This is a genomic window from Bradyrhizobium lablabi, from assembly GCF_900141755.1.
In the GTDB taxonomy this organism is placed as follows: Bacteria; Pseudomonadota; Alphaproteobacteria; order Rhizobiales; family Xanthobacteraceae; genus Bradyrhizobium; species Bradyrhizobium lablabi_A.
Map to the genome: position 1 here is coordinate 6,828,901 of NZ_LT670844.1, position 57,671 is coordinate 6,886,571.

General features: G+C 60.2%; 41 protein-coding genes and 1 pseudogene (2 of these 42 only partly in view). 27 read left to right on the forward strand and 15 right to left on the reverse strand.

Annotated elements, in window-relative coordinates; genetic code table 11:
* Window positions 1-227, reverse strand: a pseudogene (locus B5526_RS39520) (HlyD family type I secretion periplasmic adaptor subunit); its annotated part reaches 40 nt to the left of the window's first position; the annotation flags it as partial.
* A 226-nt stretch (window positions 228-453) separates the two neighbouring features.
* Here B5526_RS39520 and B5526_RS31695 point away from each other — a divergent pair.
* Window positions 454-1,614 (forward strand): IS30 family transposase, encoded by a 1,161-nt coding sequence (locus B5526_RS31695; protein ID WP_079545661.1) that lies wholly within the window; start codon window positions 454-456, stop codon window positions 1,612-1,614.
* A gap of 363 nt (window positions 1,615-1,977) precedes the next feature.
* Here the strand turns inward: B5526_RS31695 and B5526_RS31700 are convergent, their stop codons facing one another.
* Window positions 1,978-2,247, reverse strand: coding sequence for a DUF2312 domain-containing protein (locus tag B5526_RS31700; protein ID WP_079543670.1), 270 nt, complete (start codon window positions 2,245-2,247; stop codon window positions 1,978-1,980).
* Window positions 2,248-2,410: 163 nt separating this feature from the next.
* The gene (locus tag B5526_RS31705) at window positions 2,411-2,803 is read right to left on the reverse strand and encodes an ABC transporter substrate binding protein (RefSeq protein ID WP_079543671.1); all 393 of its coding nucleotides are present in this window, start codon (window positions 2,801-2,803) and stop codon (window positions 2,411-2,413) included.
* A gap of 96 nt (window positions 2,804-2,899) precedes the next feature.
* Here B5526_RS31705 and B5526_RS31710 point away from each other — a divergent pair, with 96 nt between their 5' ends.
* From B5526_RS31710 to B5526_RS31810, 21 genes are all read left to right on the forward strand, one after another.
* Window positions 2,900-3,628: a LuxR family transcriptional regulator gene (locus B5526_RS31710; protein WP_079543672.1), complete on the forward strand. Its 729-nt coding sequence runs from the start codon at window positions 2,900-2,902 to the stop codon at window positions 3,626-3,628.
* A 309-nt stretch (window positions 3,629-3,937) separates the two neighbouring features.
* A complete protein-coding gene (locus B5526_RS31715; protein ID WP_172842159.1) occupies window positions 3,938-4,540 on the forward strand; it encodes an acyl-homoserine-lactone synthase in 603 nt (200 codons plus the stop codon).
* A 51-nt stretch (window positions 4,541-4,591) separates the two neighbouring features.
* Window positions 4,592-4,816, forward strand: a complete 225-nt coding sequence (locus tag B5526_RS31720; protein WP_079543674.1) for an MbtH family protein — start codon at window positions 4,592-4,594, stop codon at window positions 4,814-4,816.
* A 38-nt stretch (window positions 4,817-4,854) separates the two neighbouring features.
* Window positions 4,855-12,372, forward strand: a complete 7,518-nt coding sequence (locus B5526_RS31725) for a non-ribosomal peptide synthetase (protein ID WP_197688380.1) — start codon at window positions 4,855-4,857, stop codon at window positions 12,370-12,372.
* 27 nt (window positions 12,373-12,399) lie between these two features.
* On the forward strand, window positions 12,400-13,821 hold the full coding sequence (locus B5526_RS31730) for a glycosyltransferase (RefSeq protein WP_079543675.1): 1,422 nt from the start codon (window positions 12,400-12,402) through the stop codon (window positions 13,819-13,821).
* Window positions 13,822-13,993: 172 nt separating this feature from the next.
* Window positions 13,994-15,205 (forward strand): efflux RND transporter periplasmic adaptor subunit, encoded by a 1,212-nt coding sequence (locus B5526_RS31735; RefSeq protein WP_172842160.1) that lies wholly within the window; start codon window positions 13,994-13,996, stop codon window positions 15,203-15,205.
* Between the two features lies 1 nt (window position 15,206).
* Window positions 15,207-18,311: an efflux RND transporter permease subunit gene (locus B5526_RS31740; RefSeq protein WP_079543677.1), complete on the forward strand. Its 3,105-nt coding sequence runs from the start codon at window positions 15,207-15,209 to the stop codon at window positions 18,309-18,311.
* A gap of 42 nt (window positions 18,312-18,353) precedes the next feature.
* Window positions 18,354-19,061, forward strand: coding sequence for a 4'-phosphopantetheinyl transferase family protein (locus B5526_RS31745; protein ID WP_079543678.1), 708 nt, complete (start codon window positions 18,354-18,356; stop codon window positions 19,059-19,061).
* Window positions 19,062-19,157: 96 nt separating this feature from the next.
* Complete coding sequence (locus tag B5526_RS31750; RefSeq protein ID WP_079543679.1) at window positions 19,158-19,730, forward strand: glutathione S-transferase family protein; 573 nt, start codon at window positions 19,158-19,160, stop codon at window positions 19,728-19,730.
* A 197-nt stretch (window positions 19,731-19,927) separates the two neighbouring features.
* Window positions 19,928-20,422 (forward strand): GlcG/HbpS family heme-binding protein, encoded by a 495-nt coding sequence (locus B5526_RS31755; protein WP_244562108.1) that lies wholly within the window; start codon window positions 19,928-19,930, stop codon window positions 20,420-20,422.
* An 80-nt stretch (window positions 20,423-20,502) separates the two neighbouring features.
* A complete protein-coding gene (locus B5526_RS31760; protein WP_197688381.1) occupies window positions 20,503-21,291 on the forward strand; it encodes a gluconate 2-dehydrogenase subunit 3 family protein in 789 nt (262 codons plus the stop codon).
* A gap of 17 nt (window positions 21,292-21,308) precedes the next feature.
* Entirely contained in the window at window positions 21,309-23,087 is a 1,779-nt protein-coding gene (locus B5526_RS31765; protein WP_079543680.1) for a GMC family oxidoreductase, read from the forward strand.
* Between the two features lie 38 nt (window positions 23,088-23,125).
* Window positions 23,126-23,779 (forward strand): c-type cytochrome, encoded by a 654-nt coding sequence (locus B5526_RS31770; RefSeq protein ID WP_172842161.1) that lies wholly within the window; start codon window positions 23,126-23,128, stop codon window positions 23,777-23,779.
* Between the two features lie 11 nt (window positions 23,780-23,790).
* Window positions 23,791-23,994, forward strand: a complete 204-nt coding sequence (locus B5526_RS31775) for a hypothetical protein (RefSeq protein ID WP_079543682.1) — start codon at window positions 23,791-23,793, stop codon at window positions 23,992-23,994.
* 112 nt (window positions 23,995-24,106) lie between these two features.
* Window positions 24,107-24,574: a cytochrome C oxidase subunit II gene (locus tag B5526_RS31780; protein WP_244562418.1), complete on the forward strand. Its 468-nt coding sequence runs from the start codon at window positions 24,107-24,109 to the stop codon at window positions 24,572-24,574.
* Window positions 24,564-26,204: a cbb3-type cytochrome c oxidase subunit I gene (locus tag B5526_RS31785; RefSeq protein ID WP_079543684.1), complete on the forward strand. Its 1,641-nt coding sequence runs from the start codon at window positions 24,564-24,566 to the stop codon at window positions 26,202-26,204. The genes B5526_RS31780 and B5526_RS31785 overlap by 11 nt, the downstream gene beginning before the upstream one ends.
* Window positions 26,204-27,070, forward strand: a complete 867-nt coding sequence (locus B5526_RS31790; protein WP_079543685.1) for a c-type cytochrome — start codon at window positions 26,204-26,206, stop codon at window positions 27,068-27,070. The genes B5526_RS31785 and B5526_RS31790 overlap by 1 nt, the downstream gene beginning before the upstream one ends.
* A gap of 585 nt (window positions 27,071-27,655) precedes the next feature.
* Window positions 27,656-28,534 carry a dienelactone hydrolase family protein gene (locus tag B5526_RS31795; RefSeq protein WP_079545673.1) on the forward strand — a complete coding sequence of 293 codons (879 nt, stop codon included), beginning with the start codon at window positions 27,656-27,658 and terminating at the stop codon, window positions 28,532-28,534.
* 29 nt (window positions 28,535-28,563) lie between these two features.
* Window positions 28,564-29,193: an invasion associated locus B family protein gene (locus B5526_RS31800; protein WP_079545675.1), complete on the forward strand. Its 630-nt coding sequence runs from the start codon at window positions 28,564-28,566 to the stop codon at window positions 29,191-29,193.
* A gap of 725 nt (window positions 29,194-29,918) precedes the next feature.
* A complete protein-coding gene (locus B5526_RS31805; RefSeq protein ID WP_079545678.1) occupies window positions 29,919-32,267 on the forward strand; it encodes a mechanosensitive ion channel domain-containing protein in 2,349 nt (782 codons plus the stop codon).
* A gap of 895 nt (window positions 32,268-33,162) precedes the next feature.
* Window positions 33,163-33,792, forward strand: coding sequence for an NYN domain-containing protein (locus tag B5526_RS31810; protein WP_079543686.1), 630 nt, complete (start codon window positions 33,163-33,165; stop codon window positions 33,790-33,792).
* 298 nt (window positions 33,793-34,090) lie between these two features.
* Here B5526_RS31810 and B5526_RS31815 read toward each other — a convergent pair whose 3' ends face one another.
* Together B5526_RS31815 and B5526_RS31820 are read right to left on the reverse strand one after the other, a co-directional pair.
* Complete coding sequence (locus B5526_RS31815) at window positions 34,091-35,776, reverse strand: flavin-containing monooxygenase (protein WP_079545680.1); 1,686 nt, start codon at window positions 35,774-35,776, stop codon at window positions 34,091-34,093.
* Between the two features lie 186 nt (window positions 35,777-35,962).
* Window positions 35,963-37,162 carry a serine hydrolase domain-containing protein gene (locus tag B5526_RS31820; RefSeq protein ID WP_079543687.1) on the reverse strand — a complete coding sequence of 400 codons (1,200 nt, stop codon included), beginning with the start codon at window positions 37,160-37,162 and terminating at the stop codon, window positions 35,963-35,965.
* An 862-nt stretch (window positions 37,163-38,024) separates the two neighbouring features.
* Between B5526_RS31820 and B5526_RS31830 the strand changes: the two genes are divergently transcribed.
* Window positions 38,025-38,558 (forward strand): CAP domain-containing protein, encoded by a 534-nt coding sequence (locus B5526_RS31830; RefSeq protein ID WP_079543689.1) that lies wholly within the window; start codon window positions 38,025-38,027, stop codon window positions 38,556-38,558.
* Window positions 38,559-38,867: 309 nt separating this feature from the next.
* On the opposite strand, the gene B5526_RS31835 is transcribed toward B5526_RS31830, so the two are convergent.
* Complete coding sequence (locus tag B5526_RS31835) at window positions 38,868-40,781, reverse strand: ABC transporter ATP-binding protein (protein ID WP_079543690.1); 1,914 nt, start codon at window positions 40,779-40,781, stop codon at window positions 38,868-38,870.
* A gap of 1,436 nt (window positions 40,782-42,217) precedes the next feature.
* Between B5526_RS31835 and ltrA the strand changes: the two genes are divergently transcribed.
* Window positions 42,218-43,549: a group II intron reverse transcriptase/maturase gene (gene ltrA, locus B5526_RS31840; protein WP_154071316.1), complete on the forward strand. Its 1,332-nt coding sequence runs from the start codon at window positions 42,218-42,220 to the stop codon at window positions 43,547-43,549.
* Between the two features lie 475 nt (window positions 43,550-44,024).
* Here the strand turns inward: ltrA and B5526_RS31845 are convergent, their stop codons facing one another.
* From B5526_RS31845 to oxc, 9 genes are all read right to left on the reverse strand, one after another.
* Window positions 44,025-44,222, reverse strand: coding sequence for a DUF3551 domain-containing protein (locus tag B5526_RS31845; protein ID WP_349642788.1), 198 nt, complete (start codon window positions 44,220-44,222; stop codon window positions 44,025-44,027).
* 616 nt (window positions 44,223-44,838) lie between these two features.
* Entirely contained in the window at window positions 44,839-46,326 is a 1,488-nt protein-coding gene (locus B5526_RS31855) for an aldehyde dehydrogenase family protein (protein WP_079545682.1), read from the reverse strand.
* A gap of 109 nt (window positions 46,327-46,435) precedes the next feature.
* Window positions 46,436-47,209: a fumarylacetoacetate hydrolase family protein gene (locus B5526_RS31860; protein WP_079545685.1), complete on the reverse strand. Its 774-nt coding sequence runs from the start codon at window positions 47,207-47,209 to the stop codon at window positions 46,436-46,438.
* Window positions 47,210-47,283: 74 nt separating this feature from the next.
* Window positions 47,284-48,258: a 2-dehydropantoate 2-reductase gene (locus tag B5526_RS31865; RefSeq protein WP_079543692.1), complete on the reverse strand. Its 975-nt coding sequence runs from the start codon at window positions 48,256-48,258 to the stop codon at window positions 47,284-47,286.
* A 49-nt stretch (window positions 48,259-48,307) separates the two neighbouring features.
* Window positions 48,308-49,192: a succinate--CoA ligase subunit alpha gene (gene sucD / locus B5526_RS31870; protein WP_079543693.1), complete on the reverse strand. Its 885-nt coding sequence runs from the start codon at window positions 49,190-49,192 to the stop codon at window positions 48,308-48,310.
* Entirely contained in the window at window positions 49,192-50,394 is a 1,203-nt protein-coding gene (sucC, locus tag B5526_RS31875) for an ADP-forming succinate--CoA ligase subunit beta (protein ID WP_079543694.1), read from the reverse strand. The genes sucD and sucC overlap by 1 nt, the downstream gene beginning before the upstream one ends.
* Window positions 50,395-50,452: 58 nt before the next feature.
* Entirely contained in the window at window positions 50,453-51,799 is a 1,347-nt protein-coding gene (gene oxlT / locus B5526_RS31880; RefSeq protein ID WP_154071787.1) for an oxalate/formate MFS antiporter, read from the reverse strand.
* Window positions 51,800-52,145: 346 nt separating this feature from the next.
* Window positions 52,146-53,435 carry a formyl-CoA transferase gene (frc, locus tag B5526_RS31885; protein ID WP_079543696.1) on the reverse strand — a complete coding sequence of 430 codons (1,290 nt, stop codon included), beginning with the start codon at window positions 53,433-53,435 and terminating at the stop codon, window positions 52,146-52,148.
* Between the two features lie 60 nt (window positions 53,436-53,495).
* Entirely contained in the window at window positions 53,496-55,229 is a 1,734-nt protein-coding gene (oxc, locus tag B5526_RS31890) for an oxalyl-CoA decarboxylase (protein ID WP_079543697.1), read from the reverse strand.
* Window positions 55,230-55,561: 332 nt separating this feature from the next.
* Between oxc and B5526_RS31895 the strand changes: the two genes are divergently transcribed.
* From B5526_RS31895 to gcl, 3 genes are all read left to right on the forward strand, one after another.
* The gene (locus tag B5526_RS31895) at window positions 55,562-55,822 is read left to right on the forward strand and encodes a hypothetical protein (RefSeq protein ID WP_154071553.1); all 261 of its coding nucleotides are present in this window, start codon (window positions 55,562-55,564) and stop codon (window positions 55,820-55,822) included.
* Between the two features lie 46 nt (window positions 55,823-55,868).
* Window positions 55,869-56,717 carry an IclR family transcriptional regulator gene (locus B5526_RS31900; RefSeq protein ID WP_079545687.1) on the forward strand — a complete coding sequence of 283 codons (849 nt, stop codon included), beginning with the start codon at window positions 55,869-55,871 and terminating at the stop codon, window positions 56,715-56,717.
* A gap of 230 nt (window positions 56,718-56,947) precedes the next feature.
* A protein-coding gene (gene gcl / locus B5526_RS31905) for a glyoxylate carboligase (protein WP_079543699.1) crosses the window boundary here: on the forward strand, window positions 56,948-57,671 show its 5' end (the start). The gene runs 1,076 nt beyond the window's last position; 724 of the gene's 1,800 nt are visible here — the first part of the coding sequence; it begins with the start codon at window positions 56,948-56,950; its stop codon lies beyond the right edge, outside the window.

Below are 57,671 nucleotides of genomic sequence, written 5' to 3' on the forward strand. Positions count from 1 at the left end.
GGGGAAAGCAGATAACTCATGATCCGGCGTGACCCCGTCTTGATCTCCACCGTGACTGCCATGCCGGGCGACAGATTGACGGGGTTGTTCTCCACCTTCATCTGCGTGCGGTCCAGCGAGACCCGCGCAGCATAGGCAAGCTCCTGCCCCTTTGGCTCGCTTGTGCTCTCCGCGTTCTGGTGCTCGGCCACTTTATCCTGCGCCGTGTCGCGTGTAATGGCGTCCTGAAAGCCCTCTCTGTTGGGCTTTCCAACACCTACTTCAAATTGCTCGGTCTTCCAACCCTGGTCGAAACGCGTTAGCGCAATCTCTCGAACCGCCGTGTACGGACCCGTATGCACGGTGGTGTGGGAGGGGCGGAGCCGAAAGGCTCCCCCCTATCCCGATCAATGGCGGTGGTCTCAACCGGTCGACGCAACACTTTATCTTGAAGGAGAGATGGAGTGTGGTTTGATGGCTCACAAATTTCATAGAGGGTTTACTGCGGCAGAGAAAACGGAGTTATGGGATCGCTGGAAGCGCGGGGAGTCGCTAAAGGCGATCGGACGCGCTTTTGGTAAGCAGTCATCGTCGATCTATTTTTTGGTGGCTCCGCATGGTGGGTTTCGTCCTGCCGAGCGGCGTCGCTCCAGGCTGGCATTGACGCTCGCGGAACGCGAGGTGATTTCCAGAGGTGTTACGGCACATCGATCGGCCCGATCGATCGCCAAGTTGCTTGGCCGCTCACCCTCGACGGTGAGCCGGGAAATGAACCGTAATGGCGGCTATGACCGCTACCGAGCGACGCTTGCGGACGAGAATGCCTGGGCGCGAGCTCGTCGTCCAAAATGCTGTAAATTGGCGAGCAGTCCGCGGCTACGGCGAGCTGTCGCGGGGAAGCTCAGATTGGATTGGTCACCCGAGCAGATAGCCGGCTGGCTGAAGAGAACGCATCCTGAAGACGAGTGTAATCAGGTGTCACACGAGACGATCTACCGCAGCTTATTTGTACAAACCCGTGGCGTGCTCAAGAAAGAGCTGCTTAGTCATCTTCGATCGAAGCGCTCGATGCGTCGCTCCAAGCCGGTCGATCCGGATGGCGATAGACGGGGGCATATCAAGGATATCGTCTCAATCCGCCAGCGACCGGCGGCGGTTGAAGATCGAGCGGTGCCTGGCCATTGGGAAGGCGATCTGCTGTCCGGGCCGAACAACAGCTACATCGCGACCTTGGTCGAGCGTCATACGCGCTACGTGATGTTGGCCAAGGTGGCCGGTAAGGACACCCGAACGGTCGTCACCGCGCTCATCAAGCAGGCGAAGAAGCTACCAAAGGAGCTGTATAAGTCGCTGACCTGGGACCGGGGAAAGGAACTTACGGATCATCGCCGCTTTACGTTGGCGACCAAAATCGACGTCTATTTTTGCGATCCGCAAAGCCCGTGGCAGCGCGGGTCGAACGAGAACACCAATGGCCTGCTGAGACAGTACTTTCCGAAGGGCACCGACTTGTCGGTGCACTCACAAGCCTACCTGAACAAAGTGGCTCGTCAGCTAAACGAACGACCACGTGAGACCTTGCAATTTGAAACCCCAGCAGAGAGATTTAGCGCCTGTGTTGCGTCGACCGGTTGAGCCGGCAGGCGCAAAGCGGACATTCAACAAAAACCGCTGTAGTAGACAGGTCAGCTTCGTGCGCATTTGGAAGCTCGAAGCGTCTCCCAATTACCATCGTGTAAGCGGGGTGGTTAACCGCCGACGCCATCGGCCGCTTCGTGCAATTCTTCCAAACCCGCCTGGCTCCGCTGGCACGATAGCGGGCCGGCGCGAGCGCGTTAGCAACCATCACACGCTGAGAGGTTTTTGATTCAGGGTGTGCCGCGTTCACTTCCCGTGGAGGAATTCACAGAAGCAGTCACAGGAATTGAGAGGTGACCGGGTTGTCCCGATCACCTGTCCGGCGAGAAGCACTTGGGCCGAGCCTGGATTTCGATTGAGTCAAGCGGCCTTGGCGGCCAATTCCGGGCCGGCTGTTTCCATCGCCCTCATATACATATCAAGCAGAGTGTCGCGCTCGTCGCGCTCGTCCTTGTCCTGCTTCCTCAGCTTGATGATTTCCTTGAGGATTTTCACATCAAAACCCTCAGCCTTGGCCTCCGAAAAGACTTCCTTTTTCGACTCGTTCAACTCCTGCAATTCGGTGTCCAAGTGCTCGATCCGCTCTACGAAAGAACGGATCCGTCCGCCGGGAATGCTGATGTCAGACATGGTGCCTCTCTTGTTGAATGAGATCGTGAAAATGAACGCAAAGAAATGACCAACGCGTTAACGCAGGGTGTGCCTACCGCAAATCAAGCCCGAGCATATTGGTGATGCAGTACGCGCCCGGATGCCAAGTCTGAAAAGTGCCCATTAGCGGAAGCAGGCTCCTTTATTCAATCACTTCGTCCGCGGTGGCCAATAGGGCGGAGGGAACGGTAAGCCCCAGCGTTTTCGCGGTTTTGAGGTTGATCACTAGTTGAAACTTTGTGGGTTGCTGTACCGCAAGATTGGCTGGTTTCTCGCCCCGAAGGATGCGATCGACATAGGAAGCGGAACGCAAATACAGATCGGGAAGATCAATGCCGTAGGAAACGAGGCCGCCCTCAGCGGCAAAATACCTAAACTGAAATATCGCGGGAACGTTGTAACGCGTGGCCATTTCGACAACGAGTTTGAAACGGGCCGACATGAAAGAATCGGGAGGAACGATTACCGCGCCTCCGGGTTCAGTAACAGTAAGGTAGCCATGATGTTCTTGGTTGCCACAATGGTCTGCGATCATTGTGTGGCTGCGTCACAACAGAGATCAGAAATGTTACCACAGGCCGCAAATCGGTCATGAATCAGATTTAGGCCGCGTGGGGCGAGGGCGTGCAAAATGGATAAAATATTTGAACAATTCGTTCAAGATCTCTCGATGCACGATAGCACGCCTGAAATTGAGCGTTTGTTGCGACGAACTTTGGATCAATACGGCTTTTCGTGTTTTGCCTATCTAAGCTTCGCGCCACGAGGCGATGACGACGACACACTGGTAATGACGACGTATCCGAGTTCCTGGGTGGAACAGTACTGCGCAAATCGGTATGACAGGATCGATCCGGTTATCGCGCGCTCGATCACAACGACGCTTCCCTTCGCGTGGTCGGGCGACCGATTCGATACAGAGCTAACCAACAAGCAAAAGTGGCTTTTAGACGAGGCCAGCGAGTTCGGGATTCGACATGGCGTCACCATTCCGATCCATGATCGCCAGGGAAAGGTTGCAACGCTCACGCTCGCCGCTTGCGATTCCCGTTCGGCGTTCGATGCCCGAGTCGAGCAATACCGCCATCAGCTGCATCTCATTGCGATCTACCTGCATGCGCAACTGCGCAACGTAACGCCGCCGCACATTTCACCGCTTCGCCCATGCCTGACTCAGCGCGAGAGGTCCTGCCTGCAATGGGCAGCTCGCGGAAAGAGCGCTTTGGATACCGCGGAAATTATAAGCGTCAGCCGCCGAACGGTGGTCTTTCACACCGAGAACGCCAAGCGCAAGCTCGGAGTGGCGACCGTGCAGCAGGCGGTCGCCAAGGGACTGATGTACGACATCATCAGCATGTAGCCGCTCGGTCGGTGCAATCTGAAGTTTGTGCCCTGACTTGAGTCCAAGAGCGGCGCTTGGGTTTGCCGATGCGCGTCCTCGTATCATAGTTCTCGGCCGGCCGAGTCAGCGCCCATTAGTCTATCGTGTCAGCATCGTCGTTTTGTTCTGAGTCGTCTTGTTCTGGCTACATGGCGGAACGTGTTCACGCGCAATCAACCTCCACCCTCTCACATCCCCCGCGCACAGGATACCTGTAAAGGTAGACAGCTCAAGCTGATGCCTACCGTCGGGTAATGTTCCATCCTAATGCACGGGATGAGGGCGCCGATGATAAGAATTGTCACAAAAGACAACGCAGAACGCCACGTCAGCAGTTTGTATCAAATGCATCGCATTCGGAAGACGGTGTTCAAGGACCGGCTCGGCTGGGACGTCACCGTAAGCGGCGAACTCGAGTTCGACGAATACGACGCCTTGGGGCCGAGCTATCTGCTCTCGATAGACAGATATGGTACCCTCAACGGTTGCGTCCGCCTTCTGCCGACGACCGGTCCGAATATGCTTCGCGACATCTTTGCGTCTTTTGTGACCAAGGCAGCCGTGCCTCGCGGCGAACGGGTGTGGGAAGCCAGCCGATTTGCCGTGAGCGGGAACACTACCGCGGCTGAAGCAGGCCTATCACAAACGACCTACGACCTGCTGATCGGCGTTCTGAAATTCGGCCTGTCAAACGGCATAAGCACGATCGCCTGTGTCGTCGACGTGCGAATGGAGCGAATCCTGAGGCGCGCTGGCTGGCAGCTCGAGCGCCTCGGCCCCGCGCACCGAATCGGCAACACCATCGCCATGGCCGGACAGCTTGACGTGTCCGCACAAATCCTCCGACAGCTTGAAGCACGCGTGGGCCTCGCGCACGCCGCCGCAGCCTGATCGTAAGAGCACGACTGAACTCATCCACTAGTCGAGATTGGAGCACGAGACGTGAGCAACCCTTTTGACGATCAAGGCGGCGCCTTCGTCGTTCTGGTCAATGACCAAGGTCAATATTCGCTCTGGCCCGCAGCCGCCGAAATTCCGGCCGGCTGGTCCACCGCCTACGAGCAGAACGGCCGCGAGGCCTGCATCGAATACATCGGCAAGAATTGGACGGACATGCGTCCGAGAACCGGCGCCGACATCCAACAGGCATCACTGCCGAGCCGGTAATCGATCATCCGCTAAAGACATGTACGATTGGGGAAGCCGTGGACGCGATCAGCAACTCTTCACAAATCCTGCCGCTCACCGCTGCCCAGGCGGGCATGTGGTTTGCGCAGAAATTCGGTTCGCCGGATTCGATATTCAATCTTGCCGAGTCCATAGAAATTCACGGGCCGATTGATCCTGCACTGTTCGAGGCGGCCTTGCGGCAAGCCGGAATGGAAGCGGAAACCGTGCGGGTAAGCTTCATCGAGCAGAACGATGGGCCTCGACAGGTGATTTCCCCCAGATTGGATACGACGTTTCCGTTCATCGATGTCAGCTCCGAGCCGGATCCGCGAGCGGCGGCAGAAAACTGGATGATGGCAGAGGTTGCTCGACCGGTCGATCTGCTGAAAGGGCCGCTTTGGGTCTGCGCCTTGTTCAAGGCCGCGCCGGACCGCTATTTCTGGTACCATCGCGGTCATCACATCGTTTGGGACGGTTTCGCGGGCGGGCTCTTCGCCCGGCGCGTCGCCGAGATTTACACCGCGTTCGCCGAGGGACGTTCTCCAGAAGAGGGCACGTTCGGTCCCCTGGAACTCCTCCTTGAAGAGGAGACCGCGTACCGAAGCTCCGAACGATTTGCACGCGACCGCCAGTATTGGGTGGAGCGCTTCGCCGATCGGCCGGTCGCGCTCAGTCTGGCCGATCAGCGGCGGCAAAATGTCGGCGGTCTCCTTCGTCAGACGATCCATCTCTCTGCTGAAAGTGTGCAGGCGCTGCGCGCGACAGCGCAGGTCAGCGGTGCAACTCTCCCGCAGATCATGATCGCCACGACCGCGGCATATCTCTATCGCGTGACAGGTGTTGAAGATCTGGTCATTGGCCTGCCGGTTGTTGCCCGGCCCAAAGGACGCCTGCGCTGTGTTCCTGGCATGGTTGCGAACGCCGTGCCGTTGCGTTTGGCCATGAGGCCGGACATGAGCGCGACGTCGCTCATTCGCGAGGTGGGACGGACAGTCCGCGAGGCTATTCGGCACCAGTGCTACAGGTATGAGGACCTGAGGCGGGATCTCAACCTGCTTCCTACCAACCAGCACCTTTTTACGACCCTCATCAATATCGAGCCGTTCGACTATGATCTTCGCTTCGCCGGGCATCCTGCGACGCCGCACAACCTGTCCAATGGCTCGGCCGACGACCTTGGCGTGTTCGTCTACGACCGCGGCGATGGGAAAGGCCTGCGCATTGATTTCGATGCCAATCCCGCGCTCTACAGCGCGAAGGACCTCGCCGATCACCAGCGGCGTCTCGTCAGGCTTGTCGACGCAATCGTACGCGATCCCGGCCGGCCGATTGGCGGGATAGACATTCTCGACGCGGCGGAGCGGCGTCGGGTGCTGGTCGAGTGGAACGACACCGCGCGCGCGGTGCCGCAGACGATATTGCCGGCGCTGATCGAGGCTCAGGTCGCGCAGCGCGGTGACGCCATCGCGCTGGTGTGCGAGGACGCCACGCTCAGCTACGCCGCCCTTAACGCCCGCGCCAACCAGCTCGCGCATCTGCTGATCGCGCAAGGCGCCGGCCCCGAGCAGATCGTCGCCCTTGCCCTGCCGCGCTCGGCCGAGCTGATCGTCGGCCTGCTCGCCATCGTCAAGAGCGGCGCCGCCTATCTACCACTCGACCCCGATTATCCCGCCGACCGTCTCGCCTTCATGCTCGCCGACGCCAAGCCGGTGTGCCTCATCACCAGCACTGCCATCGCCCAGCGCCTGCCGGAACCCGCCCCGCGCCTTGTGCTGGACCATCCCGACACCGCCGGCATCCTCTCCCGCCAGCCCGACACCAACCCGCGCGACCAGGACCGCACCACACCGCTCACCCCGGCAAACTCTGCCTACGTCATCTACACCTCCGGTTCCACCGGAACCCCAAAAGCCGTCGTCGTCTCGCATGGTGGTCTGCTCAATCACATGCTGTGGATGATGAGCGAATACCCGGTAAGCGAAGAGGCTCAGGTGCTGTCCCGGACGTCGGTCAGCTTCGATGCCGCGGGGTGGGAGATCTGGCTGCCGCTGCTTTCAGGCTCTGCATTGAACGTCGCGCCAGCCCATGTCACTCGCGATCCGCAGCAGTTGATCGACTATATCAAGCATCAGGGCATCACCGTTGCTCAGTTCGTGCCGTCGCTGCTCGCAGCAACATCCGAACTCATCAGTCGGGCCGACACGCATTGCCTAAAGCACGTTTTCGTGGGTGGCGAGGCGCTGGCTTCTCACCTCGCGAGAGAAGTGACGTCGGCCTGGAACGTCCGACTGGTCAATCTCTACGGCCCGACCGAGACAACGATCCAGGTGATGTCGTGGCCTTGGCAGCAGGACGGTGATAGCCAATTCGCGCCGATTGGGCGTCCGATCTGGAACACGCGGGTCTATGTCCTGGACGATGGCTTGCAGCCGGCGCCGGTCGGAGTGGCGGGCGAACTCTATATCGCCGGCAGCGGTCTGGCGCGCGGCTACCTCAACCGCCCGGGCCTGACCGCCGAACGTTTCGTCGCCGATCCGTTCGGACCGCCGGGCAGCCGGATGTACCGCACCGGCGATCGTGCGCGCTGGCGCCCCGAGGGCACACTGCATTTTCTTGGCCGTGCCGACCATCAGGTCAAGATCCGCGGCTTCCGCATCGAGCCCGGCGAGATCGAGGCCGCGCTCGGTCAGCATGATGGCGTCGCCCAGGCCGCGGTGATCGCCCGCGAAGACCGTGCTGGCGACAAGCGCCTCGTCGGATATGTCGTTCCCGCCGCTGGTCATGCGCCGGACGCGCCGATGCTGCGCCAGCATCTCGCGCGCACCTTGCCGGACTACATGGTCCCCGCCGCGTTCGTCGTGCTCGACGCGCTGCCACTCACGCCCAGCGGCAAGCTCGATCGCAACGCCCTTCCTGCCCCCGACCAACAATCCACCAACGAATACACACCACCGCGGACAGCGACGGAGAAGGTGCTTGCCGGCCTCTGGGCCGAGACGTTCGGGCTCGAGCGTGTGGGCATCCATGACAACTTCTTTGATCTCGGCGGCCACTCGTTGCTCGTGACGCATCTGATCTCGAAAATCCGTGCTGCTTTCGACGTCGAGCTGCCACTCGGTACGCTGTTCGAAGTTTCTACCATCGCCGGGCTCGCCGAACGGCTCGACCAGGCCCAGGCGGCGGCACGACCGGCTCTCAGCCCAGAGCCGCGTCCGGAGGTGATCCCGCTTTCCTTCGCGCAAAGTCGGCTATGGTTCCTTAACCATCTCGAAGGACAAAGCCCGCGCTATAATCTCACGCTCGCATTGCGCATTCGCGGTACCCTCGACCGGGACGCCCTCGAATCCGCCCTCGCCGATTTGGTAGAGCGACACGAGAGTCTGCGAACCGTCTTCCCGGAAACGGCGGGCATACCGCGCCAGCTGATCCTTGATGCGGAAATCGCCCGGCCCATCCTCGCGGTGACGGCAACCACCGAGGCCGAGCTTCCACAGGCGCTCACGGCGGCCGCGAGCCGCGGCTTCGATCTCGCCGTCGACCCGCCGCTCCGCGTCGACCTCTTCGTCCTCACGCCGCACGAGCAGGTTCTGTTGCTGCTTGTTCACCATATCGCCGGCGACGGAGCGTCGCTCGGGCCGCTGGCTCGCGATCTCGCTACAGCCTATACCGCGCGTAGTGAAGGCAACGCGCCTATCTTTACGCCGCTGCCCTTGCAATACGCCGACTACACGCTTTGGCAGCACGCGCTGCTGGGCAACGAAGGTGATTCCGAGAGCCCAATAGCGCGCCAGTTCGCGTACTGGAAGACGGCACTGCACGGTCTGCCGGAGCAATTGGAACTGCCGGTTGATCACTCCCGGCCGGCTGTTTCCAGCCATCATGGCGATACTATCGCCTTCGAGATCGCGCCCGAATTGCACCGACGCCTGCTGATGCTGGCGCGCGAACAGCAGGCCAGCCTCTTCATGGTGCTCCAGGCCGGCCTCGCCGCGCTGCTTACCCGGCTCGGCGTGGGCACCGATATCCCGATCGGCAGCCCGATCGCGGGGCGAACCGATCACGCGCTCGACAACCTGATCGGATTTTTCGTGAACACCGTGGTGCTGCGCACTGACACCGCCGGAAATCCCAGCTTCCGCGAACTGGTGGATCGCGTGCGCGCTACGGATCTCGACGCCTACGCGAATCAGGATTTGCCGTTCGAGCGCCTCGTCGAGGCTATCAATCCGACACGGTCTCTGAGCCGCCACCCTCTGTTCCAGGTGATGCTGGCGTTCCAGAACGCAGGCATGCCTAGTCTCGATATGCCCGGCCTCACCGCTGTGTCGCAACCGATGAGCATCGGAGTTGCCAAATTCGACCTAGCCTTGATCTTGACCGAGAGTGGTGTCACGCACGGCATGTCGGGAGGGATCGAAGGTAAAATCGAATACAGCACGGATCTATTCGAGCGGGAAACCGTCGAAGCCATCGCCGCGCGTTTGGTGCGCCTGCTCGAATCCGCAACCGCTGCGCCGGATGATCGAATTGGCGGCATAGACATTCTCGACCCCGCGGAGCGGCGTCGGGTGCTGGTCGAGTGGAACGACACCGCGCGCGCCGTGCCGCAGGCGACATTGCCGGCGCTGATCGAGGCGCAGGTCGCGCAGCGCGGTGACGCCACCGCCTTGGTGTGTGAGGAAACCACGCTGAGCTACGCAGCACTCAACGCCCGCGCCAACCAACTCGCGCATCTGCTGATCGCGCAAGGCGCCGGCCCCGAGCAGATCGTCGCTCTGGCACTGCCGCGCTCGGCCGAGCTGATCGTCGGCCTGCTCGCCATCGTCAAGAGCGGCGCCGCCTATCTACCACTCGACCCAGATTATCCCGCCGACCGTCTCGCCTTCATGCTCGCCGACGCCAAGCCGGTGTGCCTCGTCACCAGCAATGCCGTCGCCCCGCGCCTGCCAGAGGCCGCCGCCCGTCTTGTACTGGATCATTCCGACACCGCCGGCATCCTCGCCGGTCAGCCCGACACTAATCCGCGCGACCAGGACCGCACCACACCGCTCACGCCGCTCAACTCGGCCTATGTCATCTACACCTCCGGCTCCACCGGAACCCCAAAAGCCGTCGTCGTCTCGCATATCGGCATCACCAGCCTCGCCGGAGCTCAGATCGAGCGGCTCGGCATCACTCCCGGCTCGCGCATCCTGCAATTCTCCTCGTCCAGTTTCGACGCTTCGATCATGGAACTGCTCATGGCGTTCCCTGCTGGCGCCGCGCTGATCGTCCCGCAGGCCGGCCTCATTGTCGGCGAGATCCTTGCCGATACGCTGACCCGGCACGCCGTCAGCCATGCGCTCATTCCGCCGGCGGTTCTCGCCGGCATGCCGACCGAGCGGCTCGAGCAATTCGGCACGCTGATCGTTGGTGGCGATGCCTGTCCGCCCGATATGGTGGCGCGCTGGTCGGAAGGGCGGCGGATGGTCAACGCGTATGGACCAACCGAAGCGACGATTTGCGCCACAATGAGCATGCCGCTCTCCGGCGCGGCGGATCCGCCGATTGGGCGTCCGATCTGGAACACGCGGGTCTATGTCCTGGACGATGGCTTGCAGCCGGCGCCGGTCGGAGTGGCGGGCGAACTCTATATCGCCGGCAGCGGTCTGGCGCGCGGCTACCTCAACCGCCCGGGCCTGACCGCCGAACGTTTCGTCGCCGATCCGTTCGGACCGCCGGGCAGCCGGATGTACCGCACCGGCGATCGTGCGCGCTGGCGCCCCGAGGGCACACTGCATTTTCTTGGCCGTGCCGACCATCAGGTCAAGATCCGCGGCTTCCGCATCGAGCCCGGCGAGATCGAGGCCGCGCTCGGTCAGCATGATGGCGTCGCCCAGGCCGCGGTGATCGCCCGCGAAGACCGTGCTGGCGACAAGCGCCTCGTCGGATATGTCGTTCCCGCCGCTGGTCATGCGCCGGACGCGCCGATGCTGCGCCAGCATCTCGCGCGCACCTTGCCGGACTACATGGTCCCCGCCGCGTTCGTCGTGCTCGACGCGCTGCCACTCACGCCCAGCGGCAAGCTCGATCGCAACGCCCTTCCTGCCCCCGACCAACAACCCACCAACGAATACACACCACCGCGGACAGCACGGGAGGAGAAACTCTGCACGCTGTTCGCCGAGACGCTTGGGCTTGAGCGCGTGGGAATTCATGACAACTTCTTTGATCTCGGCGGCCATTCGCTGCTCGCCATCCGCCTCGGCCGCCGCATCCGCAACGAGATCCAGTCGGACTTCCCGATCACGGCGGTCTATACGACGCCCGTCGTCAGGGATCTCGCGGCGAGGCTCGATCTCGATGGACCTTCGGACGACACCCCGGACCTGTCCCGCGACATCTTCCTGCCGTCGCACATCAAGCTGACCGGCGCGCGCGCGCCGAAGAATCCCAGGCGCATTTTCCTGACTGGAGCCACGGGCTTTGTCGGCAGTCATCTTCTCTCCACGCTGCTCCAGGAGACCGACGCGCATATCGCTTGCCATGTCCGCGCCGCGGACCGGCAATCGGCCGAGGCCCGTTTGCGACAGGCGCTCGATAAGCGAAAGCTTTCGGCGTGCTGGGACGAGCGTCGTATCGAGATTTTGACCGGAAATCTCGGACATCCGGCACTCGGACTCGATGACAGGGGTACCCGCATCGTGCGTGACGAGTGCGACGCGATTTATCATTGCGGCGCGAACGTGGAATTCCTTCATCATTATGCCGCGCTAAAGCCCGCCAATGTCGACAGCGTCCTCACGTTGCTCGATTGGACCGCGAATGGACGACCAAAGCGTCTGCACTATGTTTCCACCCTTGCGGTAATCGACAAAATTCAGTGCGGGCCGGTGTCGGAGCAGACCGACCTCACGTCGTGGCAGGGTCTCGCGAGCGGCTATGGTCAAAGCAAGTGGGTCGGCGACACGCTCGCCCGGCGGGCACAGGCTCGCGGCCTGCCGGTCTCGATCTATCGGCTGAGCAGCGTCACCGGCGATCGGGTGAATGGAATCTGCAACGAAACGGATCTGATCTGGCGGCTTGTCCGGCTCTATGCCGAGCTGGGGGCGATTCCCGACCTGGATCTTCTGCTGAACATGACGCCTGCGGATGACGTCGCGCGGGCAATCGTCCGGCTCGCGGGCAGCGAAGCGTCCTGGGGTAGCGTCTATCACCTGATGAGCAGCGAACCGCTCCATGTGCAGGAGGTCCCGCGGATCTTTCACCGGCTCGGCCTGCGGCTCGAGCTCGTGTCGCTCGATCGATGGATGGACATTGCGCGACGGCGGCTTGCGGAAACGCAGGACGATGATCTCGCAGCTGTCCTGTCCATCGTGTCAAAAGAGGACACGTCGCGATCGCACCCCGAGATCGCGTCCGACTTCACGCAGGAACAATTGGCTGCGGTGAACGCGCCGATTGCCCCGGTCAGTCCCGCCCTTCTTGAACGCTATTTCGCCAGCTTGCGGCTTCCTGAAGTTGTGTCCGATGCTCGGGTGCCAGCAACCGCGAATGAGCAGCGAGCAGGTTAGTGGGGTTAGGGATAGGGAGAGCACAATATGGCACGGTTTCTCATCGCCGCCACCTCGGTACCCGGTCACGTCTTCCCCTTGTTGGCCGTTTCCCAACACCTCGTCAGTCGCGGCCACGAGGTCGTCGTGCATACTGGGAGCGTGTTCAGGGAGCGAGTGGAGGCGACCGGCGCGCGATTCGTCGCGTTCCGCCCGGAAATCGACATCGACTATCGGCGACTTGACGATCATTTTCCCGAACGCCGCAAGCTCGCACCAGGCCCCGCTCAACTCTGCTTCGGATTGAAGCACTTCTTCGCCGATGCAATACCGTATCAGAGCGCCGGGATACGCGACATCCGCCGCGAGTTCCCGGTGGATGCGATCATTGTCGATGCGATGTTCTGCGGGACCTTTCCACTCCTGCTCGGACCATCGGAGCAAAGAGTCCCGATCGTCGCGCTCGGAATCACGGCTCTCGCACTGTCGAGCCCGGACACCGCACCCTTCGGCACAGCGCTTCCACCGGCGCTCACGCCGGAGGACCGCACGCGCAATGTTGCGATGAACAATCATTTACAACAAGCGATTTTCAGCTCAACGCAGCGATACTTCGACGACATCCTCGCGAAGCACGGATCGCACCCTCTGCCGGCATTCCTTTTCGACGCCATGATTACGCTGCCTGATCTGTATTTGCAGCTCACGGCCAAGGCATTCGAATATCCGCGCGGCGAAATGCCCGACAGCATCCGCTTCGTCGGACCGCTGCTGCCGCCGCCATCTACCGACGTCCGCCTGCCGCCTTGGTGGGACGACCGCGAAAAAGCCGGTTCGATCGTGCTCGTCACCCAGGGCACCGTCGCAAACGAGGATCTTGGGCGGCTTGTCGGGCCAACTCTGACGGCGCTGGCGAACGAGGATCTGACCGTGATCGCAAGCACCGGTGGCCCACCCGTCGAGTCGATCCCCGTGGCGTTGCCGCCCAATGCGAAGGCTGGGACATTCTTGCCGTTCGACCGCCTGCTCCCGAAAGTGAGCGTCATGGTGACCAATGGCGGTTATGGCGCCGTCACTCACGCGCTCAATCTCGGTGTGCCTTTGGTCGTAGCCGGGGATAGCGAGGAAAAACCGGAAATAGCCGCGCGGGTCGCGTGGGCTGGCGCCGGCATCAATCTCGGCACCGGCCGGCCATCGGCCTCGCAGATACGCGAGGCGGTCCGCGCCGTACTCACGAAGCCGCAATACCGACATCGCGCGCAGGCGCTGCGCACCGCATTCGCCCGCCACAACGCTCGTGACGAGATTGCGGAACTGGTCGAAGACCTTGCGGCCGGCGAGACGGCGGCGAGCGGTCACGGAAATACACGTCGCGGGCTCCGCTCTGTCGACGCTCCGGCGGGGGGTGCAAGCCGCCAGGCTGTCGACGTGGACACCGGTTCGATACGCGCGATGTCGAGAACGATTTGATCCGCCCCGATGCTTCAATAGTCTCCTCCGTACTCACTGCGGAGACCCCGCTATTGTTGACGCTAACGCTGGCCGTCACATTCGGATGCGATGCCGCTCCGTCAGTGTGGATCCAAAGGAAGGCAATGGGGTGAAAAAGCCGTCGCTGAGGCCCGCTTGGATCGCCCTCCTAATGCTCGTCGTCACAGTGTGTGTTTACATCTTCGCGGTGATCGGCGCGAAGCGTCAGCAGATCGAGGCGGTCGCAACGCAACTCCCCGACCCAAGACGGGACACGGACGGGCCCTTGGGCGCCGCACCGATTGCCACGACGCTCGCCCGAGCCGAACGGCATTCGATAACCGAGACGCTCGCGGTTACCGGATCCCTCGTGGCCCGAGAGGAGATTGTCGTCGGTACCGAACTCGACGGGCTACGCATTGTCGAGATCCTGGCCGACGTCGGCGATCGCGTCGAACAAGGCCAGGTGCTCGCCCGCCTCGACGCCACTATGCTCCGGACACAGCTCGCGCAAAACACTTCGATGATCGCGATAGCCGAGGCGTCGATTGCGCAGATGAAGGCGTCGATCGCCGAGGCGCAGGCCACCGAAGCCGAAGCGGCGGACGCGCTGAAACGTACGCAAACATTGGGCGCCACCGGCACGACCTCTCCGGTGCAGCTGCTGGCGCGCGAGACCCAGGCCAAGGTCGCCGCCGCGAAGGCCACCGCCGCCGAGGCGAATTTTCGCATCGCCAAAGCCGAACAAGCGCTTGCGGAGGCGCAACGCAGCGAGATCGATCTGAAAATCGCGCGAACCGAACTGAAGGCGCCGGCTGCCGGGACTATCTCGCGCCGCGCCGCCCGCCTGGGCGCTGTAGCCAGCATGGCGGGCGAGCCTCTATTCCGGATCGTACGCAACAGTGAAATCGAATTCGACGCCGAGGTTCCGGAAACGATGCTCTCGCAGATCGTGCCAGGCCAAACCGTTGAAGTTTGGCTGGCCGGCGTCAGCGAGGCCATCGGCGGTCATGTGCGGCTGGTCGATCCGACCGTAGACAAAATGAGCCGGCTCGGCCGCGTCGCGGTCGCGCTCTCGCGCCATCCGGCCATGAGGGCCGGTATTTTTGCTCGCGGTAACATTACACTTGGCAGGCGACAAGCCGTCACCGTGCCGTTGTCGGCCGTCCTCTTCGGCAAGGAAGGCACCTATGTCCAGCTTGCAACGAACAATGTCGTCGAAATCCGCAACGTCGAAACTGGCTTCAAACGCGGCACCCGTGTCGAGATCGTAAACGGTCTGATCGAAGGCCAGGAGGTCGTCGTCCGAGCCGCAGCCTTCGCCAGGCCGGGCGAACGGATTGCGCCCGTCCGCATTGACGCGAGAGCCGCGGGAGGCGGTTGATATGGCCCTCGACATCTCTGCCTGGTCGATTCGCAAGCCGATTCCGCCGTTGGTGTTCTTTGTCGTCTTGATCGTGCTCGGCGTGGTCAGCCTGCAGACCCTGCCGATCACGCAGATGCCCAACATCGACATCCCCATCGTCACCATCACCATCACCCAGACGGGTGCTGCGCCGAGCGAGTTAGAAACGCAGGTCACGAAGAGCGTCGAGAATGCGGCGTCCGGGGTCGTAGGGGTCAAGCACATAACGTCGAGCATCTCTGATGGGGTGTCCGTCACGACAGTCGAATTTCAATTGGAGACACCGGCCGATCGTGCGGTGAATGACGTCCGCAACGCGATGGCGAACATCCGGTCGGAGCTGCCGCAGAGCATCGAGGAACCCTCGATACAGCGGGTCGAGGTCGAAGGGATGGCGATCGTCACCTATGCAGCGTCGATTCACTCGCAGACGGCTGAGCAGGTGTCCTGGTTCGTCGACGACGTCATCGCGGGGACGCTGCAGGGCGTTCGCGGCGTCGCGCAGGTCAAGCGCGCGGGCGGCGTCGACCGTGAAATCCGGGTATCGCTGCTGCTCGACCGGCTGATGGCGCTTGGCATCACCGCGCCGGACGTGAATGAGCAGCTGCGAGCCACGAATGTCGATCTCGCCGGCGGGCGCGGCGAAGTGGGGTCGCAAGAGCAAACCATACGGATGCTCGCGGGCGCCGCGACGGTCGAGGAACTGGCCAATCGCACGATCGTGCTGCCGGGTGGTCGAAAGACCAGGTTGAAGGAGATTGCCACGGTCACCGATGGCGGGGCGGAAGCACGCAGCTTCGCCAGCCTCAATGGGCAACCGGTCGTCGCCTTTAGCATTTACCGCGCCAAAGGCTTCTCCGATGTGACGGTCGCGGAGGCCGTCGCGAACAAGCTGCAGACGCTCACGAACGATCATCCCGAGCTGTCGGTATCCGAGATTGACAGCACGGTGCGCTATACCAAGACCGACTATCGCGCCACCATGCAGACATTGGCCGAAGGCGCAATCCTGGCGGTCGTCGTCGTGCTGATTTTTCTGCGCGACCTTCGAGCGACGGCGATTTCCGTACTCGCGATACCGCTGTCGATTCTTCCGACCTTCTGGGCGATGGATATCCTCGGGTTTTCGTTGAACGCCGTCAGTCTGCTGGCGATCACGCTCGTCACCGGCATCCTGGTCGATGATGCCATTGTCGAGATCGAGAACATCGTCCGGCACATGCGCATGGGCAAATCAGCCTATCGCGCCTCGCTCCAGGCAGCGGACCAGATCGGGCTCGCGGTAGTCGCGACGACCATGACCATCGTCGCGATGTTCATGCCGGTCAGCTTCATGGGCGGCATCGCTGGCCAATATTTCAAGCAATTCGGTCTCACGGTCGCCATCGCGGTCACATTCTCTCTGTTGGTCGCGAGGCTGATAACGCCCCTGCTGGCGGCATATTTCCTGTGCCACCGTCAGCACTGCGTCGAAGGGCACGGCGTCATTATGCGGCGCTATCTCCGCATGCTCGAGTGGTCGCTTCGCCACCGCTTCATCACGCTCGCGCTGGGGGCGCTGATCTTCCTGGGCTCGATCATGATTGCAGGGTCTTTGCCGTATGGCTTCCTGCCGACCAATGACCTGTCGCGTTCGGTTCTCCTGATCGAGCTGCCCCCGGGCGCGACGATCGCGGATACCCTGGCGACCGCGGACCGCATCACTGCATTGCTCAAGGAGCGGCCCGAAGTCAGGAACGTCTATGCGGTCGGCGGCGCCGCCGGCGCCAACGGGCTAAGCGTCACCGCTGGTGAAGTACGCAAGACCACCATCATCATAGACCTCGTCGCCCGCAGCAATCGGTCGCACGACCAGAAGGCATTCGAGCGCGACATGCGTGCGACGCTCAGCGCGATCCCGGATATCCGCTACAGCTTCGGCAACGGCGGTGGCGGACGTGAATTCACGCTGATCCTCTCCGGGCCCAACGGCGCCGCTGTTGAGCAGGCGGCGCTGGCGGTGGAGCGCGAGGCCCGGCAGAAAGTATCCGTTCTCGCGAATGTCGTCTCGACTGCGGCGCTTGCCCGGCCGGAGATTCGCATCGTGCCGAGGCTTGAGGAGGCTGCTGATCTCGGAATCACCGAGGCGCAGATTGCCGAAGCTGCGCGGATTGCAACGGTAGGCGATGTATCTGCAAATCTAGCGAAGTTCTCGGTCATCGACCGCCAGGTACCAATCCGCGTGCAACTCGACGAGCGGGCTCGGGGCGATTTATCGACCCTCGATACGCTGCGCATCAAGGCTAAGAACGGCACGACCGTACCGTTGGCGACGGTCGCCGACACCGGCTTCGGCGAGGGACCGACGACCATAGAACGCTATGACCGCAAGCGTCGCGTCGCAATCGAGGCTGATCTCGTCGGAAGCGCCCCGCTCGGCGAGGCGATCGAGCAGGTGATGGCGCTGCCCTCGGCACGAAACCTGCCCGCTGGCGTGACGATCTCAAGGTTCGGCGATTCAGAAATCATGGAAGAGGTCTTTTCGAGTTTCTCGCGCGCGATCGCTGCAGGCGTGCTCATGGTCCTCGCCGTCCTCGTTCTTCTCTTCGCCGACGCGATGCAGCCGATCACCATTATCTTTTCCATGCCGCTTTCGATCGGCGGAGCATTCCTTGCGCTGCTTCTGACCGGCAATGCAATCAACCTCTCGGTCATCATCGGCTTTCTCATGCTGATGGGAATCGTGACGAAGAACGCGATCCTGCTCGTGGACTTCGCGATCACGGAAGTGGCGGGCGGCGTGGAGCGCACACAGGCATTGATCGAAGCCGGCCGCAAGCGCGCTCAACCCGTGATCATGACTACAGCAGCCATGACCGCAGGCATGGTTCCTTCTGCATTGGGAATCGGCGAAGGCGGTGCGTTCCGTTCCCCTATGGCGATCGCGCTGATTGGCGGGCTGCTGGCCTCGACCTTTCTCAGCCTTGTATTCGTGCCGGCCGCCTTTACGATCATGGACGACTTCGGTCGGATTTTGGGCAGCAAGCTTTCGCGCCTCATCGGACCGAAAAGGCGAAATGAGATGGACGGCGATGAGCCGGCCTGATCACGTGATCCTCGCCACCGCATTCATCATCGTTGAGGCGTCATGTATCGGCAGATAGCCCGCGGGGCTCAACCGGCGCAGCCAAACCCTCATGGGCTTTCGCAGCGCGTTTGCTATCATTCGCTCCACAACACCGATGCCGCCTTTACGCTTCCGCTGAGCCCCGTAACGCGATCGCGTTTGCCGCAAGCGCTCCGGTATGCAACTCAGAAACGCCAGCGCGAATTTCTCGCCGGTCGCTGGTGTGCCGAGGAAGCGCTTCAGTGTCTGGGCGCCGGTTCAACTCATATAGCTATGGCCGAGGACCGAGCACCGATCTGGCCCGACGGTGTGGTCGGCTCAATCACTCATACCGGCGACTTTGCCGCAGCGGCGGTTGCATGGGCAGCGGACATCGCCGGGGTTGGAATCGATTCGGAACAGATCATCGACCCTGCAGCGGCGCGTGACATCGCCGACGTCTGTATGGTCGATGAGGCGACGCTCTTCAAACCGGCCCACGGCCGCAGCTTTTGCGAATTCTGCACATTCGTGTTTTCAGCAAAGGAAGCCGTCTTCAAGTGTCTTTTTCCGCTCACGCGGAAATTTCTCGAATTCTCCGATGTGCGGATAACATCGCTCGACTGGAATCGAAGGTATTTCACATGGACGACCGCCAGCGAATATATCGGAACGGGGCGACTGTCGCTCGCTGACGGCTTTGTGCATACCTCGGTCGAATTGTCGTCGCTCACTACGATAGCTGAGTAGCGACACCTTGAAAACCTGCTAAGAGCGGCGATCACGAAGGTCCGCTTATGGCGGTGGTCTCAACCGGTTGACGCAACACTTTATCTTAAAGGAGAGATGGCGGTCAAGGACTTGCCCTATCATTCACGTCAGCTTGATGTCTCCAAGCAGGAGAATCGCTCACCCGAGTTTTTGGCGATTAGTCCCTCCGGCACGCTGCCGGTTCTGAAGGATGACGCTACTGTGGTGCGCGAGTCTCAGGCCATAATGTTCTACCTCGATCGCGCTTATCCGAGCGTCCCGCTCTATGGCAAAACTCCGGTCGAGGCGGGAAGGACAATGCAGGAGATATGCGAACAGCAGTCCTATGCCGAACCGGTCCTCCATCCCCTAATCGGGGCGCTGATCTTCAATCGTCAAACGACGACAGGCGAGATAACCCAAGCCAGCACACGCTTCGAAGGTTTGCTTGGTGAAATGAATGGGCGCCTGGCAGCAACGGGTTGGCTGGCCGGAGATAGTCTAAGCGCTGCTGATCTAAACCTCTACCCGCTCGTGCGAGCCGTCATAGAGGCGCACTCGACGGAGAAAGCTGCCGGCTTTGGTTTGCGGCTTCCCTCGTTAGGCCCGTTCCCCCACGTCGTCGCGTGGATGCGACGGCTCGAACCGTTCACAAGCGCCGAGAAGTAGAGCCTGTCTGGTTCGACTTCATCCCGTTCCTCGATCGGCGCTTTCAGCCACGGCTTGATCAGCCGGAGCACGTGCCGGTCCACGATGCGACGAGCCACTGATTTTAGAAGTTCGTCGTGCGGAATCGAAAGCATTCGCGTTCGCATGGCCTACTTCGGTGACAACATGAACGATTGGCTCAAACGAGGAGATTCGCCGTGCTCAGACAAGTTCGCCAACTAGCCCTTCCGACTGCCCTCGCCATGACCCTCTCCGCGGGTGCAGCCTTCGCAGATCCGCTTCCGTTACGCCCTGTCCTTACCTTGGAGGCCGCCCGAACGGTGCTGAGGGCGGCCGAGGCCAAGGCGAAGGCCGAAGGCTGGCCATGCGTGGTTGCAGTTGTCGACAGCGACGGCCTGCCGATCATCCTGGAGCGCATGGACGACGCGGCCGTTCCGGGCGGCGTTGTACTCGCGCCAGGCAAAGCCCGAACGGCGGCTCTCTTCCGCCGGCCGAGCGGGGCGCTTGAGGACGCCATCAATGGAAAGCGTCCCGCCGCCGGGACCGCGCGAGGCTTCGTCATGATGCGGGGCGGTGTACCGATCACGGTGGGCGGCCATATCGTCGGCGCGATCGGAGTGTCTGCCGATGTTCCTGAGCATGACGAGGTAATCGCAGACGCCGGTATCGCAGCGCTCACACGACGACCCTAGAGCGCCAGGAAATGCCGGCCGACTGAGCGTATAGGCGGCCGATCGTCATCGCGTGGACACGTTGAGTGAAGGTTGCGGCAATGGCTGAAGTATCGCGCAGAACGCTGATCAAAGGGACGGGCGCGCTCGGCGCGTCGATGCTACCGGCGGCTTTAGCGCCGGACGCTGCAACGGCACAAGAACACCGGGAACACAGCTCTTCTCCGACTCATTACCCTGCGGATCCCACGACTGATCCAGGGACGTCAGCGCAATCCCAGACCTATCTGTTCTTGAACGATGAGGAGGCTGCGTTCATCGAGGCCGCGGTGGCGCGCCTGATCCCAAAAGATGAGCAGTGGGCGGGTGCATTGGAGGCTGGTGTCCCGAACTACATCGACAAGCAATTGGCCGGTGCGTGGGGCGCGGGCGAGCGACTCTATCGCAACGGTCCGTGGCAGCCCGGAACGCCGAGCCAAGGTTATCAGCTTCCATTCACGCCGGCGGAACTGTTCCGAACCGCGCTGGGCGCAATCAACAAGGAACTGTCGCAAACCGATCGCCCCTTGGCGAAAATGAACCCTGACGAGTGGGACAGCTATCTAAGGTCTCTCGAGGCGGGTGAAAAGAATCTCGGCGGCGTGCCCTCGGACGTGTTCTTCGCGCACCTCTGGCAATGCGCGCTCGAAGGCTTTTTCAGCGACCCGGTCTATGGCGGCAACCGAGACATGGCCTCATGGCGGATGATCGGTTTCCCTGGCGCCTACGCATCATATTACGACCTGGTCGACCAGCATGGGATCAAGATCGATCGGCGGCCGACGAGCCTCGGCGAAGACGTCCACGGGCATGTCCACATGAATCCTGGCATCCCGGCGCGCTTGCCATAACCAGAGCGGACTCACAAATGGTAGAACGTCTGAAACCAGTTGATGTGGTTACGATTGGCGTTGGCCTCACCGGCTCGCTTGCGGCGCTTGAGCTTGCGAAGGCGGGACTGAAGGTGGTCGGGCTCGAACGAGGGGCTCCACGTCACACGGTGCCGGATTTCCAATCACCCACGATTCACGACGAGCTGCGCTTTTCGATCCGCAAAGGGATGATGCAGGACAACGTCAAGGAGGCGGTGACATTTCGCAACAGTTCCGACCAGACGGCGCTTCCGGTCCGTCGCTGGGAGAGCTTTCTGCCTGGAACTGGCTTAGGCGGCTCGTTTGTGCACTGGAACGGCCAGAGCTTCCGCTTCCAGATCGCCGATTTCATATACAAGAAGCATCTCGAGCAGCGCTATGGGAAGAAATTTCTCGAAGCGTGTGGTCCGGAGCTGACGATCCAGGATTGGGGCGTTACCTATGAGGAGCTTGAGCCGTACTACGATCGTTTTGAGTATCTCTTAGGCGTGAGCGGCAAGGCCGGGAACATCAAGGGGCAGATCCAGCCGGGCGGCAATCCCTTCGAAGCGCCGCGCGCGCGGGAATATCCGAACCCGCCGATGAAGGAGCCTTATTTCGGGGCTCTGTTCCGGAAAGGCGCGACTGATCTCGGTTATCACCCTTACCCGCAGCCGTCGTCGAATTTGAGTCAGCCCTATATCAACCCAGAGGGCCTGAGCCTCCAGCAGTGCGTATTCTGCGGATTCTGCGAGCGCTATGCCTGCGAGCACTTCGCGAAGGCAAGTCCGCAGACGGTCATCCTGCCGGCTCTGCTCAATAGATCAAACTATGAGCTGCGAACGAACTGTCAGGTCCTGCGCATCAATCTGGACTCAACTCGTAAGAAGGCAACCGGCGTCACGTACTCCGACGCCTCGGGTACCGAGTATGAGCAACCCGCCGATCTCGTGCTGATCACGGCGTTCCCGCTCAACAATGTGCGCATGCTGCTGCTCTCGGGCATTGGCAAGCCGTACGATCCCAAGACCGGCGAGGGCGTCGTCGGACGCAATTACACCTATCAGACCATCGGCGGACCCACGGTCTTCATGGACGAGGGCATCAACATCAATGCGTTCATGGCATCGGGCTCTGCCGGGACGATGATCGACGATTTCAGCGGCGACAATTTCGATCACTCGCAGCTGGGATTCATCGGCGGCCAGTACGTCGGCGCGATCATGACCGGTGGCCGCCCGATCGAGTTTCATCCGACCCCGCCCGGAACCCCGACATGGGGTCTCGACTGGAAGCGGGCGGTCGTACGACATTACAACCACACCGTAGTGATCAACCAGCACGGCACATCGACAGCGAGCCGGCTCAACTACCTGGATCTCGATCCGACCTACAAGGACGCCTGGGGGCAGCCGCTGCTGCGCATGACCTTCGACTTTCCGGACAACGACATCCGGATGTCGCAGTATATCGCCGACAAGGTCGTGGAGATCGGCCGCGCCATGGGCGGCAAGACCGTTGTTCGCGGCGGTACCACGCGGCCCTACACCACGACGGTTTATCAAACCACGCACTGCGCCGGCGGGGCCGTCATGGGAGACGATCCCAAGACCAGCGTCGTCAACCGCTATCTGCAGTGCTGGGACGTGCACAACGTGTTCAGCATCGGGGGCTCTGCGTTCCCCCAGAACGGGACCTACAATTACAGCGTGACCATCGGCGCGCTGACGTATTGGGCGCTCGACGCGATCAAGAATCGATACCTGAAGTCGCCGGGACCGTTGGTGCAGGCATGACGACTCGACACCGTTTTCTGCGCGCTGCGACGGCCGTCATGACCATCAAATTCGGTGTGGTCGGGCTCGCGCACGCGCAGGGCACGCCGCGCCAACCCGATGTCGAGCACGGGGCGGTCATCGCCGCGCAAGGTGCGGCAGCCGGCGCACCGGCTTGCGCGCAGTGCCACGCTTTCAACGGCAGTTCCGATGGCAGCGGCGCGTTTCCGCGGCTCGCTGGCCAGTCGACTTACTATCTTACGCAGCAACTCCGCGACTTCACCTCGGGTGTCCGAGCAAATGCTATCATGTCGCCGATCGCGAAGGGGCTGTCGCCTGATGATGCCGCCGACGTGGCCGCCTACTACGCCGGCGTCAACGCTCCCTTCTTGCCGCTGGCGAGCGCGGCCCCCGCGCTCATCCAACGCGGTCAGCAACTCGCCAAAGTGGGCAGCGTGGCCAAGAACGTTCAAGCTTGCGACAATTGCCATGGGCCGGGCGGCGTTGGCATTCCGCCGGCGATCCCGTATCTCGCAGGTCAATATGCTCAATACATCGCCTTCGAACTCAAGATGTGGCAGCACGGCTACCGCAGGAACAGCCCCGAAACAATGTTCTTGATCGCGACGAAACTCGACGATCAGGATATCGCGGCGCTCGCCGCCTATTACCAGCAGGTCCGCGTGTCGGCGAAGACCGCGGCGTCGAAATAGGAAATGGATTGATGCCCGGCATTGTCGACGATAGCTCCACCGCCGGTTCGGCCGAGCACGTATCGGCGCCGATCGGATCGGACGCGGCGGCAGAAACGCTCAGGCACGGGCCGCGTGGCGCATTCTTCGTGGCCGGCATCTCGACGGCGCTGCTCTTCCTGGGTTGGCTCGCGTTCTATTTCCTCCTGTTCATGCCGCGAGGCTCCGTTGGCTGAGAGTGCACCCAACCCGATGCAGCGCCCGCTTCCGGATGGAATCGTTCCGGAGGAAGAGGTCGCTCGGACCGAGAATCGCTGGCTCATCGTCATGGGCGGAATTCTTGGTGTGATGATGGCCGTCGTTGTGGCGACCGGGGTCACCAACGCGCTTCACCCTCCCAGCAATGTGGAGACCGTCGATCCGACGACCTTGCATCTCGGCGGCGAATTCGCCGAAAGCAATCTCGGCACCGCGGCGGAGCCCGACGGCTCGGTCACGGTCCGGCTGATCGGCGAGCAGTACGCCTTCGTGCCGGACTGCGTACGGGTTCCGGTCGATACGCCGGTCAAATTCCGCATCACCAGCACCGATGTCATCCACGGCTTCCTGCTTCCCTCGACCAACGTGAACACGATGGTGATGCCGGGTTTCATCGCCGAGGTGCGGACGACATTCAGTCGAGCCGGCGTCTACAATATGCCGTGCCATGAATTCTGTGGTGATGGCCATCACGGCATGTTGGCACACGTCAATGTTGTCCCCAGAGAACAGTTTCCGCAGTTGGCTGCGCTTGAAAGGACGAGCTGTGCAAAATAGTAGTCGTCTGGCCCTGTATCACTATTGGGTCGCCTTTGCCGTCTTTTTGCCCGCCGTGGTACTGGGCGCCTGGCAGATGCTGATGCGCAGCCCGCTGCCGGCGCCGCTCGACGACCCGAATGCCTATTACACTTCGGTGACGCTGCACGGGACAGCGATGGCCTATGTGGTCACGACGTTCTTTGCGATGGGTTTCGGCTATGCCGTGACGGCGACGAGCCTGGGTCGTCCCATTCGAGGCACGATGGCGGCGTGGATCGGCTTCAGCATTTGCTTGATCGGCACCCTGATGGTTGTCGTCATCGTTCTCACAGGTCGCGCTTCGGTGCTCTATACCTTCTATCCTCCACTGCTCGGGAGCGCGTGGTATTACTTCGGCACCCTGTTGCTGGTCGGCGGCTCGATGATCTGGGTCGTGCTGATGATCTACAACATGGCCGCATGGAAGCGCGACAATCCGGCTCAACCGGTGCCGCTACCGATGTTTGCGATTACCGCGACGGCTCTGCTCTGGGCATGGGCGGCGAGCGGTATGATCCTCGAGCTTCTGGGTGTCATCCTCCCACGGGCCCTGGGCCTGACCACGCAAATCGACGCGGGCCTCGCGCGCACATTATTCGCCGTGACGCTGCATGCCATCGTCTATTTCTGGCTGATGCCAGCCTATATCGCCTTCTATTCGCTGGTCCCGCAAGCGGCGGGCGGACGCCTGTACAGCGACATGATGGGACGGCTCACCTTCATCATGTTCCTCGTTTTCTCGCTGCCAGTGGGGATGCACCATCTCCTCGCAGATCCGGAGCACGGCTCGGGCTTCAAGTTCCTGCAATCTTTCTTCACGTTCTTTGTCGCTCTGCCAACGCTGCTGACCGTCTTCTCGATTTGCGCCAGCCTGGAGATCGCTGGCCGCGCACGCGGCGGCCGCGGGCTCCTGGGCTGGATCCCGGCACTGCCGTGGAAGGAACCGATGGTGCTCGCTGTCGCACTATCGCTCGTGATGCTCGGTCTCGGCGGGTTCGGCGGCCTCATCAACATGAGCTACGCCATGAACACCATGATCCACAACACGTCCTGGGTGACGGCGCATTTCCACCTTATCTTCGGCGGTGCCACCGTGATCATGTATTTCGCGATCGCTTACGAGATGTGGCCGCGCATCACCGGTAGACCGCTGCGTTCCAAGGCGTTGGCATGCTGGCAGCTCTGGCTGTGGTTCTGGGGCATGATGATTGCCACGATCCCGTGGCACATTACCGGGTTGATGGGACAGCCGCGGCGCGTTGCCATCTTCGATTACAGCGACCCATTCGTCGCCCGCATGGGCCCACTAGTCATTATATCGGTCATCGGCGGCCTGATCCTGCTCCTGTCCGCGATCCTTCTTATTGTCATTCTCGTGCGGTCGCAGGTTGGTGAGAAGCGGCTCTCGACGCCGTTACACTACGCGCTTGCGGTGAATCCGCCCAAGCAAGTTCCCGCATCGTTGAACGGCTTTGCGCTGTGGAACGCGATCCTGCTGGTGTTGATGGTAGTCGCCTACGGCTATCCGATCGGCCAGTTCTTCATCCTGAAATCGTCGGTTCCCGCCTACGAGGTGACACGTCAGTCCATCAACCCAGGTGTGCGGTGATGGCGCGCGACCAAGATGCATTCAAGCTTGAAAATCCCTGGCCACTAATCGGCTGGGTGTCGGCGGCGGGACTGGTTGTCATCTCGGTGCTACTCGGCTTCGTCGTGCTGGGTCGCTACCAGCAAAACGATCCTACCCTCGATATTTGGGGAGCAATCTGCCGTAGCCTCGGCATCACCGCCGATAGCGGACCGGCGGCAGAGACAAAACCGCCCTTGCGCACACCGACCCAGATCGCCTGGACCAGCAGCACGCTTGAGCAGATTGCGGCCGGCAACGCGCAGCATGGCGCGTTCATCGCATTGAATTGTTCGGCCTGCCATGGCCAATCGGGCGTGAGCTCGTCGAGCCTGATCCCGACTCTCGCCGGAATGGATGCCGCTGTGATCTTCAAGCAGCTCGACGACTATCGCTCGGGCAAGCGCCCCTGGGGAGTCATGGGGGCGATAGCGAAAGCGCTCTCCGCTCAAGACTCGGCCGACGTTGCCGCTTATTTTGCCGCCCAGGCGGGCGGGCTGCCGGCGCTGAGCGGAAACCGAGTTCCCGAGTCGGGTCGCAGCTTATGGGAACGCGACCCGGCGAAGCGCTTGGTTTTTGCCGGCGATCCGCAACGTGGCATCCCGCCATGCTCCGCCTGTCACGGTCCCGGGGGTTTTAAAATCGGAGTTCCGGCACTGCAGGGGCAGCATGCCGCTTACCTCGAACGGCAGCTCGCGGCCTTCGCCCAAGGAATTCGCCAGAATGACATCTATGAGCAGATGCGAGCGGCCGCCAAGCAGCTCACGCCCGACGAAATGCATGCGCTCGCCGCCTTCTACGGCACGGGTGCCAGCACCGGACCAGCGGAGGGCCTTCCCTCGCGGTAACACGGGCGATGGTTGCCGTGTCCGCGCCTGAGCCGTAAAGCATCGTCATGCGGATATCCGTTGCGCTTGGAATTGTTCTCGCGGGACTCGCGCTCCCGACATAGAATGTGGCCGCACAATTTATCGAAAAGAAAGTGCCCACCTTGGCGGCGGCACAGAGAATCTCATTGCATTTTCATCGGAGATCGAGCGTGTTCGTTGCGTTTGGGAGCAGTCCTTTTTGGTGCGGCGCTCGTCTCGTTGGGCTTAGACATATTGCCCGAATGTTGTGGTGTCGGGTCATAGACGCGTATGCTGAGGCGCGGCTCGCGCCAAGCAGCATGGCCCGTCATCCGATCATGACCGTCCCGTGCTATTTTCCATGAAGGGCCGCTTCTGGCGCAAAGCGGACATTCGCCGAAACGTTGATGTCTGCCTGGTGCCAGAAACAGACATCACCACGCCTTATGGCTCGGACTCGCGCAACCAAAAGAAGAGCCGCCTCTTGGCTCTCGAATGACTGTCACCTATCTTGGATAGGCTCTTAGCTAGAACGGCTGCGAGCCCGTCTTGGCCCACTCCTTGGGAAGCGGCAAGATGCAAAAGATGTTTTTGCAGATATTGTTGTCTTTGACGCTGACGAGCGTGGGGATGAGCCTTCCGGCCCGCGCTGATGAGCGCGCGGCTCCCCAAATACGTGAAGAAATCTGGGCGCTTCCGCTTCCCACGCCCATCCTCGCCTATCTGGTTCGACCGATCGAAATTGGACCGTTTCCGCTGGTGATAATGAATCACGGCGTTTCGCTCGATCCACGGGAAAGGAGTTTCTTTCCACTGATCGAATTCCGCGACGCGGCGCTTTGGCTGGCACGTCGCGGCTATATGGTGGTCGCGCCGCTCCGCCCGGGATACGGAGCCGGCGCGCTCGATATTCCCGAGCGCGGCATTTATTCATTGTTCCTGTCGAACATCGGAAACTGCGCCAATCCCAATTTCCGTGATCCGGGACTTGCGATCGCAACGCTCGACAACTGGATCATCGACTTCATGGCCGGCCAGAAGCTGATCGTGCCAAACGATGTGGTGGTTGTCGGTCAATCGGGGGGCGGTTGGGGAGCCATTGCTCTGTCCAGCCTGAACCCCCCGGCGGTCCGCGCAATGATCGTCTTTGCCGGCGGTCGCGGCGGACATCTCGAGGGGAAGCCGAACAACAATTGCGCTCCTGACAAGCTCGTCGAGGCGACAGGCGAGTTCGGACGCACATCCCGTATTCCGATGCTCTGGATTTATTCGCAGAACGACACTTTTTTCGGGCCCAGGCTGTCGAAGCGAATGTATGAAGCCTTCACCGCCGCCGGTGGAAATGCCGAATATCATCTGTTGCCGGCCTTTGGGAGCGACGGTCACTTCATGGTGGACTCGAGGGATGCCACTCAAATTTGGACACCATTGGTGAGCGAATTTCTAGACAAACACAGACGATGACCGCAGCAAGGGCTTCTTGGAGAAACCAGATGAATAAACAGGGCTCGCGGTTGGGTTTGTTTTCACAGTCCTGTCGATCAACAGCAATCTTGGCGCTTCTCTCGCTGGCGCCGGTGACAATCGCCCAGGCGCAGCAGGTGCGCCCGCCCGATACCTCGACACCCGGGAAGGCTCCAGACGTGGAGATCAGACCGCGTGGACAGCAGATGCCGAGAGACGTCAAATACTCTGCATGGCGCAAGCTTTGCTTCAAGGTTCCCAACGCGAAGATGCTCTGCAGGACGACCATCAACGGTATGTGGGATACAGGTCAGATCGCTGTCAGGGTGGACCTGATCGAACGCGAAGGCGATGGCGGGGCGCGGGTGCAGATTTACCTGCCCGTTGGATTGTATCTGCAGCCCGGTGTAAAGTTGACGGTGGATAGCGGGCCTCCTTTTTGGGTTCCCTATGTCTGGTGTCTCACCAACGCTTGCGTGGCAGCAACTCTGGCGGAGCCGGAACTGATCCGTGAAATGGAGGGCGGTCGGTTGCTTACACTCGAGGTCGTCGACTCGAACATTCTGACCGTTGCAAGCTCGATGCCACTGGATAACTTCGCGACGGTTCGCAACGGGGCACCGGCCCAGATCTTCCAGCAATCTCTGGATAACGAGTAGCGCTTTTTGGGTAGGGTACGTCGGGCTCGGATGCAACAACTTGCGGCAGAGTTGGATCACTTGCCCAATGCCACCGAAATCATCGAAATTGTGGCTGCTCCAATGAGACATGCCAGAGCGAACGTCGCTCACGCATCCTTCGCGGCGGAATGATATCGATAGGCGCAGACGGCGGCGTTGCTTCGCCGCTGCTAGAGGTCGAGGGGCTGAGCCGCCTTCGATTATTGACGAGGCGATGTCCGAGACGGGGTCAAAAGCTGACCTGGAAGGAAGGTCCGCTTCTGGCGCAAAGCGGACATCAACCAAAACATCGTCGCCAGCTAAGTACCAAATTGCAGACACTCTGCAGTGTGAACGAGAGGACATGAATTTCGGTTTCTTCGTGCAGCAACTTGCCGAGTTTTTTTCGCAATGCACTTAGCGCGCCGTCCCTTAGACCCTGCCCGAAAAAGCCGAAGGGCGACATCTAGCCAACAACGAGGGCGCACCATTTAAGCAAAGGCCGGTCTCGCGCTGGCCTTTCACATTCGTGCAAAAATTTCGAAGTTACCGGCGATAAATCGCTGCGGCATTTTTGTGATGCGGCAAATGCCAAGAGAAAGCCGCCACAATGGCAAACTTCCGACACACGATAACGGCGAATAGGGGAGATCCGACATGACGCATGCGCGAAGGCAAATACCGATACCGGTTTTGCTGTCGTGCGCATATTCAAAGGGGCCTTCGTGTCGAACAAACTCTTCCCGTCGATCCTGGCCGCCTGCGCGCTGTTTGCCTTCCCTGCTTTGGCTCAGACCGGCGCTGCGCCCAAGGCGGCCGCCTCAGCCACGAACAAGGCCGATGTGCTGACGCCCGATCAGGCGAAGCGGGCGCTCGATACGCTTCAGGACGACAAGAAGCGCGCGCAGATGATCGATACGCTGCGCGCTATCGCCAATGCCTCACCGCAGGCGCAAACCGCGCCACCCGCGCCCGGACCGCAACCCGCGATTCCACTGACGGCGGATAGCCTTGGCGCACAGCTCTTGCTGACGGTGTCCGAGCAGGTCGGCGAGATCTCGCACGAGATCGCCGATATGGCGCGGACGCTGACGAACTTTCCAGCGTTCTACTTCTGGATCGTGCGAACCGCCAACGATCCGTCCGCTTATAATCAGTTGCTCGATATCGCTTGGAAACTGGCGTTGGTGTTCGGTTGCGCTTTCGCCGCCGAATGGTTGATGTTCCGTATCATCAAGCGCCCGGTGGCGCTGCTGGAAGCGCGTCTTCCGCAAACGGCGCGTGCCTCCGCTCAGACGCTGGCTATGGTCGATCCGCCATCCTCCGCGACGGATGTAATCGTTGAGCCCGAACTGCATCAACGGCGCCTCAGCCTGGCGCGCGCCTGGCAGTCGCTGGTCAGACTGCCGTTCGTGTTGGGACGTCTCGCGCTCGAGCTGCTCCCGGTGCTCGTCTTTGTCGGTGTCGCCACGATGTTGTTGGGCACCCAGATCGGCGATCTCGCAATTGCGCGGCTGGTGATCTTTGCGGTCGTGAATGCCTACGCGCTGTCGCGCGGGCTGATCTGTGTCGTCCGGGCGTTGGCGGGACCTTTCGGTCTGTTTCGCGTTCGCGCCGAGACGGCGGCCTATATCGAGGTATGGGCGCGGCGCATCGTTACCGTCGCAGTTTCAGGCATCGCCTTTGCGAATGTGGCACTGCTACTGGGCTTGTATCGCGCCGGCTACGCGGCGGTGCTGCATCTGGTGGTGCTGATCGTGCATCTCTTTATCGTCGTCATCATCCTGCAGTGTCGCCGCCAAGTCGCCCAAGCCATTCGCGCGCCGGCCGGCCGCGAGGGCATAGCGGCCAGGGTGCGCGATCGCGTCGCCGGCCTGTGGCACTATCTTGCGATCGCTTTGGACCTCGCACTATGGGCTGTGTGGGCGCTGAATATCCCCAACGGTTACTCGCTGCTGCTGCAGTATTTTGTCGGGACCATTGCGGTCGCTCTGATCACGCGTCTCACCACCATCGTGGTGCTGAGCCTGATCGATCGAGGGTTCCGTATCAGCCCGGATATCCTGCACCGCTTCCCTGGCCTGGAAACCCGCGCCAATCGCTATCTGCCGCTACTGCGCAAAATCGTCTCGGCTATCATCGCTTTCATCGGCTTCGTTGCACTGCTTGAAGTCTGGGGTGTGGATGCCATCGTCTGGTTCTACGGCGGCCAGATCGGTAGCCGGTTGTTGTCGGCGATAGTGACGATCGGCATCGCCGCGCTTGCGGCGGCGGCGATCTGGGAGGCAAGCAACGCGCTGATGGATCGCCAGCTCAATGTGCTGTCGCGCGACGGTCACTTCGCGCGTGCAGCGCGACTGCGTACCTTTCAGCCGATGCTGCGAACGGCGCTGCTGTGCTTGATCGTCACGGTGGTTGGTTTGACGGCGTTGAGCGAAATCGGCGTCAACGTTGCGCCGTTGCTGGCCGGCGCCGGGATCGTCGGTATCGCCGTCGGCTTCGGCTCGCAGAAACTAGTGCAGGACCTCATTACCGGGCTGTTTCTCTTGCTGGAAAATACCGTCCAGGTCGGTGACAATGTCAGTGTGTCCGGCCTGACCGGGACAGTCGAGAATGTTTCGATCCGCACCATTCGTCTGCGGGCCGGCGACGGCTCGGTGCACATCGTTCCTTTCAGCGCCGTGACGACGATCACCAATTCAAGCCGTGGTGCCGGTAATGCGGCCGTCAGCGTGAACGTTTCCTACAAGGAAGATACCGACCGCGCCGGCCAGTTACTCAAGGATATCGTCGCTGAAATGCGTCGCGAGCCCGAATACCGGCAAGCGATCCGAGGCGATCTCGAATTGTGGGGCGTCGACAAGGTGGACGGCTCGATGGCGTCGATCGTCGGCCAGATTCGCTGTACCGACAGCGGTCGCTGGCCAGTGCAGCGCGAATTCAACCGCCGCATGAAGCGACGATTCCAGGAGTGCGGAATCGAAATCGCATCCGCAGGTCAAACCATTCTGATGCAGATTCCCGCGCCGGCCGACGTAGCCTCGAATTCGATCCCGCGACGGGCGGCTGGCTAGTCGCAAATTGCACCTTCATGGTGAGGAGGCGCGCATCGGCAGCTCGCGTGCGCTGTCCGGTGCGCCGTCTCGAACCATGAGCTGCACACCCTCATCCTTCGAGACGCGGCGAAGTCGCCGCTCCTCTTAGGTGCTGCGGCCCAGCCAGCAGTGGCCGGCGCCGTCCTAACAGGTTCAGTCGATTGTGAATTAGTGCAAAAGTTTGCGCGTTCGTGCGGAAAAGCCGCGAGCGAGCGCGGGGCCTGTGGACGTTTCCAGCCCGGGCTTACCTCTCAAAGTCGAGAAGAGTCAGCTAGTGGAACGGGACCGGCCTGAACGGTTGTAGCCTGTGCCGTCGCGGTCACTCAGGCGGGTCGATTGATACGGAGCGCAGAGCAGCATCAGGAAGAGTGCCCTATCAGCCTTGTATTTGGCAGCGGGTCGGCTGCTTTCCGTACCGTGCATAACGAGCTGCCCTTCCGTCGTGCACACGCACCACCTCCATACGCGGCCGCGCTTTTTCAAGAGCGGTTCAAAAACAGGAAATTGATCCGGCATTGCGATCGTTCATTAGTCGTCTGGTCTTGTGTCGTTCGTCGCAGGTTCAAGGTTTACAGCAAGTCCGGCAAAATTGCATGAAAATCGGCGATGATCTAATAGGTTTGTGTCCTTATCCCGAGGTGTCGGCGCAACGTAGAGTGTGCTCTTGTGATGCGGAGCATCTTCCAAGAAAAAACAATTTGAAACTTAAAACAGTCGGGTGTAGTTCTTCTCCCCATGGGGTCGGGCTCTCTTGGGATTCGACGGTCTCCCAGACCGCCACAATCTAAACTTTATCGTATCTTTCAATCCAACCAGAGCTTGAAGCGGGAAAGCGCTTGCTTCCGTTTCCAATTCGACTTTAGTCAGTATCAAAATGTCATTCAATTCCAACAAGATCGCGCTCTTCATCGATGGCGCCAATCTCTACGCAACCGCCAAGACGCTCGGCTTCGACATCGATTACAAGCGCCTACTCAAGGAATTCCAGAGCCGCGGGACGCTGCTGCGGGCGTTCTACTACACCGCCATCATCGAAGATCAGGAATATTCGTCGATCCGCCCCTTGATCGACTGGCTCGATTACAACGGCTACACCGTCGTCACCAAGGCGACCAAGGAATTCATCGATGCCTCTGGCCGCCGCAAGGTGAAGGGCAACATGGATATCGAACTCGCGGTCGATGCCATGGAACTCGCCGAGCATGTCGATCAGATCGTGCTGTTCTCCGGCGACGGCGATTTCCGCTCGCTGGTCGAGGCGGTGCAGCGCCGCGGCGTCCGGGTGACCGTGGTCTCGACGATTTCAAGCCAGCCGCCGATGATCGCCGACGAGTTGCGGCGCCAGGCCGACGCCTTCACTGATTTGGTGGAACTACAATCCAAGCTCGGTCGCGATCCGTCCGAGCGTCCGGCCCCGCGCGAGCCGCGTCACCACGCGCCGCAATTCCTGCAGCGCGCGACCACCAGCGCACCACGGGGCGAAGACGGCGACCTCGATGATTGAGCGGTTGGCCTTGGAGACGAGGGGAACGAGCAGCATGCCCATCTTCGTTCGTAAAAGCAATCAGAGCAGCTGTTGAACTACGGCGCGAGCGCCGCTTCGGACGAAAGCTGGCCGTTCGGGAATGGCCGCTGTTGGGGCGCAAAGCGGACATTCGCAATGGCACCGACGCCGGAAAGGCGGACCCTAAAAAGCTGAGGTGTCGCTCAGCCGCGACACCAATGGTCGTCGAAGCGCGCTCGGAATCACCATGCCGGGGGCCGCGATATTGAACGCGGCCCCCGATCAAGGCTCGTTGAGTTTATTCGGCCGCAATCGTGTGCACGGTCCCGCCTTGGCCTTGGCTCGTGAACACGAAGCCCTCGTAGCCCTTCTCCGCGACCTCCGCGCACTTTCTGCGGTATCCGCCGACGCCCTCCGGCCCGAGATAGGGCAAGAATCGACGCGGCTTACCTTCTATGTTGGCGCCCATGTACCAGGAATTGGTGCCGGGCATCAGGGTCGAATTCACGACCTCGGCGACGTGGGCGCCCCATTCGTCCTGCGCCTGCGGGCTCGCCTCAATCGTTGTAAGCTTGTTCCTTCGCATGTGGGCGATGCATTCGGTGATCCACTCGACATGCTGCTCTATCGAGACCGGCATGTTCGACAGCACCGAGGGGCTCTGCGGGCCGGTGATCGTGAACAGGTTGGGGTAGCCGGCGATCGCCAGGCCGAGATAGGTCTGCGGGCCGTCCTCCCACTCCTGCGCCAGCGCCCTGCCATCGCGCCCGTTGATGCCGAGGTTCTTCAGCGGGCCGGTCATCGCGTCGAAGCCGGTGGCGATGACGATGATGTCGAGCGGATACTCCTTGCCACCCGCCCGAATGCCATTCGGCGTGATCTCCTCGATTGGACCATCGGTGCTCGCATCCACCAGCGCCACGTTCTTCTTGTTGAAGGTCTCAAAATAGTTGGTGTCCAACGGTTGGCGCTTGGTGCCGTAGGGGTAAGTCTTGGGGGTCAACTTCTCCGCGGTCACCGGGTCATTGACGACCGAGCGGATCTTGCGCTTGAGGTAGTCGGCAATGACATCGTTCGCCTCCTTGGAGAAGAACATGTCCTGATAGTTGGCCAGCCAAAAGGCGAAGCCTCCGGCGTCCCACATCTTGTCGAACTCCTGCTCGCGCTCCTCGGGCGTCGTTTCGAGCACCGCCTTCGGTATGAAGTTCAGCTCGAAGCCGAAGAAGGAATCCTTGATGCGCTGGCGGACTCCATCGTAATCGGCCTTGCGCGCCTTGGTCACTTCGGGATCGACACGGCCGTTGCGTGCAGGCACACAGAAGTTCGGCGTACGCTGGAACACCGTGAGGTGCTTCGCCTGCTGCGCGATCTCCGGGATCGCCTGCACCGCGGTGGCCCCTGTGCCGATGATGCCGACACGCTTGGCGGTGAAGTCGACGCCATCATGCGGCCACTGGCTCGTGTGGTAGCACTTGCCCTTAAAGGAGCTCAGCCCCTTGATCGGCGGCATGTTGGCGGTCGACAGGGCACCGACGGCCGGGATGACGAAGCGCGCCCTGACGGCATCGCCTTTGTCGGTGCGCACGGTCCACAGCTCGGTGTCGTCATCGAAGACGACTTCGACGACGCGCTTGCCGAACTGGATGTCCGGCTTCAGGTCGAAGCGCTCGGCGCAGTGCTCGAGGTAGCGCAGGATCTCGTCCTGCTCCGGATAGCGCTCGGACCAGTTCCATTCCTGCAACAGGTTCTTGTCGAAGGTATAACAGTAGATGTAGCTGTCGGAGTCGCAGCGTGCGCCGGGATAGCGATTCCAGTACCAGGTGCCGCCGACGCCGTCGCCGGCCTCGAACACGGTGACGTTGAGGTCAAGCTTGTCGCGCAGCGAATGCAGCATGTACATGCCGGAGAATCCGGCGCCGATGATGACGGCATCGAAGTCGGCTTTCGCGCCAGCCGTCTGGGGTTGGCCTTGCACATTCGTCATGACTTTCCTCCCGTTGTGAGCACGCACTTTTGGTTCAGTCGTCTTGTCGCCATGCGCGGGCGCCGGCCTGCGCGAACAGCAGACAAGTGGCGGCACCATCGCAAAGCACGCGCTCACGACGCCTTCGCTCCATTAAATCTGGAAAGCGTAGGCGCCGTGGCGCAGGTAGGCCACGCTCGCCCGGCATTAAGCCGCGGCGCGGGCCTCGCTGGTCGCATAGGCGGCCGTCTCGAATTCCAGGTAGCCGCCGAACGAAGTCGGGTCGCCGAACGGCAGGATCTGCGTCGCCCAGTACCCGCCGAACCCGTTCTTGCGGTCGATCCAGTAGAACGTGTTGGCGAGCCCGGCCCAGCCGATCGCTCCGGCCGGTCGACCGGTTGGCGCGTCCTCGTCATTCACCATGAACGTGAAGCACCAGGATTTCTTCAGGCCGGGGAAGAACTCAGCATCGTTCGACAGCGTCGGAATGACGCCGGGCAGCATCGTGACGGTCTGGTGCGCCTGCAGGCCGTTGCGGACAGCGGACTCGACCGTTTCTTTCTTGAGCACGCGTCCGTGCGGTCCTGCCCCGTCGTTCAGCCACATGCGGATGAATTTCATGTACTCGCCGATCGAGCCATAGAGACCGTGGCCGCCCATGTGGACTTCCGGATCAGGCGGCAGTTGCATGTCGGGAAGGGGAGTCAGCGATCCGTCGGCTTCGCGCTGGTGGATGGTCGCGAGGCGCGCACGCATAGAGGGGTTCAGCGAAAAGGCGATGTCCTCCATGCCGAGCGGCGTAAAGATCCGCTCCCTCATCACCTCGCCAAGGCGATTGCCGCGGATGCTTTCGACGACCTGGCCGGCCCAGTCGATGTTGCTGCCATATTCCCATTTGTCGCCGGGATCGAACAATAGCGGCGTCATCAGTGATGCCTTCGAGCAGGTCACCACGCTCGGTTGGCCGCGCTCCTGCGCCAGGCGCAAGTAATTGGCGTTGAAGAAATCGTAGCCAAGGCCAGCGGTGTGCAGCATCAGCATGCGGGTGGTGACGTCGCGCTTCGGCGCTCGCAGTTTCGGATTGCCCTTGGCGTCGAACCCGTCGAGTACCTCGAGCTTGCCGATGTCGGGTACGTAGTTTTTGGCCGGGGCATCCAGGTCGAGCCTGCCTTCCTCGACGCATTGCAGGACGGCCGTGCCGGTGATGGCCTTTGTGGTCGAGAAGATGGCGAAGACAGTATCGGTCGTGATTGCCTGGCGGCCGCCAAGGCTGCGCTCGCCGGCTGAACCTTCGTAAATGTTGGCCGAGCGATCCGTGATCATCGCCACCACGCCGGGAACGCGGTCCTTGCCAGTCACGACTTTTTGCAAAATCCCGTCACATGCGCTTTTCAAGTTGCTACCCATAGACGTTTCTCCCGTTGCCAAGTTTGATCACATGCTTCTCGGCAGCCTGCTGGCGGTTCGCGCAGAATGACGTAAGCCGTCGCAACGTATTGAAGTCGGGTATCGGTCTGATTGTCCCGATGACGGTTGCGCGAACGAAGATCCCGCCGCAGTCCTAGCAGCAATAGCGACTGGAGTTTTGATCATTGGGTAGCTCCAGGTCAGCATCGCATTTCGACCGAGCGCTCGGAGCGTAGACCGTTTTCTTGTGATCGGCCATGAATTTCCACCCGTGATTTTTTTGCACAGGCGGGTCAGCGATGCTGACACTTGATCCACCCCCTGAAACGTATCGTTGGCACTTTGCGCCCGCTCTCTCGCTGCACTTAGCGACGAAGTTCGGCGACGATTTCCTCTTGTGGGATTTTTCGGATGTAACCAACTGGCCGCGGATGTCCGGTCAGCGCAAAGCGGACGTTCTCCTAAGCACTGACGTTAAGTAAGTGCCATCAAAAGACATCGACCTAATCCCGCCTGCCATCCCTTCCGGCCGCGAAGATGCATTAACGGTTGGAAAGGCGCACGTTTGCGGGTTCTGCTGCCTGGCCGGAGCAGCCGAAACCGCAATGGATTCATGGACAGGGAATGCCAGCGCCTGTTAGATTTCACGGAAACAGGTTCCGGCGGCAACCGTGAGCGATTTCTCGTTGTCTTTTGGGCCTTTACGTCTTAGCCCGAAACGCCGTGTTCAGTCCCGGGACGGCAAGTTGGTACGCCTCGGCAGCCGCGCCCTGGATTCCTGATCGCGCGTGGAAAATGGAAGAGAGCACACCAGCATGGAAGATTTGCTCAAGCGCGTTTGGCATGGGAATAATCGGAAGCAATGAAGCCGTCACTTTTCCTCTACTTCTCACTTGCTATTTGCTGCTGTCCTACGTTCGCCCAAGCAGAATCCCCCGCTGACATGATCTCGAGCTATCGCGTTCAGCATGGGGAGCGGCGGGTAGTCATGGATTCGACGCTCACGCGTATTGCGCACGAGCAAGCCGAGGCGATGGCGGCAAAGGACAAGCTCGACCACGACGTGCTCAGCGGCTTCACCTCGCGGGTCAATTCGACCGGCGCGGGCCGAGCCGCAGAGAACATCGCCTATGGCTACGACAGCTTCCCAAAGACGCTTAGCCAGTGGATTGATTCAGCGGGGCACCGAAGAAACCTTCTCTTGCACGGCGCCTCGCGAGTGGGTGTAGCCAGCGCGAAAAGCGCGACAACAGGGCGTACGTATTGGGCGATGGAGATTGCAGGGGACTATGAACGTCTCAAGTTGACGACCGGTACGAAGCAAGCAGCTGTTGCAAAGCCCAAAGCTCCCACAAGGGAAACCTGCCGCTTGAAGATTCTGAGTATCTGCCTGTGATGTAGGGCTTTTCGAGTCCACCTTCCGGCTTGGCTCATTTCGCGAAAAGGTCGTGTTGTCCGCGTTCTCGCCAATCGGTGGCCCGCCGTTTTTCAGGCCATCACCTCTACCAGCCTTCGTTCTGTTCGTCGAAGCGCTGCACCACAGCGGTAAAAATCATTAACGACCGCATGTGGCGCAAAGCGAACGTTCGCTACAAGCACGCTAGTGTCACCCCGGGCAGCTTCCATAACTTCTGGTCGGCGCATGACAACAACCCTTGGCCTCTAGCTCCAGTTAGCAAATTGGCATCGGGCACGAGGGAGGGAACTATCGATAGCCAGCGGCTTGCAATTCGAAGAGTTCTGAATAGCGGCCCGGTTGCGCCATCAGCTGATCATGTGTGCCAGCGGCTTCGACCATGCCGTCGGCGAGGACGAGAATGCGGTCGGCCATGCGAACACTGGAAAAACGATGCGAAATCAGGACGGCCGTTTTGCCGTCACTGAGTTCCTTGAAGCGCTTGAATACTTCAAACTCGGAGCGAGCATCCAACGCCGCCGTCGGTTCGTCGAGGATCAGTACGGCGGCTTCGCGCATATAGGCGCGGGCGATCGCGATTTTTTGCCATTCCCCACCGGAAAGCTCGACTCCGTTCTTGAACCGTTTGCCGATCATCTGCTGATAGCCAGTCGGCAGTCTGCTGATCACCTCGTCGGCTTGGCTGCGCCTCGCCGCGCGTTCGATGCGGGCGTGGTCGCTGCGGGCGGCAATTTTACCCACCGCGATATTGTCGCCTGCGCTGAGATTGTAGCGAACAAAATCCTGGAAGATGACGCCCATATTCCCGCGTAACGCGTTGAGATCATATTCGCGCAGGTCGTGGCCATCGAGCAGGATGCGGCCTTCGTCCGGATCGTAGAGACGAGTGAGAAGTTTGACCAATGTGGTCTTTCCTGCACCATTTTCTCCGACCAGTGCGAGTACTTCGCCGGCGTGCAGCGTGAAGCTAAGGTGTCGCACGGCCCATCGGTCGGCGTCGGGATAGCTGAATCCGACATCTTCAAAAACGAAGCCTCGACGAATCGGCTGCGGGAAGGGACGCGGATTGTCCGGCGACAGGATTTCCGGCCTGACCTCAAAGAAGGAGAATAGGTCGTTGAGGTAGAGCGCCTGACTCGCCGTCGTCGAGAAGCTGGTCAGAAGCCCTTCGAAAAGGGTGCGCAGACGCCTGAAGGAACCCGCCAGAAACGTGAGGTCGCCGATCGAGAACTCGCCCGCCAGCGTGCGCCACGCGATATACGCATAGGCCAGATAGTAGCCGACGGTACCGATCGCTGTGAACATGCCGCCCCAGCCGGCGCGCCGGATCGCCAGCCTACGATTTGCCGCGTAAAAATCGGTAGCAAGGCGGACGTAACGATCAATCAGGAAGCCGTTGAGGCCGAAGATTTTCACTTCTTTGGCGGTTTCGACGCTGGCGGCGGTCTGCCTTACATAGTCAAGTTCGCGTCGCTCCGGAGTGCGAACGAAATCAAGCGAATAGCTTTGCGCATTAAAATGCGCCTCTCCGACGAACGCTGGGATCAAGGCCAGGAGTAACAGGGCAATAAGCCAAGGCGCATAGAAAATGAATCCGGCGACAAAACTCGCTACCGTGACAATGTCTTGGGCTTGACCGAGTAGTTGGCCCATCAGCGTCATTCTTCCGCTGGTCTGTCGACGCGCGCGTTCGAGCTGGTCCTGAAATTCGGAGTCCTCGAAATCTTCCAGATCGAGCGTAGCTGCGTGCTCCATCAATCGGACGCTTGAGGAATTCGTCACGCGTTCCGAAAGCAGACTGTCGACCAATGACACGATGCGTCCGAGAATGTCCGCTAACACGGCCAACGCGAATTCGGCAATTAGAAGGAGTCCCAACCAGTCGAGGAGGCCGCCGTCTAGCCACTGCCGGAGCGTCTCGGGTTTATGCGGCGTCTGCACCAACAGCACCACTTGATCAACGATCAGTTTGCCGACAAAGAGGGTGATGACTGGAAGTAGCGCCCGCAACAGCCGCAACACAAGCGACGCTGCTGTCAATTGTGGACTGGTGCGCCAGACCATGACAATGAAGGGACGCAGGTTCTTAAGCGCCCCGACTCGCTCCTTGAGGGATTTGCTAGTCGCTGTGAACGGCCGTTGTGGCGTTCGGCCAAAAGACCCCGACGCGTTTCGGCCGCCATCGCTGTACTGCCGCGGCATCCAAAGCGCTCCTAAGTTCGTTGAAGGGGGCTTGAGTTGATCATCGCTATGAAAACGTTCGAGGCTTCTGGCCGATAGTTGGATTCGTCCGTCCGATTCCCGATCGTCGTTTGTGATCCCGCTGGGCGAGGGGCTCACGCTGTTTGACGCGTTGGCTCGTCCGTCCGGGTCGCCGGGAACTGCCCACTTCAACAACTCGGTTTAGGCCCTTTCTAATCAATGTAACCTTGGAATGTCCAATCAAAGGACAGTTGGCGAGCGGAGGATCCGATGCCGCAACGTTATCCTCGAATATCGATGAGCCACAAGGCGCACCGAGCCACGCTGGCGCGCGACGCCTTGTTACCGACAATGCACGGACTTCAGGAATACATCAGCTCTGGCGGCCTAATTTCGTATGGCGCAGGGATCGAAGATCGGTTCAGCCGCGCTGGAGATTATGTTGACGTTTCCTAATTCGAACCTGCCAGGTGTTCAGGTGCGATTTTCGTCGGCAAGGCGAGGACTGATGCTGGGCCGGGTGCGACATTTCAATTCGTTCTGCCGTTGCATCAAGAGGATGCGTAGTGACTCAGCCTCCCCAACTCATCGCATGAACCAGCGAGCGCCAAGGAACCGATTGTCTTCGTTTCCGACGACGACGCGCGCCCTCCGCGTCGCTCTATCGCAACGTATAATTATTGCGACAGAAGCGGTCACCTAAAAGGCATTCGTGACCGACTGGGATGCCGCGTCTCGTCGGCGATTCTGACGAGACGCATGAACAGATTGCAGCGAAGCGCAAGGGCCGAAACCAGGTGTGGCCGCCGCTTGCAGCGCCGAGTGATGCCTCGAACGTCGAGCAGATATCGTTTCGGGATCGCGCCTGAATTCTCGCCGCTCCAAGACCGATTGCCCTCCTTCCGCAACGCGGCGTCGTTCTCGCCCGGACGACCGCTTCTGGCGTGCGCCGTGCAAAGGCGGCGCTTTCCAGTGGGTGCAAGCCCCACCCGGCAATCGCTCCAGCCGGAAGCAATCGGAGCAGTCATGGAGGTAACGAAGTGGCTGAAGCCTTCGATTAGCGTGTCGCGAATTGGCGACAGCGCGAGTGTGCAGGCCGCAACGCGAGTAAACGCTGAGCAAGCCTCGAAAAGGTCGATGTGCAGGCCGACCCGACTGCCATATCGGGGAAGGCTGATACGGCTAGGTGAACGAGCGAAGATTACGCCTAGCTGCTGCACCGGGGTACTGGCGGCGGCATGTACACAAGGAAAGCGTACGCAACACGGGAAGCCCCAAGGCGTGGTCAGCGATGACCAACCGGACGCCCGCGAGGGACAGGCCGGGCGCCTTGGGGTGGCGGAGAGGTTCGTAGTACCGCTGAAGCCGGGTAACGCCGGTGGAGGGAAGGGACCTCAGTTCAAGACAGACGCAACAAGTGGTGAGGGATTTGGAGATTGGGCAACCTATCAACTCCGAAAACTGTTCAGAAACTGCAGAAGGCGTTGCACGCGAAAGCGAAGGCAGAAGCCGGCTATCGCTTCTACGCCCTGTACGACAAGATCAGCCGTGAGGACATTCTGGCCCATGCGTTTGCCCAGTGCCGCTCCAACAAGGGCGCACCGGGGGTAGACGGTCAGGACTTCGCGGACATCGAGGCGTATGGCGTCGAGCGGTGGCTTGGCGAACTGGCGCTTGCGCTCCGGGAGGAGAGCTACCATCCGGATCCTATCAGAAGAGTGTTCATCCCGAAGGCCAATGGCAAGCTCAGGCCGCTGGGCATCTCGACCGTGCGGGATCGGGTCTGCATGACAGCAGCGATGCTGGTGCTGGAACCGATCTTCGAAGCCGACCTTCCACCCGAACAGTACGCGTACCGGCCCGGGCGCAATGCCCAACAGGCGGTGGTCAAGGTGGAAGAGCTGATGTTCCGGGGCCACCCGGAAGTCGTTGACGCCGACCTCGCGGACTACTTCGGAAGCATCCCCCATGCCGAGCTATTACAGTCGGTAGCGCGCCGGATCGTTGATCGACGCGTGCTGCATCTGATCAAGATGTGGCTGGAATGCCCCGTGGAAGAAACCGATGATCGAGGAAGGAAGACACGCACGACCGAAGCCCGGGACAACCGGCGCGGCATTCCGCAGGGTTCACCCATCTCACCGTTGCTGGCGAATATATACATGCGCCGGTTCGTGCTGGGATGGAAGAAGCTCGGACTGGAGCAACGCCTCGGCAGTCGTATCGTGACCTATGCCGATGATCTTGTGATCCTGTGCAAGAAGGGCGAAGCCGATGAGGCATTGCAACAACTGCGCAAGATCATGAGCAAGCTGAAGCTCACGGTCAACGAGGAGAAGACACGAATCTGCAAGGTCCCGGAAGGGGAGTTCGACTTTCTGGGGTACACGTTCGGACGAATGTATTCTGTGAGAACCGGCCAGGCGCGCCTGGGTTACCGGCCATCGAAGAAGAGCATCAAGCGCATGGTTGAGCAAATCCATGCACTGACGGACCGAACGGGGACATGGCAAGAGGTCACTAAGCTGGTGGGCACAGTGAACCGCACGCTGCGCGGATGGGCGAACTACTTTCGAGTAGGCACCGTCAGCAAGGCGTATCGGGCACTCGACAGCTACACAGCGATGCGGCTGCGCCGGTGGTTGCAGTTCAAGCACAAAACCAGGCGTCGCAAGGGCGGGAGCTATCCACTCTCGCATCTTTACGGGCACTTTGGGCTCGTACGCCTGAGCAGGCTTGGGCACGACGTGCCGTGGGTGAAGGCGTGAAGTTTTGTCCGAGAGCTGGATGCGGGAAATCTGCCTGTCCAGTTCGATGAGCGGGGTGTGGAAACGGGGACATGGTCGAACCAGTAAGGCACCGCCGAACGAAAGGGGCGGAAACAGATATGTTCGAACCTAAAGCTACCGCGTCACACCTCGACTCTACGCAAAGCGGACATAGGGCGTCCTGCTGCGCGCTAAGCAGGGGATAGCCTGGCGTAGCTTTCGCTCTTGGCCTTCAGGCTGATCTTTGAGGAGTTCACTGGAAGTGCGTGCCCTTCGCTAGATCTTGGAGGAGGGTGGCTCCGTCACAGCGGCCGATGCTGCAGCGGCGGATATCAGCGGCCGCCGCGCGATCTGCGGCGTTCTCCGTCTTCTCGCCGGATGGCATAGCTGGATCTCTTGCACGGCACTCACTCGCCGCCCTGGCGAGACCTGGGGCACGACATCCTCTCGTCCAAAGGGCCAGCACTCGATCTATTTAGTTGATGTTGACCGAAGGGGAGCCGCGACGGTTTCTCCGGTGGACCCGGTCCGCAGGCGCCTTATTTGCGTGCGCGAAATACGGACTGGTTATGCATTGGGCTGCGCGGCCCGACGCAGACGACTTACACTGCGCCATCGACGTATAGCCACAAGCGATGTAGCTACCGGCCCTTCCGTAGGTCTGGAGACAAATGGGGTAATTTGGATCGTAGGTCTAGGCTTGTGCTGACGCAGTGATCAACATCGTTCCGACCCCTAAGAGCGTCCATGCTAAGGTGCGCATCAAAACTCCTTCCCAAAGATCAATCGACAGAAATCTAGCATCGGGTACCGGCATCGCGCGATTCTCAGTCAACTGCCAGCACGATTGAATTTACGACAGGGATAGGCGACTTCAGGACTGGCGGCGTCGCAGACGGCGATTGCCTTCACGATATATAGCCGCGCAGCCACAGCCTGGACTGCTGCCCGAATGCTAGATCGTAAAGTTGGCAATTCTGATGTCAGACGTACCGTTGGCGGCGGGCGCCATCTTGTTGGTTGGTTGCTTCGGCGTGCTTTTTTCGAACGTGGTAAGAGATGGCCAAAGCTGATTTGCGTCGCTTGTGTCTCCGCTGTCGCTTCTCGCCCTCTTGGCGGTGTCGCCATGAACGCGGACATCACGAATAACGGAGGCCTCAACGGGCATTGTCTGTACCCCGGCGCGCGCCGAAACCGCCGTTCCCGATCTATTGCATAAGAATTGCTCTTTGTGACAGCTCGGACACTGGTCCGCTGCTTGAACAGGTTAAAACGTCCTCCAGGCTTTCTCAGATGTTCAGGTTCACCCAAACCGCTTTTGGCTCCGTAAAATTCTCGATCGCCGCCGCGCCATGTTCCCGGCCGAAGCCGGAATCGCGCACGCCGCCCCACGGAAGCCGCACATCAGTATAGCCATAGGTGTTGATCCAGACGGTGCCGGCATTCGCTTTCTTCGCGAAACGCTGTACGCGTCCGATGTCTCGACTCCAGACGCCCGCCGCAAGGCTGTAGGCAGTGCCGTTGGCGATCCGCAGCGCATCAGCCTCGTCACGAAACTTGATGACGCTCACCACGGGACCAAAGATTTCTTCCTGCGAGATGCGCATCTCGTGCTTGACGTCGGCGAAAACCGCGGGGCTGATGAAGTAACCGCGGTCGCCGACACGCTGGCCGCCGGTCGTCAGCAATGCGCCCTCCTTCTGGCCGATATCCACGTAATCGAGAATGCTCTTCATTTGCTTTTCGGAGATTACCGGACCGAGTGCTGTGGTACGATCGGCTGGATCGCCCATCCGGATCACCTTCGCGCGTTGCGTCAACCGCTCGACCACCTCGTCGTAAACCTTCTCATGCGCGAGCACGCGCGAACCGGCCGAGCATACTTGCCCGGCGTTGAAGAAGATTCCAGACGCAGCGGCCTTGGTCGCGGCCTCAATATTGGCGTCGTCAAAGATGACGTTGGCGGACTTGCCGCCGAGTTCGAGCGAAACGCGTTTGAAATTACCTGCCGCGCCGCGCAGAATACCGCGTCCAACACCCGGCGATCCTGTGAAGGTAACCTTGTCCACATCAGGATGATTGACGAGTGCATCGCCGACGACCCGGCCGGGACCAGTAACGATGTTGAGCACGCCCGGTGGTAGACCCGCTTCGAGCGCCAATTCACCGATGCGCAGCGCCGACAGCGACGTCAGCTCGGCAGGCTTCATTACAATCGTGCAACCGCAGGCTAAGGCCGGCGCGAGCTTCCACATCCCGATCATCAGCGGGAAATTCCACGGCACGACAACGGCAACCACGCCGATGGGCTCACGGACCGTGTAGGTGAGCGCGTCCTCCCGCGTTGAAACGACTTCGCCGCTGATCTTGTCAGCCCAGCCGGCGTAGTAGGTCAGCGTATCGATAGCAGCTGGAAGGTCCTGGCGCAGCACCCCCGAGATCGGTTTGCCGGCATCAAGGCTTTCCAGCGCGGCGATTTCATCCGCGTGCTTTTTCATCAGGTCCACAAGCTTGAGCAGGATATGGCCGCGCTCGGCGGCGCGCATCGTGCGCCAAGGACCTTCGAAGGCACGGCGCGCGGCAGCGACGGCCCGATCGACGTCGACCTCGTTGCCTTCCGCGACGGTTGCAATCACCTGTTCAGTGGCCGGATTGAGGGTATTGAACGTGCGCCCGCAGGCTGATGGGACGCGCTGCCCGTCAATCAATAACAGCTTGGGTTTGGAGGCCGAAACTGGCGGCGTCGTCTCGCGGGAATAATCATATGCAATCGACATCATATCTCCTTACTGCTTCCTAAGGTAGGGGGTTAAAACGCCGCATACGACCCCCAATTGAACTTGGAAAGTCGTTCAGAAGCGGCATCGATCGACGAAGGGACCTGTTTCATGGCCTGAATTCGTTGGTCAGTTCGCCGATGCCCTCGATCGCGACGGTGACCTTGTTGACCGACTCTTTCATTGATCCGACGCCCAGCGATGTGCCGCAGCAGATCAGATCGCCCGGCAACAACGTCATGTCGTGCGAGATCTTGCTGACAAGCTGTTGTGTGGTGAAGATCATGTCTGAGATCGGATACGATTGACGCTCCTCGCCATTGAGAATCGTCCGAACAACGAGTTTCACCGGGTCGATTCCGGATGCGATGACAGGCCCGAACGGGCAAAAGCTATCGAAGCCTTTGGCGCGGGCCCATTGGGCAAAGGTGGCATCTCTGGCGATAATGTCGGCGGCCGTGATATCGTTGACGCAGGTGTAACCAAAAATACACTCATGGGCCTGATCGACCGATACGCCGCTGCATGTGCGCCCGATGATTATCCCAAGTTCGCCCTCGTATGTGACTTTACCATCGTAGGACACCGGCCGTTTGACAACTGCATTCGGTGGGGCAGCCGTTGTCGGCGCCTTCAAAAGGTAGAGCGGATCCTCGGGTTCAGTGACGTTCAATTTTGCGGCAAGTGCATGAAAATTATTCCACAGAGCGATGATCTTAGAGGGTTCAGTCGGAGCCAGGAGTTCGACATCAGACAAAGCGAGGCGTCGGCCATTTGCCCGTGATTTACCGAACATCTCGCCGTCATGAACGCTAATCTCTGATTGTGAGATCGTTCCAAATCCGGTTATGCTACTGTGTTGAAAGCGAACCCAATAAGTCATGATGAAAATCTCCGAAATCCAAGAGCGGCGTACCGCTTCGGCGTTGAGGCCCGGCCGCGCGGTAATAGTCGCATTCAATAAAGGCCTGCGATTCTGGCGCGTTGCGTTACGAGCGCCAGAACCGCGTCGATCGTGGGTGTCGGAATTCGTGTGAGACGCCCCATTTCCTGGACCACGGTGACAAGCGGATCGATCTCCATCGGGCGTCCGCGCTCAAGATCCTGCAACATCGATGTCTTGTGCGCCCCGACCTTACGTGCGCCTTCGATCCGCCGCTCGACGTCGACTCGGAATTTCACGCCAAATGTCTCCGCGATGCTCTGGGTCTCCAGCATCATGGCCTTCGACAGGGCGCGCGTTGACGGATCAGTGCAGATTTTGTCCAGCGTTGCGTGCGTCAGCGCGCTGATTGGATTGAAGCAGACATTGCCCCACAGCTTAAGCCAGATTTCGTCGCGGATCCGATCGAGGATGGGCGCTTGCAATCCGGCCTTAACGAATAGCGCGGCGAGCCGTTCGACATCCGCGCTTTTTTCGCCGGAGGCTTCGCCGAGAGGAAAGCGGTCGCCATAGACATGGCGGATGACGCCGGGCGCTTCGATCTCAGTCGCGGGATAAACGATGCATCCGATTGCGCGCTCCGGACCCAATTCGCGCCATTGCCGTCCGCCCGGATCGATGCTCTCCAGCGTCGATCCCTCGCACTCGTTGCCGTGCTTATAGAAGTACCAGTAGGGAATCCCGTTAACCGCGGTGACAATTCGCGTATGCGGACCCAACAGCGGCTGGATGGCTTCGATGACACCGGTGATCGAATGCGCCTTCAGGCAAATGATGACAAAATCCTGCGGCCCCAGCTCAGCGGGGTTGTCGGTACAACGGGGGTGCACGACGCGCTCCTCATCCCCGATCAGTAATTTGAGGCCGTTGGCGCGCATCGCGGCAAGATGCGCGCCGCGCGCGACGAGACTGACATCCGCTCCCGCTTGAGCCAGCTGCACACCGAGATAGCCACCGATCGCGCCGGCACCGTAGATACAGATTTTCATGCCATTCTCCAAAACAATTGGCTGGAGACTGCGTGATTCAAAGACACGCTCATCCCTTCAGCACGTCGATCAACGTCTTTCCAAGACGCGCCGGCGAACGAGAAACGCGAATGCCGGCGCTCTCCATCGCCGCGATCTTGGATTCAGCATCGCCCTTACCGCCCGAAATGATCGCGCCGGCGTGGCCCATGCGGCGGCCGGGAGGCGCTGTACGTCCTGCAATGAAGCCTACCATCGGCTTCCTTCGGCCGCGCTTCGCCTCATCCTTGATGAATTGCGCGGCGTCTTCTTCCGAGGAGCCGCCGATCTCGCCGATCATGACGATGGATTTCGTCGCAGGATCAGCCAGAAACAACTCAAGCATTGCGATGAAATCGGTGCCCTTGACCGGATCGCCGCCGATACCGACCGCGGTGGTCTGCCCGAGCCCCTCTGCGGTGGTCTGATATACCGCCTCGTAGGTCAACGTTCCCGAGCGAGAAACGATTCCGACACTTCCTTTTTTGAAGATATTGCCGGGCATGATTCCGATCTTGCACTCACCGGCCGTCATCACGCCGGGGCAATTCGGACCAATCAGCCGCGATTTTGAACCGTCGAGCGCGCGGCTGACTTTGATCATGTCCGCCACCGGAATGCCTTCGGTGATACAAACAATGAGCGGGATCTCGGCATCGATCGCTTCGCAAATCGCGTCCGCCGCGCCTGGCGGCGGGACATAAATCACGCTGGCATCGGCGTCGGTTTTTTCGCGAGCTTCCGCCACGGTATCGAACACCGGCAAATCGAGATGTTTGGTGCTCCCCTTGCCGGGCGACGTGCCACCGACCATTCTGGTGCCGTAAAACACCGCCTGCTCGGAGTGAAAAGTACCGTTTTTGCCCGTAAAGCCTTGGCACATGACCTTGGTATTGCTGTCGATCAGAATAGCCATTACGCAGCCTCCTTTCGTGTGGCTTTGACGATCTTTTGTGCGGCATCGTCGAGGTTATCGGCCGACACGACATTGAGGCCCGAGCCCTTGATGATTTTTTTGCCTAGTTCGACGTTGGTGCCTTCGAGCCGCACGACCAGCGGTACCGTCAAGCCGACTTCTCGCGCGGCCGCGACTACGCCTTCGGCAACGACATCGCAGCGCATGATGCCGCCAAAGATGTTGACCAGAATTCCCTTTACTTGCGGATCGGATGTAATGATCTTGAATGCCGCAGCGACCTTCTCCTTGGTCGCGCCACCTCCGACATCGAGGAAATTTGCCGGCGTCGCGCCGTAAAGCTTGATAATATCCATCGTCGCCATGGCCAGACCGGCACCATTGACCATGCAGCCGATCGTGCCCTCCAGCGCGATATAATTGAGATCGTATTTTGACGCTTCGATCTCCTTCTGGTCCTCTTCTGTCAGATCGCGCAGCTTGACCAAGTCGGGATGTCGGTACAACGCGTTCGAATCGAAGCTGATCTTGGCATCGAGACATTTGAGTTCTCCCTGCTTGGTGGCAACCAGCGGGTTGATCTCCAGCATCGCCATGTCGGTGCGAACAAAGGCGTTATAGAGCTGCGCCGCCAGCTTCTCCGCCTGCCGTGCGATATCGCCCTTGAGGCCCAGCGCGCGGGCAACGGCGCGTCCGTGATGCGCCATAACGCCAGTCGCGGAATCGACCGAGAAAGTCGCGATCTTGTCGGGCGTATCATGGGCGACCTTTTCGATGTCCATCCCACCTTCGGTCGATACAACAAAAGCGACGCGCGATGTCTCGCGATCGACCAGCATCGAGAGATAAAATTCCTTCTCGATGTCGCAGCCGTCCTCGATATACAGGCGGTTGACCTGCTTACCTGCGGGGCCGGTCTGCGCAGTGACAAGCGTATGGCCGAGCATTTCCCTGGCGTACGCGGCCACTTCGTCAATGGATTTGGCAAGCCGTACGCCGCCCTTCGCGTTGGCAGGCAGTTCCTTGAATTTGCCCTTGCCGCGGCCGCCCGCATGAATTTGGGACTTCACGACATATACGGGGCCCGGGAGCATCTTCGCCGCAATAACTGCTTCCTCAACCGTGAGCGCCGGCCGACCTTCGGAAACCGGTGCGCCGAAATTCTTCAGAATGGCCTTGCTCTGATATTCATGGATATTCATGCTGTCCTCTATCCTTGTATTTTGTATGCCAGTAGGTCGGAGACAAAAAAAGAGAGGCTCACCGAAGTTCACTTCGCTTAGATTCGAATGGTAGCGCTCCGACCGTCCGCGCATTTGCTTCGACCGGAGCGGCTTCATCACCCAGAATGAAAGCACGCCGCATCGGCTTGATGACGAACAATGCGAGCAACGCCGCCATGGCATTCAGGCCGACTGCGATAACGAAGACAGCCTGCCAGCCGTAGTTTGCAGCGACAATGCTCGCGAGTGGCACCAGCAGGGAGGCGGTCCCCTTGGCGGTATACAGCATGCCGTTGTTAGTTGTCGCAAACTTGGCACCAAAGGTATCGCCGCTGGTCGCGGGGAATAGGCTGTATATTTCGCCGAATACGCCGAAATACATAGCGGTCGCAAGAACGAAGACGATTGGGATGTCGCCATAAGCCGAAAGCGTCAGCAGCATGAGTGCCGCAGTCCCGAACGCGATGAACATCGTGTGCTCGCGGCCAATGGTGTCAGAGAGCCAACCAAAGAGCGGACGACCGAAGCCATCGAGAATACGATCGAGCGAAATGGCGAAGGTCAATGCTGCCATCTGAAAACCCAGAAGACTCACGGGTTCGTTTGCGATCTTGAAGTCATGTGCGATCGGCGCGATCTGGGCCGCCGTCATCAGACCGCCCGCAGCGACCATCACGAACACTAGGTACATCACCCAGAATATTGGACTGCGCAACACCTGCGGCGGGGTGAAATCGATGTTGGTCTGCGGAAGATTCAGCTGCTTCCTTTTGACCGGCAACGCGCGCGATGGCTTGCGCATGAAAAATGCCAGAATGAAAACAATTGCACCTTGCCCGATACCGAAAGTGAAAAACGCATGTTCATAACCGGTCGTAGCGACGACATTTGCGATTGGCACGATGGTGATTGCAGCTCCCGCACCGAAACCGGCCGCGGTCGCCCCTGCGGCAAGGCCACGCCGGTCTGGAAACCACTTCAATGCATTGCCGACGCAGGTGCCATACACTGAGCCGGCTCCGATTCCGGCGATGATTGCTGCGATGTAAAGCAGCACGAGCGAGTTCGCGTAGGAATTCAATACCCAGGCGAGGGCAATCATAACTCCGCCGAACATGATGACGACGCGCGGACCATATTTATCGACGAACCACGCCTCGATCGGGACAAGCCAGGTTTCGGTCACCACGAAAATCGTAAAGGCCAACTGGATTGCAGCCCGGCCCCACTGGTACTTCGCGTCGATGGGATCGACGAACAGCGTCCAGCCGTATTGAAGATTCGCGATCATGGCCATGCAGACGATGCCCATCGCGAGTTGCAGCCAACGGAAAAAAGGACCCTCAGTAGCTGTCGATGTGGATGGTTGCGCAGTGACTGGCATTGCTTCCTCCTTCGACACGCTTTTGCGGATGGCTTTCTTTTCAACCATTCTGGTATGCAGTATGCCAGAGCGCAAGTGATTATTTGGCCAGCCAGTGAAAAAGTTGCGTCTGTTGCGCTGCCCCTTTTTGTCGAAACTATTGTTGCAAAAGAAAATAACCCCCGGGATTTGGGGGCCAAAATGGAGAAAATGGCGTAAGCTACGCCAAGTTCTTTGGTGTTGGTATTCGAAACCCGAAGCGTAGATGTTCCTTAGCGGATCAATGCTGAAGACCAGAGTTCAACCACACCCCCCGATTCAATAGACGTTGTGTCGAACAGATATGCCAGATGCCAAGGTTTCAGTGCTAAATTGTTGCGTAGGCCGGAACGACTTTCCGCGGCGGATCGAGCGCGCCGGAATCGTGGATCTCCGCCACCTGATGATCGGTCAAGCCGAGCACCTGCCGCAAAATCTCGTCGGTGTGTTCGCCGAGCAGCGGCGAGCGCTTCACCTCGGTCGGGCTGTCCGACATCTTGATGGGATTGCCGACCGACAAATACTTGCCGCGCTCGGGATGATCGACCTCGACCACGGTGCCGGTGGCACGCAGCGATTGGTCTTCGGCGAGTTCCTTCATCGACAGGATCGGGCCGCAGGGGATGTCGTCCTTGTTGAGGATCTCCATCGCCTCGAACTTGGTCTTGGTCATCGTCCATTGCTCGATGCGCGAAAAGATCTCGTTGAGGCGTGACAGCCGGGCAGGGGGCTTGGCGTAATCGGGATGGGTCTTCCAGCCGGGCTCGCCGATGACGTCGCAAATCTTCTCCCAGACCGGCGCTTGCGTGATGAAGTAGATGTAGGCGTTGGGATCGGTCTCCCAGCCCTTGCACTTCAGGATGCGGCCGGGCTGGCCGCCGCCGGAATCGTTGCCTGCGCGCGGCACCGCGTCGCCAAACGTAATGCCTTCGCCGAACTGGCTGTATTCCTTGAGCGGACCATAAGCGAGGCGCTGCTGATCGCGCAGTTTTACGCGCGCGAGATTGAGCACGCCGTCCTGCATCGCGGCGGTGACCTTTTGTCCCTTGCCCGTGACGGTGCGCTGATAGAGCGCGGTGACGATGCCGAGCGCCAAATGCAGCCCGGTGCCGCTGTCGCCGATCTGCGCGCCGGTGACCAGCGGCAGGCCGTCGCGAAAGCCGGTGGTCGATGCCGCGCCGCCGGTGCATTGCGCGACGTTCTCATAGACCTTGCAGTCTTCGTAAGGCCCGGGCCCGAAACCCTTGATCGAGGCCACGATCATCTTCGGATTGATGCTTTGGATCTTCTCCCACGGAAATCCCATGCGATCGAGCACGCCGGGGCCGAAATTTTCCACCAGCACGTCGCATTGCTTGATCAGCGCGGTCAGGACTTCCTTGCCCTTCGGGTTCTTGGTGTCGAGCGTGATCGAGCGCTTGTTGTGGTTGAGCATGGTGAAATACAGGCTGTCGACATTCGGAATGTCCTGCAACTGGCCACGCGTGATGTCGCCAACGCCCGGGCGCTCGACCTTGATCACGTCGGCGCCGAACCAGGCCAGCAATTGCGTGCAGGTCGGTCCCGACTGGACGTGGGTGAAATCGAGAATACGAACGCCCTTGAGCGCCTTTGTCATCGTGTTGCTCCGTACTGTGTCTATCCTGCGCGTGCAGGGGAGTAATGGGTTGGGATTTGTCTATTTCTTTTTCAGAACGCTCTGCGGATTGAGGTTGCCGATGCGGCCGCTTTCGGAGCCGGCCGCCGGATCGATCACCGCGTTGATGAGGGTAGGCTTGCCGGAATCCATGGCTTCGTTCACGGCGCGCTTCAGCTCATCCGGTGACGTCGCGTTGACGCCGACGCCGCCGAACGCTTCCATCATCTTGTCGTAGCGCGAGCCCTTGACGAACACGGTCGGTGCCGGATCCGAGCCCACGGAATTGACGTCGGTACCGCGATAGATGCCGTCATTGTTGAAGATTACGATGCAGACCGGCAGCTTGTAGCGGCAGATGGTCTCGACCTCCATGCCGGAGAAGCCGAAGGCCGAGTCGCCTTCGACGGCGAGCACCGGCTTGCCGGTCTCGATAGCGGCGGCGATGGCGTAGCCCATGCCGATGCCCATCACGCCCCAGGTGCCGACGTCGAGCCGCTTGCGTGGCTTGTACATATCGATGACGCCGCGCGCGAGATCGAGCGTATTGGCGCCTTCGTTGACGAGAATGGCATCCGGCCGCTCCTTGATGATGGTGCGCAGCACGCCGAGTGCGCCGTGGTAGTCCATCGGCGAGTTGTTGTTCATCAGCCGGGGCGCCATCTTGGTGACGTTCTCTTCGCGCTTCTTGGCGACCGCGCTGGTCCAGTCGGATGGCGGGGCCGCCCAGTTCGCGCCCATGCCCTCAAGCAGCGCCGAGACGCACGAGCCGATGTCGCCGACCACGGGGGCGACGATCTCGACGTTCGAATCCATCTCCTTTGGTTCGATGTCGATCTGGATGAATTTCTTCGGCGTCTCGCCCCACGTCTTGCCCTTGCCGTGCGACAAGAGCCAGTTGAGACGCGCGCCGATCAGCATCACGACATCCGAGTCCTTCAGTACCGTCGAGCGGGCCGCGCCCGCACATTGCGGATGGGTATCCGACAAAAGTCCTTTGGCCATGCTCATCGGCAGGAACGCAACACCGCTCTTCTCGACGAAGGTGCGGATCGCGTCGTCGGCCTGGGCGTAGGCGGCGCCTTTGCCGAGAATGATAAGCGGACGCTTGGCGCTCTTGAGGACATCGAGCGCGCGCTTGACCGCTTCGGGAGCCGGAATCTGCGCCGGTGCCGCGTCGATCACCTTCACGAGTGATTTCTTTCCAGCCTCGGCGTCCATCACCTGGCCGAAAAGCTTGGCCGGCAGGTCGAGATAGACGCCGCCCGGACGTCCCGACACGGCCGCGCGGATCGCGCGCGCAAGGCCGATACCAATGTCGGCGGCATGCAGCACGCGGAACGCCGCCTTGCAAAGCGGTTTGGCGATCGCGAGCTGGTCCATCTCCTCATAGTCGCCCTGCTGCAGGTCGACGATCTCGCGCTCGGACGAGCCCGAGATCAGGATCATTGGAAAGCAGTTGGTCGTGGCATGAGCGAGCGCGGTGAGGCCATTGAGAAAGCCCGGAGCCGAGACCGTGAGGCAAACGCCAGGCTTCTTAGTCAGGAAGCCGGCGATCGACGCTGCATTGCCGGCATTCTGTTCGTGACGAAACGAGATGACGCGGATGCCCGCAGCCTGCGCCATGCGGCCGAAATCCGTAATCGGAATGCCGGGCACACCGTAGATCGTGGTGAGGCCGTTGAGCTTCAGCGCATCGATAATCAGGTTAAAGCCGTCGGTCAGCTCGCGCTCGGCCTTATTTGCATCAATGCTTTTCGCTGCTGTTACGGACATTCCACTTTCTCCCTGGTCGTTTCCTGGCGTGGACGAGTTGATCGTCTTCTGGTGTGAAGTTGTGCTGTTTACGTAAACAGCTCCTGGCCATGCGCTTCGACGTAAGCGCGGACCTGAGGCAAAGGCCGTGAACCGTCGACAAACTGGAGAGCCGATCACCTGATCACCACCTAATGTGGCATGCCAGATACCAAACAGTCAAGCTGGTTTCGCTGCTCTACCGGTATTTGTGGGATTAATCTCTTGACAAAATAGGCTATTGGTATACCAAATGCCAGTTGTTAAATGGCAGAGCGCCGCAAAGTCTGACGTCGGCATTGCAAGAGTTTGGAGTGTTACGCGAAAAAGCCCCAACCGAGCCTCGCGTGCACCGGCAATTAAAAATGGACGTGCAGGAGGAAGAACTGGTGCAGCACGCAGCTCGCAAGATCGATCTGGCCGGCGAAGTCGAGGAGGCCGCCGAGTATCGCTACCAGAACGGCATTCCGGCCTACGCCTGCTCGACCGAGCTGCCTATCCGACAGTGTCGCTCCGGACAGCCGGAAGCAGCACTTACTAATGGAATTGCCAAGCAAAGCGGAATTCTGAACTAGAAGCAGCGAACACGTCATCACATCCTACGGACGAATGCAGGTCGCGATGAAGAGAAACGTGATCCGGCGCAGGCTCATTGAGCCGAAATCCAACGTGAACAACGACCTCGATCCAAGGGATGGCGGCGTACAGTCCGTCGACCGTGCTCTCCTGATTATCGAAACGCTTGCCGAAGACGATGAGGGATACCGGCTGACCGACCTCGCGGTGCGCACAGGTTTGTCGCCTTCGACGGTTCACAGATTGCTGACTACGCTGGAGAAGCGGCGTTTCGTCCAGTTCGACCGCGACGAATCCACGTGGCATATCGGGGCGCAAAGCTTCGCTGTCGGTTCGACATTCGTTCGGCGCCGCAATTTTGTGACACAAGCCTTGCCTTATCTCCGCAAGCTCCGGGATCAGACGCGAGAGACTGCAAACCTCGCCGTTGTCGATGACGGCACAATGGTTGTTCTAACCCGGGTCGAAAGCCGGGAAATCATGCGGTCTGTCACTAAGGTCGGGGGTCGGGTTCCGATGGTTGCGTCTGGGCTCGGCAAAGCTCTGCTATCGACCTATTCCGAGGAGGATGTCTTCGCGATCATCCAGCGTGAGGGCATGCCCAGGCTGACTTCGAAATCGATCGTGCGGGCCGGAGAATTGTGCAAATCGCTTCACGACATCCGGCAGCAAGGTTACTCAGTTGATGATGAAGAAGCTCTGATCGGCCTGCGGTGTGTCTCCGCAGTGGTCTACGACGATTGCAGCGAACCTCTGGCTGCCATCTCGGTTTCGGGCAAGGCCTCCCGCGTTCCGAACGACCGCTTGCCTGTCCTTGGGAAGCTTGTACGGGAAGTCGCAGCCGAATTAACCAAGGCGCTCGGCGGCACGATGCCGGACGCAAAATCGTTCTGAGTAAAACTTCCTGAGATCGCGGTCGCCTCACCGTACGAGCCGCATATCGCGTACGCCCGCTCGACAATTCGTGCTCGAAATCTTTCATCTCAAACTCGGCCTAATCGTCTGATATCGTGAATATTTCGTGATCCGTTCCGTATGGCGGGAAACAAATTCAATCTCATTGAGATAGCTCATCCTTCCCGTGATGATCACACCCGAACCAAAATAAATGAGTGGGGTGTGAAATGGCGAAGATGCGAGCAATCGATGCTGCCGTGCGTATTCTGGAAAAAGAAGGCGTTGTTTGCGCGTTCGGTGTTCCGGGCGCCGCGATCAATCCGCTGTATTCTGCTCTGAAGAAGCGCGGTTCGATCAATCACATTTTGGCGCGTCACGTTGAGGGCGCGTCGCATATGGCTGAAGGCTATACCCGGGCCAAAGCAGGCAACATCGGCGTCTGCATCGGCACGTCCGGCCCGGCCGGCACTGACATGATCACGGGTCTCTATTCGGCGATAGCAGATTCGATTCCGATCCTCTGCGTCACCGGCCAGGCGCCTCGATCACGCCTGTACAAGGAGGATTTTCAGGCCGTCGATATTGAGTCGATCGCTAAGCCGGTGACGAAGTGGGCGGTTACCGTGCGCGAACCAGCGCTCGTGCCTCGCGTATTCAGCCAGGCGTTTCACATTATGCGTTCGGGGCGTCCCGGCCCGGTGCTTATCGATCTGCCGCTCGACGTGCAACTTGCGGAAATCGAGTTCGACGATGAAACCTATGAGCCATTGCCGGTCTACAAGCCTGCCGCAACGCGCAAACAGATCGAGAAGGCGCTCGATATGCTCAACGCCGCAGAGCGTCCGCTGATCGTGGCGGGCGGCGGTGTCATCAATGCGGATGCATCCGAGCTTCTCGTGGCGTTTGCCGAGATCGTCAATGTGCCGGTAGTGCCGACGCTGATGGGCTGGG

Bases quoted from the DNA above. Each gene is read 5' to 3' on its own strand.
- B5526_RS31860 (WP_079545685.1), bottom strand. From the start codon at position 47,209: ATGACTTATTGGGTTCGCTTTCAACACAGTAGCATAACCGGATTTGGA.
- B5526_RS31765 (WP_079543680.1), top strand. From the start codon at position 21,309: ATGGTAGAACGTCTGAAACCAGTTGATGTGGTTACGATTGGCGTTGGC.
- B5526_RS31735 (WP_172842160.1), top strand. From the start codon at position 13,994: ATGCTCGTCGTCACAGTGTGTGTTTACATCTTCGCGGTGATCGGCGCG.
- B5526_RS31775 (WP_079543682.1), top strand. From the start codon at position 23,791: ATGCCCGGCATTGTCGACGATAGCTCCACCGCCGGTTCGGCCGAGCAC.
- B5526_RS31780 (WP_244562418.1), top strand. From the start codon at position 24,107: ATGATGGCCGTCGTTGTGGCGACCGGGGTCACCAACGCGCTTCACCCT.
- oxc (WP_079543697.1), bottom strand. From the start codon at position 55,229: ATGTCCGTAACAGCAGCGAAAAGCATTGATGCAAATAAGGCCGAGCGC.
- B5526_RS31740 (WP_079543677.1), top strand. From the start codon at position 15,207: ATGGCCCTCGACATCTCTGCCTGGTCGATTCGCAAGCCGATTCCGCCG.
- B5526_RS31855 (WP_079545682.1), bottom strand. From the start codon at position 46,326: ATGTCGATTGCATATGATTATTCCCGCGAGACGACGCCGCCAGTTTCG.
- B5526_RS31760 (WP_197688381.1), top strand. From the start codon at position 20,503: ATGGCTGAAGTATCGCGCAGAACGCTGATCAAAGGGACGGGCGCGCTC.
- B5526_RS31790 (WP_079543685.1), top strand. From the start codon at position 26,204: ATGGCGCGCGACCAAGATGCATTCAAGCTTGAAAATCCCTGGCCACTA.
- B5526_RS31710 (WP_079543672.1), top strand. From the start codon at position 2,900: ATGGATAAAATATTTGAACAATTCGTTCAAGATCTCTCGATGCACGAT.
- B5526_RS31715 (WP_172842159.1), top strand. From the start codon at position 3,938: ATGATAAGAATTGTCACAAAAGACAACGCAGAACGCCACGTCAGCAGT.
- B5526_RS31745 (WP_079543678.1), top strand. From the start codon at position 18,354: ATGTATCGGCAGATAGCCCGCGGGGCTCAACCGGCGCAGCCAAACCCT.
- B5526_RS31835 (WP_079543690.1), bottom strand. From the start codon at position 40,781: ATGCCGCGGCAGTACAGCGATGGCGGCCGAAACGCGTCGGGGTCTTTT.
- B5526_RS31800 (WP_079545675.1), top strand. From the start codon at position 28,564: ATGAATAAACAGGGCTCGCGGTTGGGTTTGTTTTCACAGTCCTGTCGA.
- oxlT (WP_154071787.1), bottom strand. From the start codon at position 51,799: ATGCCAGTCACTGCGCAACCATCCACATCGACAGCTACTGAGGGTCCT.
- B5526_RS31795 (WP_079545673.1), top strand. From the start codon at position 27,656: ATGTTTTTGCAGATATTGTTGTCTTTGACGCTGACGAGCGTGGGGATG.
- B5526_RS31900 (WP_079545687.1), top strand. From the start codon at position 55,869: ATGAAGAGAAACGTGATCCGGCGCAGGCTCATTGAGCCGAAATCCAAC.
- B5526_RS31820 (WP_079543687.1), bottom strand. From the start codon at position 37,162: ATGGGTAGCAACTTGAAAAGCGCATGTGACGGGATTTTGCAAAAAGTC.
- B5526_RS31750 (WP_079543679.1), top strand. From the start codon at position 19,158: ATGGCGGTCAAGGACTTGCCCTATCATTCACGTCAGCTTGATGTCTCC.
- frc (WP_079543696.1), bottom strand. From the start codon at position 53,435: ATGACAAAGGCGCTCAAGGGCGTTCGTATTCTCGATTTCACCCACGTC.
- B5526_RS31700 (WP_079543670.1), bottom strand. From the start codon at position 2,247: ATGTCTGACATCAGCATTCCCGGCGGACGGATCCGTTCTTTCGTAGAG.
- B5526_RS31830 (WP_079543689.1), top strand. From the start codon at position 38,025: ATGAAGCCGTCACTTTTCCTCTACTTCTCACTTGCTATTTGCTGCTGT.
- sucD (WP_079543693.1), bottom strand. From the start codon at position 49,192: ATGGCTATTCTGATCGACAGCAATACCAAGGTCATGTGCCAAGGCTTT.
- B5526_RS31815 (WP_079545680.1), bottom strand. From the start codon at position 35,776: ATGACGAATGTGCAAGGCCAACCCCAGACGGCTGGCGCGAAAGCCGAC.
- B5526_RS31770 (WP_172842161.1), top strand. From the start codon at position 23,126: ATGACCATCAAATTCGGTGTGGTCGGGCTCGCGCACGCGCAGGGCACG.
- sucC (WP_079543694.1), bottom strand. From the start codon at position 50,394: ATGAATATCCATGAATATCAGAGCAAGGCCATTCTGAAGAATTTCGGC.
- B5526_RS31730 (WP_079543675.1), top strand. From the start codon at position 12,400: ATGGCACGGTTTCTCATCGCCGCCACCTCGGTACCCGGTCACGTCTTC.
- B5526_RS31705 (WP_079543671.1), bottom strand. From the start codon at position 2,803: ATGATCGCAGACCATTGTGGCAACCAAGAACATCATGGCTACCTTACT.
- B5526_RS31810 (WP_079543686.1), top strand. From the start codon at position 33,163: ATGTCATTCAATTCCAACAAGATCGCGCTCTTCATCGATGGCGCCAAT.
- B5526_RS31695 (WP_079545661.1), top strand. From the start codon at position 454: ATGGCTCACAAATTTCATAGAGGGTTTACTGCGGCAGAGAAAACGGAG.
- B5526_RS31865 (WP_079543692.1), bottom strand. From the start codon at position 48,258: ATGAAAATCTGTATCTACGGTGCCGGCGCGATCGGTGGCTATCTCGGT.